This window comes from Paramaledivibacter caminithermalis DSM 15212 (genome assembly GCF_900142245.1).
Classification (GTDB): Bacteria; Bacillota; Clostridia; order Peptostreptococcales; family Caminicellaceae; genus Paramaledivibacter; species Paramaledivibacter caminithermalis.
In genome coordinates this window covers 1-51,388 of the sequence record NZ_FRAG01000025.1, presented here as the reverse complement: position 1 = coordinate 51,388, position 51,388 = coordinate 1, and the positions used below count along the sequence as shown (strand labels likewise).

The following is a 51,388-nucleotide window of genomic DNA, read 5'->3' as shown; positions in this document are numbered from 1 at the left end:
AATTTCTGATGAATACAATGAAGCTATAGGTATACTTACCATTACTCCAAGTGAGGCTGCGATAATTGCAGCAGATGTTGCTACTAAAGCAGCAGGAGTTGAGATAGGTTTTTTAGATAGATTTAGTGGCTCCCTTGTTATAGTAGGAGATGTGTCTAGTGTAGAATCAGCATTAAGAGAAGTTTTAAACTTACTCACAAATGTATTGGCTTTTGCTCCTGCTAACTTGACAAAGTCCTAGGGGTGATAAAATGAAAAAATTAATATTGGTAGGTAAAACAGGATGTGGTAAAACTACCCTTACTCAAGCTATAAATAAACATGAGATAAAATATAAAAAAACTCAAATGATAGAATATATTAATAATATTTTAGACACACCAGGAGAATATATAGAAAATAGAAGATTTTATAATGCATTAATAACGTCTTCCTTTGATTGTGATATTATAGGACTGGTTCAAGATTGTACTGATCCTAACTGTATTTTTCCACCTAAATTTGGATTGATATTTAATAAAGAGGTTATAGGATTTGTTACTAAGATAGACTGTCAGGAAGGTAATATCCAATATGCTAAGGAGTGTTTACGAAATGCTGGAGCAAATAGGATATTTAAAGTTAGTTCTGTTGATGGGGATGGAATAGAGGATATAAAAGCCTTTTTATCTTAAAGCTAATTATTTTTAGTTTGAAATATTCCTTAACCTAAGGAGGGAAAAAAATGAAAAAAAGAATAGTAATAGCCGATGATGAGCCTATTACTAGAATGGATTTTTCTGAGATGTTAAGGGAGGCTGGCTACGATGTTGTAGGGGAAGCCTCTGATGGGTTTGATGCTGTAGAACTGTGCCGAAAATTTAAACCTGATTTAGTTCTTATGGATGTTAAAATGCCTTTATTAGATGGTCTTAAAGCATCAAAAATTATAGTTGGAGAAAATTTACCATGTAGCATAGTACTTGTAACAGCCTATAGTGGAAAAGAATTTATAGATCAAGCAAAGGATGCAGGCGTTATGGGGTATATTGTAAAGCCTATTGAAGAAAAATCACTTATCGCAACTATTGAGGTAGCCATTGCGAAGGGCGATGAATTTAGAAAAATACAAGAAAAAATTATTAAGACAGAGGAAAAATTAAAGAGTAGAAAAATAATCGAAAAAGCTAAGGGAATTTTAATGAAAGAGAAGGGGCTAACTGAAGAAGAGGCATATAAGCAAATCAGAAAATTAAGTATGGATAAACGGTGTGCTATGAAGGACATAGCAAATGCAATTATAATAAATAATTAGTTTTTAATATTTAAAAACTTTATATAGGGGTAGTTACTATGATTTATAAACTATGTAAAACTCATACTTATTTGACTGATGAAGATATTAAAAGACTAGAAGATATAGCTCGAGATTTACCTTTGATTGCAGACTTATTACAGGCTGATATATTTATTGATTGTATGACGAAGGATTCAAATGTAGCAATAGTAGTAGCAGAGGCAAAACCATCCAATTCTCCTTCTATGTATCAGTATTCAGTTGTTGGTCAGTTTGCCCTAAGAAAAAATGAACCAGCAGCTTTGAGGACTTTGGAAATCGGAATGCCTACTAGGGATTTAAGGGCTATCACTCAGGAAAATAAATCGGTAAAACAGAATGTTGTACCAATTAAAAATGATTCTGGTGATGTTATAGGGGTATTAATAGCAGAGATTGATATAACGAAAAGTTTGAATGAGAAAAAAAATATGGAACTTTTAAGTGAAACTACTCAAAAACTAACAGAAACACTTTTGACATTTACTGATAATCAAAATCCCATACATTATCATATAACTGATGGGATAGTTATATTTAATAGTCAAGGGATATCAACATATGTAAATCCAGTTGCAGAACAGTTATATAGAAAATTAGGATATATAGATGATTTAATAGGAATAAGTTTTAATAATTTAGTTTTAGATGGGAAAAGATTTGATGAATTAAAAACCCAGGGTTTTATGAGCAGTTCAGAGGCGAATATAGGTGAATTAACCTTAAGAGTAAAATATGCTGTAATGAAGCAGAGAAATATAGATGTAGTAGGGATAATGATGGTGATAAGAGATATTTCAGAGGTAAAAGCAAAGGAAAAGGAATTAATTTTAAAATCTGTAGCGATGAGAGAAATACATCATAGAGTAAAAAATAACCTTCAAACTATAGCAAGCTTATTGAGGTTACAAGCTAGGCGCATAGATGATAAAACTGCAAAGATTGCCTTTGATGAGAGTATAAGTAGGATTTTAAGCATTGCTGTAACCCATGAAGTATTGGCTCAAAAAGGTGTAGATGATGTAGATATCAAAACAATTCTTTCTAGGATTAAAAATAGCGTTATAGATTATAGTATACAAAATAATAAAGGTGTAAGAATAGAAATAAGTGGAGACAATCTCAATATTGATTCAGATAGAGCATCTTCTATAGCCCTTGTGGTTAATGAACTTATACAGAATTCTCTACAATATGCCTTTGTTGGAAGAAAAGAAGGGTTAATAGAGGTAAATATTCAAAAAGGAAGCATGTACTCTAATATTTCCATAATCGATAATGGTGTAGGATTTGATATGAAATCTGCTAGACCAGGAAGCTTAGGCTTTAATATCGTGAAGAGCATAGTGAAGGATAGATTACAGGGGCAAATAAATATTCAGTCAAATTCTAAGGGGACCAAGGTAATGTTTGATTTTAAAAATAAAAAATAGTTATAAACACAATGACGTGGTTTTAGATGGCAAAGGAGCCAAGGGTATATTTGATATTAATATGCCTTTGGCTCTTTTTCTTTCTAAATATAGGAGGTGAGTAGGATTAAGGAATATATTTTGAGTGTGGGTATAGACATTGGGACTTCAACAACTCAATTAGTATTTAGTAGAATAACAATCGATAATACAGCTTCAATGGCTTCGGTACCTAGAATAAAGATTATAGATAAAGAGGTTATTTATAGAAGCGATATATACTTTACTCCTCTTAGATCTCTAAAGGAAATAAATAGTCTAGAGGTCAGAAAAATAATAGAAAAAGAATATAAAAAGGCAAATATTAAGCCTGAGGATGTTGATACAGGAGCAGTTATCATAACTGGAGAAACTGCAAGAAAGGATAATGCTAGGGAAGTTTTAAACACTCTAAGTGGATTAGCAGGAGATTTTGTTGTGGCAACTGCAGGACCAGATTTAGAAGGGATTATTGCTGGAAAGGGATCAGGTGCGGCTCAGATATCAAAGGAGAAGGGTGCTATCGTTGTAAATCTAGATGTAGGCGGTGGTACAACCAATATAGCAGTTTTTAAGAATGGAGAAGCAATAGATACTGCTTGTCTTGATATTGGAGGTAGATTGATTAAATTAAATAAAGATACCTTAGAGGTAACATATGTGTCTTCTAAGTTAAAGCAATTGGCAGAAAGTATAGAGTTAAATGTTTTTGAAGGAAAAAGGTTGACCTTACAGGAGTTAAATAAGTTAACAATGAGGATGGCAGAGATTCTTGAAGAGGTTTTAGGATTCAGAGAGAAATCATCTGAGCTTAGCTTAATGCTTACAGATTATGACCTAAAAAGGGATTATGATATAGATTATGTATCCTTTTCTGGAGGGGTAGCTGATTGTATATATTGTGAATGTGAGATGGATTTATTTCAATATGGAGATATTGGGATTTTATTAGGAGAAGCAATAAAGAAATCAAATTTAGAAAGAAAAAAATATATGGTAAAGCCTGCTGAAACCATCAGAGCAACAGTAGTTGGTGCAGGCTCCCATACAACAGATATTAGTGGGAGTACTATAACCATTGATGAAGAGGTTTTACCATTAAAAAATATACCAATACTTAAGCTCACAAATGAAGATGAAAAACTGTCATTTAAGAAGCTGTCAAGTATAATTTCAGATAAATTAAAGTGGTTTAGACTGGAAAAGGATAAGCAGCAAGTAGCATTAGCTATTAAGGGGGTGAAAAATGCCAGTTTTAAAGAAATACAGGAATTATCAAGAGCCATAATAGATGGGATGAAGGAAATTCTTGAGACTAATCTACCGTTGATTATTATTGTTGAAAATGATATAGCAAAGGCCCTAGGGCAAGCCTTGAAGGCTCAGCTAGGATATAAAAAGGAAGTAATATGTATAGATTCAGTAATGGTAGAGAATGGAGACTATATAGATATTGGGAATTCAATTGCCAATGGAAAGGTAGTTCCTGTAATAGTAAAAACCTTATTATTTAGCTATTAATGTAGAAAGGGGAGAGAAAATGAGACTTAAAACAAAGCTATTTGGAACCGTTTATAAGTTCAGGGATGTGAAAGATGTTTTAGCAAAGGCAAATGAAGAAAAATCTGGTGACAAATTAGCGGGTATCGCAGCAGAATCTGTAACTGAAATGATTGCTGCCAAAGAGGTACTTAGCAATCTTACCTTAGGAGATTTAAGAAATAATCCTGTAATACCCTATGAGGAAGATGAGGTAACAAGAATAATTCAAGATAGTGTAAATGAAAAAATATATAACGAAATAAAGAATTGGACTGTCTCTGAACTTAGAGAATGGATACTAAGTGATGAAACTACAGGAGCAGATATTAGAAGAATAAGCAGAGGCTTAACAAGTGAGATAGTAGCAGCTGTTGCAAAGATAATGTCAAATTTAGATTTAATCTATGGAGCCAGTAAAATACGTGTAACGGCCCATTGTAACACTACTATTGGATTACCTGGGACTTTGGCAATTAGACTTCAGCCAAATCATACCACAGATGATCTAGACGGTATCATGGTTTCTTTGATGGAGGGCCTAAGCTATGGTGTTGGTGATGCTGTTATAGGGCTTAATCCCGTAAATGATACCGTTGACAGTGTATCTAATGTTCTTAAAATGTTTGAAGAATTTAAAAGAAAATGGGAAATACCTACACAAAACTGTGTTTTAGCCCATGTTACTACTCAAATGGAAGCTATAAAACAGGGTGCTCCATCGGATATTATATTCCAAAGTATTGCGGGAACTGAAAAGGCTAATAAAGCCTTTGGAATTACTGGAGATCTACTAGAAGAAGCTAGACAATTGGTTCTTAAAGAAGGTACATCTACAGGTCCAAATGTTATGTATTTTGAAACAGGTCAGGGTTCAGAATTATCATCGGATGCCCACCATGGAGTAGATCAAGTGACTCTTGAAGCTAGATGCTATGGCTTTGCTAAGAAATTTGCTCCATTCTTAGTTAATACAGTTGTTGGATTTATAGGACCAGAATATCTATATGATAGCAAACAGGTTATTAGAGCAGGTTTGGAGGATCATTTTATGGGTAAACTCACAGGTATTCCAATGGGAGTCGATGCTTGTTACACAAACCATATGAAGGCAGACCAAAATGATATCGAAAACCTAGCTGTATTACTAACTAATGCTGGCTGTAACTACTTCATGGGGATTCCTGCTGGGGATGATATAATGCTTAACTATCAATGCACTGGATATCATGAAGCTCCAACATTAAGAGTATTAACTAATAAAAGACCAATTAAGGAATTTGAAGATTGGCTTGAAAAGATGGGAATCTATGAAAATGGTAGATTAAGTAAAAAAGCTGGCGATGCATCTATATTCATGAAATAGAATACTAAGGGGGGAAAATATGATTTCAGAAAAAGATATTAAAAATATTATAGAACAAGTATTAAATGAAATGGCATCAAAGGATAGTATAGAGACAAATAATTTTAGTGTTTCTCAAGATAAAGAAGTTGAATGTATAAGTGAGGATATTCCAGATATTACTGATATAGATATCAAAAAGCAATTATTAGTTCCAAACTCAGAAAATAAAGAAAGATATTTGGCATTAAAGGAAACTACTCCTGCTAGAGTTGGGATATGGAGAGCTGGACCAAGATATAAGACTGAAACCTTACTAAGATTCAGAGCAGACCACGCAGTAGCTCAAGATGCAGTCTTCACCTATGTTTCAGAAGAATTTTTAAAGGAAATGAATCTTTTTTCAGTATCAACAATGTGTAAAGATAAGGATGAGTATTTGACAAGACCTGACCTTGGAAGAAAATTTGATGAAGAAACTAAGAAGCTAATACAAGAAAAATGCCAGAAAAAACCTAAGGTGCAAATATATATATCCGATGGATTGAGTTCTACTGCCATAGAAGCAAATGCAAAGGATACCTATTCATCAATTATTCAAGGTCTAAAGGGATATGGAATAGATGTTGGAACTCCCTTCTTTGTGAAGCATGGTAGAGTTCCAGCTATGGACGCTATTTCTGAAATGCTTGAATCCGAGGTAACGGTGGTTCTTATCGGAGAAAGACCAGGACTTGCAACGGGAGAAAGCATGAGCTGCTATATGGCATATAATGCTAAGGTTGGAATGCCTGAGTCAAATAGAACAGTGGTTTCTAATATACACCAAGGTGGAACACCAGCTGTTGAAGCAGGTGCCCATATTGCTGATGTTATTAAGAAGATACTTGAACAAAAGGCAAGTGGATTAGACCTTAAATTATAGGATGGAGGGATTTTAGATGAAAAATGACCCACTACGTACAACTGTTTTAAGTGTGAAACTCATACCAAATATAGATAGTGATATGGCAAAAAAATTAGAGCTTAAAGAAGGACATAGAAGTATAGGAATGATAACAACTGATTGTGATGATGTAGGTTATACAGCCCTTGATGAAGCTACAAAAAAGGCAGATGTTAAGGTTGCCTATGCAAAATCATTTTATGGTGGAGCTGCCAATGCAAACACTAAGCTTGCAGGTGAATTTATAGGTATATTATCAGGACCAAATCCAGCAGAGGTAAGAAGTGGAATAAATGCAGCTATAGATTTTATTGAAAATGATGCCTGCTTCTATAGTGCAAATGATGAAGACTCCATAGCATACTATGCCCATTGTGTGTCAAGAACAGGCTCTTTTCTATCTGAACTAGCTGGAATACCTGAGGGGGAAGCAATAGCGTATCTTATTGCACCGCCAATAGAAGCTATGTATGCTTTAGATGCTGCTTTAAAGGCTGCCGATGTAAGAATGGCTGAATTCTTTGGTCCACCTTCAGAAACAAACTTTGGTGGAGGATTATTAACAGGAAGTCAGTCAGCATGTAAGGCTGCCTGTGATGCCTTTGCAGAAGCTGTCAAATTCGTTGCAGACAATCCAACTGCATACTAATATGTAGTGGTGAAATGATGATTAGAAAAGCCTTAGGCTTATTAGAAACCTATGGATATATTGGAGCAATTGAAGCTGCAGATGCGTGTCTAAAGGCAGCCAATGTAGAACTGATTGGCTTGGAGTTTGTAAGAGGAGGGCTTGTAACTATTAAAATCTGTGGAGATGTTAGTGCCGTAAAGGCATCCATAGATGCAGGAGCAACAGCAGCTGCTAGAGTGGGCAAGGTTATATCTATAGATGTTATTGCACGAATGGGAGAAGGGCTAGAAAAAATTGTAACTAGGCCAAAAGAATGTGGAGATGTAAAGGAAAGGGATCAATATAGAACCATATCTAATGATGAGGACAGCAAGGAGCATGAAAGCTGTGCAATAAATAGAATTTCACAATGTGACGTTTTAGAGATAGAAGAACTTGAAACATTAGAAGAAAACTTGACTTTATACTTTGATAGTGATGTTGAAGAAATCAATAAAGAGCAAGATATAAGGGTAATAAAAGAAGCTAAGAAGGATATGGATATTGTTGATAAAAAATACATCATTGACTATAAAGGGAAAGCTATAAATATAAGGGATGAAAAAGCATTAATTAACATGAAAGTAGTAGATCTTAGAAGAATAGCTAGGAGAGTAAATGGAATTTCCATAGAAAAAAGTCAGATAAAATTTGCTAAAAAGAAAGAATTGATAGAAGCGTTAACCAACTGCTTTAAGAGGGAGGCGGAATAGTTGGATATACAGGATAAAGACTTACAATCTATACAAGAAGTAAGGATTTTAGTAAAAAAAGCAAAAAAAGCACAAAAAGAATTTGCCAATTTTAGTACTCAATTAATCGATGAAATTGTAAAACAATTATCCATAGCGGCTATGGCAGAAGCCGAGAATCTAGGGAAGCTAGCGGTTGAGGAAACGGGTTTTGGAATATGGCAGGATAAGATGACAAAAAACATTGTAGCCAGTCAAAAGCTTTATGAACATATTAAGGATATGAAAACCATTGGAATAATTAGTGAAGACAAGGATAGAAAAATAGTGGAAATAGGAACTCCAGTTGGAGTTATAGCAGCATTAATACCATCAACAAATCCAACATCCACAGTTATATACAAGACTCTTATTGCACTAAAATCTGGAAATGCTATTATATTTAGTCCCCACCCAAGTGCTTTAAAATGTATTTTAAAGACAGTTAAGGTATTAAAAGAAGCGGCAGTTAGAATGGGAGCACCAGAGGGGCTCATAAGCTGTATATCAATCCCAACCATGGAGGGAACAAATGAATTAATGAAGCATGAGGATGTATCTATGATATTAGCAACTGGTGGAACAGCAATGGTTAAAGCTGCGTATAGTTCTGGAACTCCTGCTCTAGGGGTTGGACCAGGAAATGTACCAGCCTATATTGAAAGAAGTGCAGATGTCAAGAAGGCTGTTAGTAAGATTTTAGCAAGTAAGACTTTTGATAATGGGACAGTTTGTGCATCTGAACAAGCTATCGTTACGGAGAAATGTATAAGTGATTATGTTAAAAATGAGCTAAGAAAACAAGGAGGATATTTTTTAACGGGTGAGGAGATAGATAAGGTAGTCAGAATAATGGAAACACCCAATGGCGGTATGAATCCTAGAATTGTTGGTAAATCAGCTAAGGATATTGCAGCCATGGCAGGTATAACTATACCAGAGGGCACTAAGGTATTAATCTGTGAAGAAAAGGGCGTAGGTAAGGAGTATCCATTTTCCAAGGAAAAGCTAACACAATTATTGGCATTTTATACAGTTGAAGATTGGACTGAGGGTTGTGAGCTGTGTTATAAGCTGTTAGAAAATGGAGGTATGGGTCACACATTGGCTATACATTCAAACAATGAAGAGGTTATAAGGCAGTTTGCCCTTAAGAAACCAGTATCAAGACTTTTGGTGAATACTCCTTCTACCCAAGGCGCTATAGGACTTAGTACAGGACTTACACCAGCCCTAACCCTTGGCTGTGGAGCTGTTGGAGGAAGTGCTACATCCGATAATGTTGGACCAGAACACCTGATCAACATTAGAAGAATGGCCTATGAGGTTGATGATTTAGGAATAACACCAAAGGAAAATAAAATAATAGATAAATTAGATATTGATGCAATATGCAAAATGGTTATAGAAGAATTAAAAAATGTTAAGAAATAAAAAAGTTTAAATATAGATAAACAACATTAATAGTTAAAATAAATTTTAAAGAAAATAATGAACGCTTCTACATTTTTTCTTTGAAATTTATTAAACCTTGAAGTTGCTTATCTCTACAAAAAATTTAAAAAATAGGGAGGAAATATAAATGGCAAATATGAATGCACTTGGAATGATTGAGACAAAAGGATTAGTAGGATCTATTGAGGCAGCAGATGCTATGGTAAAAGCTGCAAATGTAACACTTATAGGAAAGGTTCATGTAGGTGGAGGACTAGTTACAGTAATGGTTAGAGGAGATGTAGGAGCTGTTAAAGCTGCCACTGATGCTGGTGCAGCAGCTGCCGACAGAGTTGGTGAATTAGTTTCTGTTCATGTAATTCCAAGACCACATAGTGAAGTTGAATTAGTGCTTCCCAAAATAGAAGGATAAATATGGGTTAAAGTTTAGTTTGAAGTTCTAAGATTGGAGTCATTCTTTGAAATCTTTATCTCATAAGGGGTAAAGTAAATCTTTCGTAATAAAGTGAATGACTCCAAGGCTTGCAGCTTGGAACTTGCAACTTAAAAAAGGAAGTGAGCTAATGAAGGTTTTAACGGAAGAAGCCCTTCGCTTAAAATTTAAAAATAAGCTACCTAAAAGATATGTTGTAAACTCCAATGTGTTAGTTACTCCATCAGCTAGGCAGTTTCTAAGGGATAAAAATATTGAGATGGTAGTTGAAGATATGGTTAAAGAAAATACACAGGATGACAATAAAAATAGAAATAAATATGAAGAATTAGAAATTCCCGCTGAAAGAATTGTACCTAAATATATTTCATATTACTCTGGAGGCGCCTTAGAAAGTAAGCCAGAACATATGACCCAAATTTATGGGAATAAATTGGTTTTTAAAGATGATCCCAGAATTATTTTTAGAGGAAAGCTTGATAGTCTTCAATCAAAAATAATAGAGCTTCAAGTATTCATAGCTTCTAAAAATATAATAAAGTTAGTTGAGGATCTCGATGAGGTTCTAAACTATACTAGAGAAATTTTAAAGGCTGAGGTTTTAGAGGAAGAGTTTAACATAAAAAGTCTAATTGGATTAAGGGAAGAGCAGCTAAGGGAAATGTCTCATCATCCTAAAAAGTACTTTAGAGTAGACCATATATTACCTAATTATAAGATGGGAGAAGTACTAGTAGGGCTTAATTCATTAAGAAGTACTGTAAGGGAAGTGGAGCTTACAGCAATTAAAGCCTTTAGAAAGGATTTTGAGCTTACTAGAATTGATATAATAAGGGCTTTAAATAGATTAAGCAGTTGTATATATATAATGATGTGTAAGCATAAAGCAGGATTGTATAAGTAAAGGATGTGATAATTTGCAGGAGGCTTTAATAAAGGAAATCGTAAAAAAGGTAGTAGATACACTTGAAGGCGGTAAGACCATACCAATAGAAGTATCGGCTAGGCATGTACACCTAAGTGAAAATCATATCAAAGAGCTTTTTGGTAAGGATTACAAAATGTCAAAAAAGAAGGATTTATCACAGCCAGGACAATTTCAATATAATGAGAGAGTAACATTAATAGGTCCTAAGGGGGTATTAAAGGGGGTTGCAATATTAGGTCCTGCTAGAGACAAAACTCAAGTAGAGATTTCTAAAACAGATGCAATAGCTCTAGGAATAAATCCACCAGTAAGAGAATCAGGAGATTTAGATGGAAGTGAAAAAATATATATAGCAACTGAAAAGACTGTAATAGAAGCTAATGAATCAGTAATCATTGCAAAAAGACACATTCACATGACTCAAGAAGATGCTAAAAGACTGGGTGTTAAGGATAAACAATTGGTAAGGGTGAGAATCAATAGTGATAGACCAGTAGTTTTAGAAGATGTAGTAGTGAGAGTTAATAGCAGATATAGGTTAAGTATGCACATAGATTTTGATGAAGCTAATGGAGCAGGATATGAAGATGGTACTTTAGGGGAAATGATTATTTAAGAATAAAAAAAGGAGATTTTGCAATATGGATTTTACAAGGGCAAATGATCTTATAGAAAAAGTAGAAAAAAGTTTAAAGGAAATTGCAGAATTTAATAGGACTGAAGAATTACTTGTTGGAGTAGACTTAGGGACAGCATATATAGTTCTAGTGGTTTTAGACAAGAATATGAACCCAATTGCTAGTGAGATGCAGTTTGCACAGGTTATAAGGGATGGATTAGTAGTTGATTATATAGGTGCTTCAAGAATAGTTAGAGAGCTTAAAGAAAAACTTGAGAAAAGACTAGGAAAAGAGTTATTGAAGGCAGCCATAGCTGTACCGCCGGGAACTAGTGAAAGGGACAGCAAAACCCATAAGTATGTAGTAGAAGGAGCAGGCATGGAGGTCACAGCAATTCTTGATGAGCCTACTGCGGCTAATGCAGTCCTTGGCATAGAAAATGGAGTAATTGTTGATATTGGTGGAGGAACTACTGGTTTGTCAATACTAAAAAAAGGTGAGGTAATATATACCGCTGATGAAGCTACTGGAGGAACCCATTTGTCCTTGGTTATTTCGGGAAATTATAAAATTACATTTGAAGAAGCTGAGAAAATCAAAAAAGATAAAAAGAGACAAAGGGAAATATTTACAGTAGTAAGACCTGTAGTTCAAAAAATGGCTACAATAGTAAAGAACCACATTGAAGGATATGATGTGGAGGACATTTATTTAGTAGGAGGTACATGTTGTTTAGAGAAAATAGAAGAGGTTTTTGAAAAAGAAATCGGCATAAGGACAACGAAGCCAAAGAATCCTTTTTTAGTTACCCCCCTTGGAATAGCCATGAATTGCAGGATAGAGGGAAGTGATATAAATGAATACTGATAACTTGATAAAAATTATCACCGAAGAGGTTTTAAAAAGAATAACAATGTTAAACTCCCAAAGCATCCAAGAGAAATCTAAGAGTATTTTAATTATAGATTTAATATCAGAGAAAGATAAAAATAGCTATAGTCAAATCATATCAAATTGGAAGAATGTAAGTTTTTTAGATGACTACTGCCATAAAGATGGAGTAGATTCATTCGATTATATTATATTACCAAGGCTATCAAATAAAGATTTAGTAAATATCGCAATAGGAAACCCCAATAGTGAAATATCTGAAATTATAATAGATGGAATTTTCAAAGGAAAGAAAATAATAGTTTTAGAGTCTGGAATATCCTATAGGAAATATAAAAGCACTGCAAATAAAAATTTTTTTAATATGTTTAAAGGATATGAAGAAAAAATGATTAGCTTTGGGATTGAAGTTGTTAAGGAAGAAAACCTTCTAGACTGTTTGAATAATAAAGCGTATAAGGATAGTAAGGAGATGTTAAATAGTAAATCTAAGGAAGAAGTAAATAAAGACTTAAATAAAGAGGAAGCTGTAAAAAAGGTTGTAATAAACAAAAGAGTTATATCTGAAAAAGATATCGAAAATCTATGGAATAAAGGATACAGCACTATAAATATTAATAAAAAATCAATTATTACACCCCTTGCAAAGGATTTTATAAGAACCAATGAAATTAATATTCAGTTATAGGAGTATTCACAGGGAGGGAAGAGGAAGATAGATATGATTATTGGTAAGGTAGTTGGAAATGTTTGGGCCACACGAAAGGAAGAAAGCCTAAATGGATTGAAGCTGCTTGTAATTAAGCCCGTAGATTATGGTAATGAAAAGGAATTGCAAACCTTTGTAGCAACGGATAAGGTAGGCGCAGGAATTGGTGAAACCGTATTAGTTGTAACTGGAAGCTCTGCTAGAAAGGCAGTTGATAAAGCCGATGTTCCAATAGATGCTACAATCGTAGGAATCATTGACGAAGTGGAAGTAAATAAGGATGTATTTTAAAGGCTAGGAGTGAGGAAATGGATTTATTAGAAAAAATATTTGATGCGGGAATTGTTGGAGCAGGCGGAGCGGGATTTCCTACCCATATAAAGCTAAATTGTAGTGTAGAATACTTAATTGTTAACGGAGCAGAGTGTGAGCCATTATTAGAAACAGATAAATATTTAATGAGAACTGAGGGTCATAAAATTATTAAGGCTATGGAAGAGGTTGCAAAAAAGATACAGGCTAAGAAATTAATAATAGGACTAAAGGCAAAATATAAAGAAGAAATTAAAGCACTTAAAAGAACTATTGAAGAATTAAACTCAAAGGTGGAACTATTTTTATTAGATAATTTTTATCCCGCTGGAGATGAGCAGATATTAGTTTATGAGATAACCAAAAGGTCTATACCGCCTAGTGGAATTCCTTTAGATGTTGGAGTTGTTGTTTCCAATGTAGGGACTTTAGTAAATATTTATGAAGCTATAAATGAAAAGCCTGTAATAGATAAGTATGTTACTGTAATCGGAGAGATAAAAAAACCTTGTATCTTAAAAGTACCAATAGGAACAAGTGTAGATCAGTGTATAAAGGCTGTTGGAGATACACTTATAGATGATTATGCTGTAATCCTAGGTGGTCCTATGATGGGGAATATTATTTATAAAGAAGAAACCCAAAAAGAATTTATAACCAAGACAATTGGTGCTCTCATTATAATCCCTAGGGAGCATTATATAGTAGAAAGAAAGGAATTGCCAATAAAACATATAATTAATCGTGCAAAAACCTCGTGTATTCAATGCTCTATGTGTACTGACATGTGTCCAAGAAATCTAATAGGTCATAAACTTAGACCCCATAGAATAATGAGAAGTATTGGAATGAGTGAAGGCAATGAAAATATACTCATGGAGGCATTGATATGCTGTGAATGTGGTGTATGTGAATTATATGCATGCCCCATGGGGTTATCTCCTAGAAGAATGAATATCTATTTAAAGGATGAGCTTAGGAAAAAGGGAGTTAGATATAAAAAAGAGCAAGGAATAACTAGTGCTAAAGAAATAAGAGAATATAGAAAAATTCCAGTTAACAGATTAATTTCAAGACTTGGTTTAAGTAAATATAAAGGTATTAGTATTGATGGTCCGTTTGAGGTTAAATCCCATCGTGTTCATATTCCCCTAAAACAATGTATAGGTAAGCCGTCAAACCCAGTAGTATCAGTGGGTGACATGGTTTCAAGAGGACAAATAATTGGAAAGGTTCACAGGGGCCAAATAGGAGCTAACGTACATTCAAGTATAGATGGTAAGGTATGTGAGGTATCAGATTATGTGGTCATTCAAAGTGATGATAATGAGGTGATTTCATGATAAGAACAATAGGATTATTAGAATTAAACAGCATAGCAAGAGGAATTGAAACCGCTGATTCTATGCTAAAGGCGGCGGAGGTAAATCTACTAAGGGCCAATTCAATATGTCCAGGAAAATATATTGTTCTTATCTCAGGAGATATAGGAGCAGTAAAGGCTTCAATTGAAGTAGGACTAGAGATTGGTAAGGAGCATGTGGTAGATAGTCTTGTTCTTCCAAGTATTCACCCTCAATTGATAAAGGCAATTAATGGAGCTACAGAATTAGATGAGTTAAGAGCATTGGGAGTATTAGAATTTTTTAGTATAGCAACATCAATTGTGGCTGCCGATACTGCTGCCAAAGCTGCATCAATAGATTTAATAGAGCTACGACTTGGCTTTGCTATAGGAGGTAAGGCATTTATAACCTTGACAGGTGATGTAAGTGCAGTAACAGAAGCAATTGAAGCAGGTGCTAGGGTTGGGGAAGAAACTGGTATGTTGGTAAATAAAGTAGTAATTCCTTCTCCAAGAAAAGAGTTGTTAGATGAGTTAATGTAGATAGGAGGGGAAATGTGAAAAAGCTTATAACTAAAAAAAATATTGATGAGTATTTAGTAGAAGGTGAAAATAAATTTTATGCCGATAGTTCAATGATCATAAGCCCAGGAGCTAAAGATATTCTTAGAAATAAAGGAATTGTTATCATATATGGTGATAGAAAAGAAAGCTGTGGTAAGGATATATATGAGTGCAAAGAAGTAAGTTGTTTAGATGCAGAAAAAAAGAATGATAGATACCTAAATATAGCTAGCACTATTGCTAGATTGCTTACACAAGAGTTTAGGATTACTGATGCTGAAATGGTTGAAGAAATAACATCGAAGGTACTAAATAAAATTGAGGAATAATTAGATTAGGAGGAATTAAATATGTCAGTTATGAAAGCATTAGGAATGATAGAAACAAAGGGTTTGGTAGGAGCAATTGAAGCCGCCGATGCTATGGTAAAGGCAGCAAATGTCACATTAGTTGGAAGAGAACAGATTGGTGGGGGCTTTGTAACAGTAATGGTAAGGGGAGATGTAGGAGCAGTAAAGGCAGCAACCGATGCTGGAGCTGCAGTCGCAGATAGAGTAGGAGAATTGGTATCAGTACATGTTATTCCAAGACCCCATATGGAGGTTGAAGGAGTTTTGCCAGAGTCTAAAAAAAATGAATAGAAGGATATAGGTGTTATTTAAAACAAAAAAAATAGGTTGAAGGGGGTAAAATTATGAGTATTAATGAAATTATTGTTTATATTATGGTAGTCTTTATGGTTATAGGTGCTGTAGATAAGATTTTAGGAAATAAATACGGATTTGGCGAGCAATTTGATGAAGGTATTATGGCAATGGGGTCCCTTGCAGTTGCAATGGTAGGGGTAGTATCACTGGCACCAGTCCTTGCAACCATATTAAAGCCTGTTGTAGTGCCTGTTTATACAGCATTAGGAGCAGATCCTGCTATGTTTGCAACTACTTTGTTAGCAAATGATATGGGTGGATATCCATTGGCTATGGAATTAGCCCAGAGCCGTGAAGCAGGACTATTTGCAGGTTTAATCTTAGGAGGAATGATGGGACCTACCATAGTTTTCACAATTCCTGTAGCCCTTGGAATAATTAATAAGGAAGATCATAGATTTTTAGCAACTGGTATATTAGCAGGTTTGATCACTATTCCTATTGGCTGCTTAGCAGGCGGAATAGTTGCTGGATTTGAGCTTTCTATGATACTTAGCAACCTAGTACCAATTATCATAGTATCACTATTATTAGCATTTGGTTTATGGAAGATACCTGAAAAAATGATAAAGGGCTTTACGGTATTTGGCAAAGGTGTTGTTGCAGTAATAACTATTGGTTTGGCAGCGATAATTATTGAAACCTTAACAGGTATAGTTGTAATACCAGGTATGGCTCCAGTTTCAGATGGTATTGAAATAGTTGGATCTATTGCTTTAATGTTGGCAGGAGCATTTCCAATGGTACATTTTATCACAAAGGTATTTAAGAAACCATTATTAAAATTAGGTAAGCTATTGGGAATGGGAGATGTTGCAGCAGCGGGAATGGTTGCATCCTTAGCAAATAATATACCTATGTTTGGGTTAATGAAGGATATGGATGATAGAGGAAAAATTATTAATGTTGCATTTGCAGTAAGCGCTTCATTCGTATTTGGAGATCACCTTGGATTTACTGCTGGAGTTGCCAAGGATATGATATTCCCAATGGTTGTAGGTAAACTAGTAGCAGGTGCTACAGCAGTAGTTTTAGCAATAATTATAGCTAATAAATCATTAAAAAATAAAGTATCACAGAGTAGCTAATAATTGTAAAGGATTACTCTAAGGATAGATGTATTAGCTGCAATGAAGGAGGTAGCTTAATAATGAGTGAAATTAATAAGCAAATGCTAGAAAAGATAATTAAAAAGGTTATTTTAGAACATATGGGACAGACCCAAGAGGAGTTTATAAAGTATTCAGATAAAAGTGGAGTTATTTCTATCAAGGGTGATACAGTAAAGCCAGAGAAATTTGACACAGGTAAAGAAGGTGATGAAGTATATCTAAAGGATGTACTATCGATAGAAGAAAGTCCTAGGCTTGGATGCGGTATAATGGAAATGAAGGAATCATCCTTTGACTGGACACTTAAGTATGATGAAATAGATTATGTTATAGATGGAACCTTAGAAATAGTAATTGATGATATAAAGGTTGTTGGAAAAAAAGGAGATATTATACTTATTCCTAAGAATACAACTATTAAATTTAGCACTCCAAATTCTTGTAGATTTATGTATGTAGTATATCCAGCCAATTGGCAGGAACAGTAATTTCCTATATAAATATAAAAATAAAAATACTGTGTCTATGGTAAATATAGGTGCAGTATTTTCTATGTTAGGAGGGCATAAAAATGAATAGATTTCAAATAAAGACCCAAGTTTATTCTGGATGTAATTCGACAACCTATTTAGAAAGCATAGATGCTGAAAGGGCATGTATAGTTACAGATAAGCTTATGGTTGAACTGGGAATAGTAGATAAGATTATTGAAGTCCTTAGAAAAAACAAAATAGAGCATAAAATATTTGATGAAGTCCAGTCTGATCCATCCCTTGAGACAGTTACTAGAGGGTTACATCATATAATAAAGACAAAACCTGACTTATTGATAGCTGTGGGAGGTGGGTCAGCTATAGATGCAGCCAAAGCCATAATGTTTTTTTGTATAAAAACAAAGGAGGAATTAGTTGATAAAAAAGCTATTAAAAAACCTTGGTTTGTGGCAATACCAACTACTAGTGGTACAGGCTCTGAGGTAACAACTTATTCTGTTATTACTGATAAAAATAGGAACATAAAAATTCCTATATCAGATGAACTAATGGTTCCTGATGTAGCGATACTTGATCCACAGTTTACTAAGACTGTTCCTCCCTCTGTGACTGCCGATACAGGAATGGATGTATTAACCCATTCTATTGAGGCATTGGTATCAAAGGGGGCATCGGAATATACAGATATGTTTGCACAGAAATCTATAGAGCTAGTATTTAAGTATTTACTAAGGGCATTTAAAGATGGCAAGGATATGACAGCTAGGGGGAAAATGCATGATGCCTCATGTATGGCAGGTATTGCCTTTACCAATGCAGGCTTAGGAATAACCCATAGCTTAGCCCACGCAGTTGGAGCTAAATATAATTTATCCCATGGAAGGGCAAATGCAATATTATTACCATACGTTATAGAATATAATTCTGGAATAAAGGATAATCATATATATAGGTCAAATATCGGTGATAGATATAGATTTATATCAAGGTTACTTGGATTACCTTCTTCTACCATAGAGGAAGGTGTTATAGCTCTCATTGAAGCAATAAAGACAATAAATAAAATTCTTAATATACCTATAACTTTTAAGGCACTAGGAATAGATAGAAATAAATTTGAAAAAAACCTAAATAATATTGCTGAAAATGCCATTAATGATATGTGTACAATGTCTAATCCAAAGGAAGTTAATAAAGAAGACATGATAAATATATTGGAAAGAGCGTATTTTGGCATATAAAGTTGAATAAATCTATCTACTACCGTAGGTATTCCAAGTAGTCTACTGCTACCATATGGTTTAGGGATTTCTGACCTTCTTACTGATTTGGGTTTATAAATTAGTAAAGCCTGACCTTACTATACAATCAATCCAATAAATATACAAACAATAAAACAGAAAATACTTTTGCCTTATTCACTGCATTATTCCTTTCCATGGATAGAACTTGGGGCATAGCAACTAAAAACGCTTTGTTTTAAAGCAACAAAGCGTTTTTTATACATCTAGAAAAAGAGGTATTGATTTATCCTTTTAATTTGCAGGTATTAATAATTTTTGTCCAGGATAAATTAGATTAGGATTCTTTAACTTGTTGAATTCTGTAATTTTTTGATATGTAGTTCCAAATTTTTTTGCAATCTTCCATAACATATCATTAATTTGAACAGTATATGTTTTTATGGTGTCTTGTTGCTGCTTTGGCTCTGCTAACTGTTGTTCTTCAGCTACTGGTTTAGATACCTCTATTATGTAGTCAACTGGTTCTGGGGTAATAGTTTTAGTTTCTTTTATAGCTTCTACAAGCATATCTCTAATTGGAATATAAGTGTTTACAACATTTTTTGCATTAGAGAAGTCATAGCCATCTCCACCTGTTAACATGAAATCATTAATAACAACTGTATAGTACTTATCCATTTCAAGGGGGGTACCGTCTTCTAGAGCTATAGAAGTTATTCTATTTTCAAATTCTTTATTCTTATCATATTCAACCTTGAGACCTGAGAATTGTCCATCGGTAATGTTAGGATTTAATATACCATGATCAATTGCTTTCTTCAAATCTTTACCTGATAGCTCCATTGTCACAAGAGTATTATCAAATGGCATTATTTCATACAAATCACCCATTGTTATATCGCCTGAATATAGACTTCTTCTAAGTCCTCCACCATTTTGAATAGCCACTTGACATCCAGTTCGTTTCCTCTTCATATCGCAAACCCATTTACCTAGTAATGAAACATTTGATTCGTTTCTGTTATGGGTAAATTCTTCCTTTGCAGTTCCGATAACTTCTTTTAAGATAGGATTTAAATCTTCGGTATATTTTTCATAAACTTTAGAAGCTTCTTCATCTGCTATAAGATTATTTTTATTTTTATATACATTATCTACTGAAGCAGTAATGTCTTTTACTGTTTTATCATCATTTAATTCAATAGATATTTTACCAAGGGCACGACCGTGTTTGTAAGCTTGTACAATTGGAACTTCATTCACTTTACCAGCCACTGTTTGATGGCTGTGTGCAGATACTATTGCATCTAAACCTTCAACCTTATTAGCTAATTCAGCTGCAAGCCCAGTAATTTCCTTTGTTTCTCTATCTTGTTTAGAATCAATATGAGTAAGTGCTATTATTACATCAGGTGTACCTTCTTTAGCCTTTCCATTCTTTAGATAATCAACCCATGTTTGCGCAGCCTTAACAGGGTCTTTAAATTCAAGACCAGTTACATTTTCTGCCTTTGTTAAAGTAACGGTGTCAGGATGAGCTAGACCTACAAAAGCAATTTTAATATCGGCTTTTTCAACGATTAGGTAAGGCTTTGCCCAATCAACGGGTTTACCTGTATTAGCATCATAGATATTTGCTGCAAGGAAATTAAAGCCTCCGTCTTTAGCCCATTTTTCCATGTGCTGTATACCCCAATCAAATTCATGATTACCAACTGCTGATGCTACTACACCCATAGCCTTCATCATTTCAGATACAGGAGCTCCATATGTAAGGTTTGATAGTGCAGAACCTTGATAGTTATCTCCACCAGATACAACTATGGTATTAGGATTTTTTTTCAGTGCATCTTTTACATAACCTACTATTTTTGCCATTCCTATATTTTTTCCTGTTTCTCTAACGTCTTCTGCTAGATTACCATGAAAGTCATTAAAGGTAATAATATCAACAGTATTAACTATTTGATTTTGAGCTTCCGATTCAGTAACAGCTTCTGTTGTGGAAGTGTTACCATTAGGTTCAGCAGCAGTCTCGTCAGCAAAAATAAATGATGTGCTCATCGTAAATAACATCATTGTCACTACTAATAAGCTTAGAAGTGATTTGCTTTTACACATTTGTAGCAATTTTTTCATTTCAGTCCCTCCATTACTATATTTTGTTATATACATTATATAGATTCTATACTTTGCAATAATATCCTTTTTATCTTAGGTATTTTTACTGAGGGATATAAATTTATTTATGTATCTATATCAATTAAATGTAAGGAATTTTTAACTACTAAAAAACTCGAACTTTTTTCGCAAGAAATTACATAGCTAAAACAGAGCACTATAAGGAAAATCAAAACTATTGCCAGTAAAATATTGGTGCAAATTGTTTTAAGAAAATTTACCAGAAAGACCCTAGTACTTGCAGCTTGCAAGTAAAACCCGTCGTCAGACGCCTTTGATCTTATTTCAGTATATCTTAAAAGTTTATTTGACAAAGGCTATTATTTCCATTAAAATTTTAAAATAGAGGAGGTATATTTTGGCACAGTTTTTAAAAGAAGAAATCAGAAAAAGGATTATTGAATCTGCAATAAAAGAATTTAGAGAAAAAGGATATGATAAGGCATCTATAAAAAATATTTCGAAGGGAGCTGATGTCGCTGTAGGTAATTTGTATAGGTATTTTGAAAATAAGGAAGCCTTACTAAAAGAAGTTGTTAATCCAGTTTTTAAAGAACTGGCTCAAATGATAAATACGGAAAATATGCTAGAAAATATAGATTATAAGAGTTATATTTTTGATAATCTAAATCGTTTTTTAGATTTGTACATTGATAATAAAACAATTTTTTTTATAGTAATTGATGGTTGTAAAGGGACTAAAACAGGATATATAATAGAAGATTTCATTGATATGCTTGCAGATAATATAAATAATTTAGTTAATAAATTTAATACTGATAGTTGTATCAATATGTATGAATTTTCCCATGCTTTAGCAGTAGCTGTTGTTCAGGGGGGGATAAGCATTTTGAGGAACAGTAAGGATGAAGATGTCAAAAACAATTTTTTCCAATATATCAGTTTTTTAATGAACGATTTTGCTGAACGTATTAATAAAATCTAATTATTTTTTACTTAATAATGAATGGTCGTTCGCTTATTTTATTATTTAAAAGTGAATAAGAATTCATTTATGTTGATTTTGAAGGGAGGTATGTCTTGATATCAATAGGTATGACTAGAAAAGGGTAAGTTACAATTTAACGGGTAGATGGAGGAGTACATGAAAAAGTGTCGATGAACTTTATAAATTTATTCAGTGTAGAGGAGGTTCCATATGAATAAGAAGATTTTATTTAGTGTGCAAATAATTTTGATACTAGTTCTTACATTGACAGGATGCTCTAAAACAGAAGAAGTAGCTGTAGAGGAAAAAGTGAGAGCTGTTAAAGCTGAAGAGATAAAAGAATCTGAAATGCCCGTTTTACTTTCATATTTAGGCACGGTAGACTCCCAGGATATAGTGAAATATGGATTTAAGACACCAGGGAAGTTAGGAAGAATTTTTGTAAATGAAGGAGATGAGGTTAAAAAGGGAGATAAGCTTGCTCAGCTTGATATACAAGACCTTCAGTTTCAGTTTAATGCTGCAAAGTCTACCTTAGAAGCAGCTGATTTAAATGTACAAAAGGCTAAGGATGCCTATGAGTATGCCCAAAGTCTACTGGCAAGGGTTGAAAAATTATATAAAAAAGGAAGTGTAACTGAGGATTCCTACGATAAAGCAAAGCTTCAAGTTTCTACAACTGAGCATACATATAATCAGGCACAGGCACAATATCAGAAGGCTAAGACAGACTATAGCTATAAAAAAAGCCTGTTGGAGGATGCAACACTTTATGCTGACCAGGATGGAAGTGTAGTAAAAGTTCCCTTTGAAGAAAGTGAACTTATTCCTCAGGGCTATCCCGTTGTAGTTGTCAGAAGTGTTCAGAGGGTTGTAAATGTAGGTATTGCACAAAAAGATTTAAACAAAATTAACATCGGTATGAAAGCCTATGTAGAAGTAGATGGACAGAAGGCAGAAGGAATAGTAACCAATATAGCTGAAGCACCAGATGCTGAAACAAGGACGTATAATGCAGAAGTAACAGTACAAGGAAATGTTTATAAATTAGGATCTATTGCCAAGGTTGACTTTGATCTAGGAAAAGAGAAGGCTATTTGGATACCTGTTACATGCCTTTTATCTAATGGTGAAAACTATGTCTATGTTGTAAGAAACGGCAGAGCATTTAAAACGATAGTGGAGCTAGAAAGAACATATGGAGATCATATAAGGGTTAAAGGTCTTAAAGCAGGTGATATGGTGGTAACCAGCGGAATGAAAAATCTAAGTGATGGCATCAAGGTAAAAGTTATAGGGCGGGAGGGAGTATAATGAGTAATCTCATAAGTAGTATGATAGACCGCAGAAGAATAATAGTGTTTTTAACAGTAATAATTGCTATTGCGGGTGTTATATGCTACTATCATCTTCCAAGACAGGAGAGTCCTGACGTTTCTGCTCCTATAGCAATGGTAATAACACCCTATCCAGGGGCATCAGCAGAAGATGTTGATCAGCTTGTTACAAAGAAGATAGAAGATGAATTATCTGAATTGGATGGCTATGATTACAGCATGACGGTATCAAAGGATAGTGTTTCAATTGTGGGTGTCATATTTCACAGTAATGTTGATACAGATCAGTCAATGCAGAATGTAAGAAATGCTGTGGCCGATATAAGAAGTGAGCTTCCTGCTGGATGCTTTCAAAGTATTATAAATACAGACCTTGTTGAAACAGCAGGTATTATTATAAGTCTATCGGGAGAAAATTACAGCTATGAACAGCTTGCATCCTTTGGTGAGCAGTTTAAAGAAAAGCTGATAGATATAGAGGGAGTATCCAGATTTTGTATTAATGGCGATTTGGAGAAGGAAGTTGAAGTAAAAATAGATGTAGCAAGACTTAATCAGTTGGGAGTATCATTAGAAGATGTATATACCTTACTTAGGGCTCAAAATATAGAAATTCCATCGGGCGATATTGAATGTGGGCAGCAAAAAATTAAGGTTAAAACCTTCGGTAACTATTCTTCACTTCAGGATATCAGGAATACCATTGTGGCAGTTTCAAGAGAAACAGGAGTAGTTACAAGGCTTGGAGATATTGCAGATATAAAGATGATTGTTGAAGATGATGTTGAGAAATTTAAACAGGATGGAAAAAATGCTGTTCTTCTTACAGGTTATTTTGAGGATAGTAAAAATGTTGTCATTATAGGAAAAGATGTGAGATTAGCCATTGATGAATTAAAGGCTCAGCTTCCTGAGGATCTTGTGATACAAGAAGTTGTCTATCAACCCCAGGATGTAAGTGATTCTACAAATGAATTTATGAACAATCTTTTGGTAGGGGTATTATTTGTAATTGTTGTTGTTTGTTTGGGAATGGGACTTAGGAATGCTATCGTAGTTTCCACTGCTGTTCCTCTTTCAATATTGATTACCTTTACAGTAATGTATTTTAGTGGAATTAAAATTCATCAGATTTCATTAACTGCTCTTATTATAGCCTTGGGGATTTTAGTGGATAATGCCATAGTTGTTAGCGATATGATTCAAGTGAGAATGAATGATGGGGAGGACAGAATATCGGCAGTGCGTAATGGTACTAAGATGTCTGCTGTACCAATTTTTACTGCTACCCTTACTACAATCGCAGCCTTTTCTCCACTTTTGGGTATTCATGGTGTTGTAGGAGAATTTGTCAAAACAGTGCCTCTAGTTCTAATAATTTCGGTTATTGCTTCTTATGTGGTAGCTATGTTTGTTATGCCTTCTATGGCTGCAATATTCTTTAAAGTTGAAAAGCAAGATAAGAGGAAAGAGGGTATTGTAAGAGCATTTTTCAGAAACACATTGAAAATGGCATTAAAGGCAAAAGTTTTAACTATAGCTACGGTATTTATTGTACTTGTTTTGGTTGTGAAATTTATTTTACCGCTGCTTAGCTCACAGTTTTTCCCTTATGTTGATAAAAATTTGGTATATATAGATATGTTTTGTGAAAAGTCAGGAGATATTAATGCAACAGAAAAGCTAACGGATGAAGTTACACAGCTACTGTCAAAGCAGCCTGAAATAACAAGTACTACTGTTGCTATTGGAGACGGTATGCCTAAATTTTATATAACGATGCTTCCTGCTATGCCATCAAAGGATTATGCTCAGATGGTATGTAAGTTTGATTTAGGAAAAAAAGGAGAGATGAGGTTTAAAAATAGGAAGCAGTTTGCCGATTATCTACAGGAACTACTGGATAAAAATATTCCAAATGGAGATTGCCAAGTTAAGCTCCTTGAATATGCTAAGCCTCTTCCTAAAGTATGTGTGAAGATAGGAGGACAAGATTTAGATAGGTTAGAAGAAATAGCTAATAAGTTGGAGCATGAAGTGAAGAAAATTGAGGGGACCAGTAATATAAGGACAGATATGGCAGATGACACTTTCCAATTTGAGGTGCATGTTGATGAAGATAAGGCGAGTAGCCTAGGAGTTACCAAATATGATATTCAAAGACAAATTAACATAGGATTGTATGGAGCAACAGCTACTGTATTTAGAAAAGATGGTAAAGAATATAATATTAAGATAAAAAGTGATATGAAGAGTATAAAAGACCTTGAAAATCTAGAAATTAAATCTTCAATAACTGGAAAGAAGGTACCTCTTAAGCAGATTGCAAATGTAGGGTTTGGACCTAAAAAGGATTGTGTAAAAAGGTATAAATGTAAGAAAACAGTTGCAGTAGAGGGCGGTGTGCTTGAAGGTTATGACGCATCATTAGTTGAAGATAAGATAGAAAATGAAATATTACCTAAAATAGATACTTTTGGTGCAAAGATAACCTTTGATGGTGAAAGAGAAATGATTAAAGAGTATTTTACAATTGTGGCGATACTTGCGATTATAGCCATATTCATAATATATATAATCCTTGTAATTCAGTTTAATTCCTTTATTCAACCATTGGTTATTCTTATGACAATACCCCTATCAATAATAGGGTCTACTATTGGTCTGTTTGTATTAGATAAACCCTTGTCATTTATGGCATTTTTAGGTGTTGTGGCATTGATAGGGTTGGTTGTTAAAAATGGGATACTCCTTATCGAATATATTAATGATTCAAGAAAACGAGGATATACTATAGATGAAGCATGTATTGATGCAGTGGAAAAAAGATTTAATGCCATTATATTAAGTGCGGCTACCACAGTAATGGGACTTGTACCCCTTGCATTTTCAGGTAGTGAATTATTTTCACCTATGGCAGTTTCCCTTATGGCAGGACTGATAGTATCCACATTCCTTACAATGGTAATAATTCCTGTGATATACAGCTTGATAGAAACATTTATTGAGAAACGTAAAATTATAAAACAAAGATCTAAAACGATAAATGAGTAAAATACTTAGTGTAAAACTATTGTAGAAAAAAATAAAAAGAGAATAGCTTCTTCTGTTATGATGGAAGTGTAAAAGCAACACATCAAAGCATATGAAAGGAGCTATTCTCATGAATAATATTATGCAGGAAATTATGACAAAAATCATTAAAGATGAAGAAATTGCATAATACATTTAAAGAATTTTGGAGTATAAAATGTAGTAGAGAGAGTCAAGAAAGCTATCTACATTATTGTATTTCAAAAATATTAGTGGTAATTACGCAAGTTTTTTAGAATTTTTTTAATTTTCTTCCTACAATATCTTGATACACAATCTTCCGAGATATTGACAATGATTCCTGCTTATGTTATGATTATTATTAACAATTGAAAAAAGTAAATTAATAGGTTATCATATATGAGATTAAAAGGGAAAACGGTGAGAATCCGTTACAGCCCCCGCTACTGTAAACGATGACGAACCCTGTTTATCCACTGTCCAGTGCTTAATGCTATTATTGATGGTATTGAGTGGCGGATGGGAAGGAAGGGAGAGGAAGAATCGTGAGTCAGGAGACCTGCCTATTAATACATCTAATCTTTCGGAGGGAAAGGCATTAGGAAATTTTATAATAGATATTAATGCTTATATATTAATACATAATAAGTCGCATGATTACTTACAAATTTTAGCAAAAAAGACTCCGATTTGAATTGGAGTCTTTTTTATATAGTAATAAACCCTTTCACATTTCTCCTTTTTCTATAAAGGAAAGATCTTAGTATATTAATTACTAAGGTCTTTTTTTATTGTTAAAAAACTGAAATGTTTTTTGCGAAAAATTGAATAGTTAAAATATAGTAAAATAGAGTGCTAGAAAAAATTCAAACTATTACAAGTAAAGTTTTAGAAGTAAGAATTAAGGTTTTTTTAGACCTAAAAGAATGACCTTAAAACCTGGAACATGGAACTCAAAACGCACTCTACGGGCGCCTTTGTCCAGCTTTTATATACCAAGTTTAAGTATAAAAATATAACAATAGTTATTGACATATACCCAAAACATGATACAATATAATCATAAAGGGTATATACCCAAAACAAAAAAGAGGAGATGATTTAAGTGCCAAGAAATGATGGAACAGGACCACTTGGAAAGGGACCTATGACAGGCAGAGGCTTAGGTCAATGTAATGATGGTAGAAGCTTTGGGTTAGGCAGAGGAGGAAGAAGAGCAGGCTTAGGATGTAGAAGAGGATTTGGAAGATTTTTTTATAACTATTATGCAAACCCTAAGGATCAAAAAGCTATTTTAGAAAAGGAAAAAGAAATTTTAGAGTTAGAGCTAAAGAATGTAAATGATACTTTGAAAAACTATTCAGAGGACGATGCAAAATAAAGGGGTGAATTTACTTCCCCCCTTTATTTTGCTAAGATATAATTATTAAGGGTCTGAAATATTTCTAAAGCATTAATCATCAAAGGAATTTGAGAATGATAACTGGGCAAAATTATATATTGAAATACTATTTAAAATTTAACCTGATAATTGGAATTGATAAGGGAGGGAAGTAAAATGCCTAGACCTAAAAAATGGAGAAGAGTTTGTAAACTGCCAGATATTAAAGCTTATGGACCAGTAAATATAGATGATGTTAATGATAAGGATGCTGTTATTATGACAGTTGAAGAACTGGAAACGATAAGGCTTATAGACTTAGAAGAAATGAATCAAATAGATTGTGCTGAATTAATGGGGGTGGCACGTTCAACTGTTCAAAGAATATATAATGATGCTAGAAGAAAGATTGCTAAAAGTATAATAGCAGGTAAAGTTTTAAAGGTTAAAGGTGGAAACTATAAAGTTTGTAGCACCGACGTGGGTATGGAGATGTGTAATAATTGTTTTAGGAAGAGACATAGACATGGGAGAAAATGATGTTATAGGGAGCTTGGAAAAGGAATAAAATCAGAAAATATTTCCAATTAAATTATTGACATATACCCAAAATATTGATATCCTTATACTATAGGTTATTGGCATATGACAATAAATATCTGATATTATTGAAAGATTAAAAGGAGGGATATTTGTATGCCAAAATTTGATGGAACAGGACCCGATGGCAAAGGTTCGATGACGGGTCGTGGAAGAGGGTATTGTGTACTTCCTTTAGAGGAGGTAAAATCTCCAATGATTTGGAAACAACTTAATTCAACTATAAATGGTGACAAAACTGTTACGGATATAAATAATAATAAAGAAATATCTGATAGAAAAGGGGATTAAAATTGGAGATACAACTCGATTGTTTACCTTGTTTCTTAAGACAAGTATTGGATGCAGCAAGAATGAATACAAAAGATAAGGAGCTTCAAAAAGAAATATTAATGAAAGCAACAGAGATTATAGGAAATGTAGACCAATATACAACTGCGCCAGAAGTAGGAAGATTTATGCACCAATTAGTAAAGAAATATACGAAAATCCAAGACCCTTATCAGGAACTTAAAAAAAGGTGTATAGAAACTGCCGAAAAAATTTATCCAGATATGAAGTATTTTTTGTATAAGCAAAAAGATAGGTTATATTGGACCTTAAAAATATCTGCTGTAGGTAATATTATGGATGCAGCAATTTATGGTGATAAGAGTGTAAAGGAAAATTTTATAGAGGAATTTGATAAGGAATTTAAAATTTGTGAAATAGATAAGCTTAGAAAAAGCCTTAAAAATGGGAAGCTACTGTTAATAATAGGAGACAATGCTGGTGAAACAGTTTTTGACAGAGTTTTAGTTGAAGAATTATTACATCTTGAAATAATATATGCAGTGAGAAGTAATCCGATTATTAATGATGCTACAATCAAAGAGGCCTATGCTTCTAAATTACATCATGGAGCAAAAATCATATCTACTGGATGTGATGCCCCGGGAATAATTTTAGATGAGTGTAGTGAAGAATTTAAAAAAATATATAATAAGGCTGATATTATTATAAGTAAAGGACAAGGAAATTATGAGACACTATCAGATGAAGGAAGAAAAATATTCTTTTTGTTAAAAGCAAAATGTCCTGTAATTGCCAGAGATATAGGAGTAAAAGTAAATGATTATGTTTTAATACAAAAATGATTATAATACAAAATAAAGGGCTATTGAACAGTGAAAATGTGACATAGCCTAATTTTTATGCAAAAAAAAAATGGAAAAAAACAAGCTAAGAAGAATCATATTTTTGTCTTTTGAGGTTGTCTAATTGAAATAAAAAGACAAGATACTTGATTTATGAATAGAATATCTTAGTCATCTTTAGAAGCTTGACAGTCAACGCAATATCCATATAATTCAAGCTTATGACTTGTTAAATTAAAATTTTTATCTTTTGCTAATTTATTAAGGGTATTGATGGGACAGAATTCTATAATTTCAGTTTTTCCACATTCTTTACATATGATGTGATGATGATGTTCATTAGAGCATACTAATTTGTATAAAGCTATGCTATCCTCAGTTATAAGTTTATATACAAGATTTAATCTTTCTAATATTTCTAGATTTCTATATATCGTAGACATATTAGTTTTATTATAGATTTCTTTTGACTTAATAAATAGATTTTCAACGGAAATTAAATTATTTGGGTTGGAAGATAGTACTTGTAAAATTGCTTTTCTTTGTTCAGTAACCTTATAACCATTAGATTTTAGTTTATCTATTATATCTCTTAACTCCATAAGTTTCACTCCAAAATAAAATAATCCTTTTATAACATCATATAATAAATAATATAAAGAAACAATAACTTTAAAGATTCGAGGAATACATTAATAATTTTAAAATATAATATGTAGATAGTTTTTTGGCTCTCTCTACTACATTTTGTACTCCAAAATTCTTTAAATGTATTATACAATTTCCTCATTTATATTTTATATATTGTAAGGAGAAATGTAGAATTATTTATTATTATTTGTAAAATTTTATTGTTTTAACATATGATTTTATTTAGCATATAGGATTTACTTAAATTCCTATAATATTATGTTGACAATAAAATGCCATATGATAAAATTGTAGGTGAAAATGCAAATTGTTCGCAATAAGGAGGGTTGAAAAATGGATTTTAAAAGGGGTTTTATGTACATAGTAATAATGATAATGATAGTAAACATCATTGGTTGTGAAGCTAAAGAATCAGAAAATACTGAAATAGATACTATTAAAAATCAAATTATAGTAGCAGTGTCTATAGTTCCACAGGAAACCTTTGTTAAGGAAGTGGCTGGGGATTTGGTAGATGTTGTAACAATGATTCCTCCAGGCTATAGTCCAGCAAATTATCAACCAACACCTATGCAAATGACTAAACTTAGTAAGGCTAAAGTTTATTTTTCAATAGGGGTTCCTACTGAGAATATTAATATATTACCAAAGATAGATGATTTTAATAAAGATATAAAGGTAGTACCATTGGCTGACATAGTTGGAAAAGTTTATCCTCACCGTTATTTTGAAGATGTAGAGGGGAATGAACACTACCATGAATATGAAAAGAAGCATGATCATAGTGGAAGAGATCCTCATATATGGCTTTCTCCAAAGCGTGTTAAGGTTATGATAGATGCAATAAAAAATGAATTGATTAATATTGATCCTGAAAATGCAAAGGTATATACAGAAAATGCGGCTGCTTATCTAGACAAGCTTGATCAAGTAGATAATGACATTAAAGAGGTACTTAGTGAATTAGATGGTCAGTCATTTATCATATATCATCCATCTTTTGGATATTTTGCTGATGATTATGGATTAAAAATGGTTACTATAGAAGAAGAGGGAAAAGAGGCTACTACTAGAAGACTGCAGGATGTTATAGATTTTGCAAAGCAAGAAAAAATTAAGTTCATTTTCTATCAAGAAGAATTTGATAGTCAGCAAGCAGAAACAATAGCCAAGGAGATAGAAGGAGCCACTATAAAAGTAGCTCCTTTAGCTCCAAATTATATAGAAAATTTAAGATATATAGCAAGTAAATTCAAAGAAGTTATATAGATATTCCAGTAAAATAGTTAATTTATACATATCAAAAATCCCCAAAAGCTTTGGATATTTTGGTATACATAAATTAAGTTTTACTATGGGAAATCTATAAAGTATTAGGAGGAAATTTCGATGTATGATGTTGAGATAAAAGACCTGAGTGTCTATTATGGCTCAGTTTGTGCACTCCAAAATATTGATTTGAAAATAAAAAGCAAAGAATTTTTAGGAATAATAGGGCCAAATGGCGGAGGAAAGTCTACTTTGCTTAAAGTATTGTTAAGACTTATAAAGCCAACAACAGGTTCAATTTCCATAAGGGGGAGCGGACCCATTGGGTACGTTCCTCAATTTGCATTTTTTGATAGAAGCTTCCCTATCAATGTTTTGGATGTAATACTTATGGGTAAATTACCAAAAAAAATTAAATGGTTTAGAAGGTATTCTGCCAAAGATATAAACCATGCAGAAAAAATTATGGAGGAATTAGGCATATTAGAATTTAAAAACAGGCAAATTAAGCAATTGTCAGGAGGACAATTGCAGAAGGTGCTTATAGCCAGAGCTTTAATTACAGATCCTAAAATTCTTTTATTAGATGAACCTACATCAAGTTTGGATTCTAAAACCAAAAAAGAAATTTATGAAATGATAAATAGACTCAGACGAGAAAAAACTATACTAATCGTTACCCATGAGACGGAAGATATATTTCCATACATAGACAGCATAGCATATGTAAATAAAACTTTAAAATATTATAAAAATGATTTGGAATTAAGTCATGGAATCGTTAAAAAGATGTATGGATTTCCTAATAAGCTTATTACAAAAGAAGAAATAATCCACAGGAAATTAGTAAGCTATAGGGAGGATAGAGATGATTAAAACATTGTTTGGTTATACATTTATGCAAAATGCATTTATGGCTGCTATTTTAGCAAGTATTGTATGTGGTGTAATTGGAACAATTATAACACAAAAACGACTAGTTAGTATGAGCGGAGGAATAGCACATGCTTCCTTTGGAGGAATTGGACTAGGATATTTATTGGATATAGAGCCTATAATAGGAGGTCTTATATTTTCCGTTTTAGCTTCTTTAGGGATATCTATTATTAAAAGAAAGACAAATACTTATTCAGATACACTAATAGGTATGTTTTGGTCCTTTGGTATGGCATTAGGGATATTATTTATTTCCCTAACTCCTGGATACCCACCAGATATGACATCATATTTATTTGGAGATATACTTACAGTTTCCTCACTATATATAAAGATGATGGCAATACTAAGCTTTATAATTATATTTTTTATTGCTTGCATATTCAATTATTGGAGGGCTTATCTTTTTGATGAGGAATTTACAAAAACATTAGGTGTGAATACTTTGGCACTTGAATATACTTTATTTATATTAATATCCTTAAGTATAGTTATTCTAACAAAGGTTGTAGGTATAATATTAGTAATAGCATTATTAACAATCCCGACAGCCATAGCAAAATTATTTACATATAATCTTAAAAATATGATGACATTATCCAGTATAATAGGGGCTATATTTAGTATTAGTGGACTACTTATATCCTATCAATATAATATTCCTTCTGGTGCAACAATAATACTGTTATCAGTAATAGGATTTTTTTTGATATCATTGATTTACAAAAAAATAAGTCGAAATCAGTTTAAACAATAACTTACAACCCATTAAAACGTGCCCTACGGTCACCTCAGATTGTAGACAAAGTCTACAAGATGACAGGCTTTGAAAAAAGTCCAAGTTCAAGGCACGCCAAAATTGAGTAGCGGAGCTTGCTAAGATGGCAAGTGAGCAACGGAAATTTTGGCAGCAACGCAGAAATTGGGCTTTTGTCAACAGCCTGACGTGCCCTACGGGCACCTTTATTTTTGTCTAGGAACTCAAATTTTTTTGCAAGAAATTGCATAGCTAAAACAAAGTAAAATAGAGGGCTAGAAGGAAAATTAAAACCATTACCAGTAAAATATTGGTTCAAATTGTTTTCTTTTAAAACTTAATAGAAAGACCTCAGTATTTGCAACTTGGAACTTGCAACTCAAAACGCACCCTAGGGGCACCTTTGTTCTGTATATTATAATTAACATTCAGTATATATTGTTGACAATAGGAAAAAATATGATAAAATATAAATAATAATGATAATCGTTATCAATTATAAAAGGAGTGAAATATTATGAGTGTTGTTATAATAGGAGGACATGAAAGAATGGAGAGAATTTACAAAGATACGGGGAAAAAACACGGATGTAAGGTAAAGGTTTTTACTAAAATGCAAGGAAATTTAATGAAAAGAATAGGTAATCCCGATTATATAGTAACCTTTACTGATGTTGTATCACATAAATTATTAGATATGACAATGAAAATTTCCAGAAAAAAAAATATACCAAATTTGAGATGCCATAATAGTAGTCTCCAAGCCTTGGAGAATGCTTTAATGGAAGTGAAAAGTAACGCAAAAGTAAATTCGCTTAAAAAAAATCAAATTTAATTAAAGTCAAAGCATATATAGATATTCTAGTAAAACATTTAATTTATACACATCAAAAATCCCTAGAAGCTTTGGATATTTTGATATACATAAATTAAAGTCTTTACTTAAATTCTATAATAATTTTGAAGTAAAATATGTAGATTGCTCTCATGACTATCTCTACTGCATTTTGTATTGAAAAATTCAAAAAATATTTATGGAATTTACTTAACTGAGAAACTTGCATAATCAACACTAGTAATTTTGAAATACAAATATGTAGATAGCTTTCTTGACTCTTTCTACTACATTTTGTACTTCGAAATTCTTTAAATGTACTATGCAATTTCCTCAACTAATATTTAAACAAAACGAGGAAGTGAAAAAAATGAATAATTCTCTATTGATGGTTTTGGGAATAGGAATTGGATTTTTTGTTGATCGGCTATGGATATCTAAAAAAGTACTTAGGCCTCTTAGTAAGCTTGAAAATGCTATAAATAGAATAAATAAGTTTGACTTTTCTTCCGCAACGAAAGAAGAACTTCAACCTTTGATTATGAACAATGATAGGATAAGTAAATTAGCTGGAGCAATTTTTAAAGCACAAGAAACTTTTAGTCAATTACATAATAGATTAAAAGAGATTTCAGCAGGTATTGAAGATAATGCTATTGTTATAAATAAATTTATTGATAATATTAATCAATATTCTATGAATACCCTAGCAACTACAGAAGAATTATCTTCATCAATTGAAGGAACGGCAGCTTCTTCACAGCAAATATCAGCTACAACAGAGAAAATAAACCGAGATATCGAGAATATAGCAAAAAAAGCTCTTGAAGGCTCAGAATTATCTAACAAAATAAATGATAGAGCTAATAAATTTAAACAAAATGCTATAAATTCTCAGAAAGATTCTACAAAAATTTACAACAAGGTAGGAGATGAGCTTTTAAAATCCATAGAAGAGTCTAAAAAAGTTTCTAAGATAGATGAGCTTGCTTCAAATATCTTAGATATTGCAGAAAGAACCAATTTGCTTTCGCTAAATGCTGCAATTGAAGCAGCAAGAGCAGGTGAAGCAGGAAGAGGTTTTTCTGTAGTGGCTGAGGAAATAAAGAAATTATCAGAGCAAACATCCAAAACCGTTGTTAATATACAAAATATTATCAATATAGTTAATTATTCTGTAAATAATTTATCCAATAATGCTAGTCAAATGTTAAATTTTTTTGAAAAAAAAGTAGCCAATGATTACAAGACTATGATTGATATAAGTGAAAAATATAATAATGATGCAGGGCTAATACATGAGTTAATGACTACTTTTAGTGAAGCTTCAAATAAATTTAGTCAATCAATGAATACAATTTCTACATCTATAGGTCAAGTGACAAATGCTATTGTAGATGAATCTAAGGGTATTGAGGATATTGCAATAAAGAATGATAATCTTGTATCAGAGGTATTGGAGATTCAAAATATAAGTCTTAAGAATATTGACATGATTCAAGTTCTTAAAGAACTGATAAGTAGTATAGAGATTAAATAGCAAGAAGTATAGATAGTATATAAACCATTTTGGATTTACTTTGAGGGTAATTTATGATAATGATTATCGATTTCGATATCAGATTAGAACCAATAATCATCATAAATACGTATTAAAGAGAGTCGATAATATGTCAGCTATAGGAAATAGATATAATTTATCAAAGAGTAGTATGTTAATATATGAGGTTTTCAGCTTAAATCCCTTTAAAACCTTTGATGTTAATGAGCTTATGGAAGTAATTAATAAGGATAAAAAGGTTATAAGTAGGAGAACAGCATTTAGAGCAGTTAAAAAACTGGCAGAGCTTGGAGAAATATATTGCTATAATATTAATAAGGGAACAAGGAGATTTCAGCTATTGAATAATAATTACTACACAATGATATGTAAAAAGTGTGGATTGATAAGATATGTAGAAATAAAAGATATTAATATTATAGAAAAGATATTGGATATACATAATGATTTCATTGTAAAAAAAATAGTGATACAGATCGAAGGAATTTGTGAAAAATGTCGATAAAAAAACAACAGAGCATATTGATAAATATTACCAATTAATATATAATATAAATAGTAATGATAATCAATGTCGATAAATCGAGTATCAAGACAGATTACATGAGGATTTAGGAGGGTTTCATATGCCATTAGCTATGACTGGTATAGGTCAAGAGGTTATAATAAAAGCTATTAACTGGGGACCAAAAATGAAAAAGAGATTGCAGGATATGGGATTGACGCCTGGAGTTAAGATTAGTGTTATATCAAATGATACTAATGGAGCCTTTATATTAAATGTAAGAGGTTCAAGATTAGTATTGGGTGGAGTGGTAACTCAACAAATATTAGTAGATGCTGTATAAACTGTTATATAAAATATTTTCACGTTAAAGCATGAAGTATTTTATGTACATATTTTAAATTAAGTTAATATAGGAGGTAAATCCATGGAAAAAACTCTTAAAACCCTAAAGCCTGGACAAAGTGGTAAAATATCTATGATAAAATGTAAAGGAGCTACAAGGAGACGTCTTATGGATATGGGTGTTGTTAAAGGAACAGAGGTTTATGTAGAGAAGGTAGCACCTTTGGGTGATCCTATCGAAATCAAGATAAAGGGATATAATCTTTCCCTTAGAAAAGAAGATGCTCAAAATATCATAATGGAATAATTTTTTTTGATAGATCAATGAAAATGAATATCATAATCAATTCGAGGAGGTTAATAAATGTCTAAGAGTATTACTATAGCTTTAGCGGGTAATCCCAATAGTGGTAAAACGACGTTGTTTAATGCATTAACAGGGGCTAAACATTCTGTTGGTAACTGGCCTGGAGTTACCGTAGAAAAGAAGGAAGGTAAATTTATTCACAATAGTAATGAAATCATAGCTGTTGACCTACCAGGTACATATAGTTTGTCACCATATTCCTTAGAGGAAATGATAGCTAGGAATTATATAGTAAATGAATCTCCAGAGGTTGTTATTAATATTGTTGATGCTTCAAATATTGAAAGAAATCTTTACTTATCTATGCAATTAATTGAGCTTGGAAAGCCCGTTGTTATAGCATTAAATATGATGGATATAGCCGAAAGAAGAGGACATAAAATTGATCATAATAAGCTATCACAGGCTTTGGGTGTACCAGTTGTACCTATAGTAGCGACTCAAAAGAAGGGTTTAAAAGAATTACTTGACGCTGCTGTTGATATAGTTAGGGGCAAGATAAAATATAATCCTAATAGGGTAGATTATGGAAAAGAAATTGAAGATAAAATTCAAAAAACAAAGGCTATGATAAAAGATAAATCCAATATAGCAAAGTATGATCTTAGATGGCTTGCTATAAAGGTTATAGAAGAAGATGAGGCTGTGTTAGACCTTCTAAATATGAAGGATAAATTTAGTGCAGAAAATGAAGTAGCTGTTACAAATGAAGATGCCTTTGAAAATGATTTTGAAGCAATTATAGCTGATAGAAGATATTCTTATATAACTAGTATTCTTTCTAAGGTAGTCAAAAAGCCCGATAGTAAAGTGCTAACTACATCGGATAAAATTGATAGAGTGATTACAAATAGATGGCTAGGGCTTCCAATATTTGCAGCACTAATGTATCTTGTTTTCTGGTTTACTTTTAATATTGGAAATATATTTCTTGACATGATAGATGGATGGTTTGGAGCTTTAGGTGAATCAGCTGGGACGGCATTGGAAGGGATAGGCGTTGCAGGATGGCTAAATTCTTTAATTGTAGATGGTATTATAGGTGGAGTAGGTGGAGTATTGGTTTTCCTACCTAATATTGTATTCCTATTTATAGCTATGTCATTGCTTGAAGATAGTGGATATATGGCTAGGGTTGCTTTTATAATGGATAGAGCAATGAGAAAAATAGGACTTAGTGGTAAAGCCTTTATTCCTATGTTAATGGGATTTGGTTGTACAGTTCCAGCCATTATGGGTACAAGAACCCTTGAAGATGAGAAGGACAGATTAGCAACTATGCTTGTTGCACCTTTTATGTCTTGTGGTGCAAGATTACCAATTTATGTATTGTTTGCTGGAGTGTTTTTCCCAGGAAAAGAAGGAATTGTTGTTTGGTCATTATATATTATAGGTATAATAGTTGCAGTTATTGCAGCACTTATATTTAAGAAAACAATTTTTAAAGGTGAAGCAACCCCCTTTGTTATGGAGCTTCCTCCCTATAGAATACCGACTCTCAAGGTAACAGGCTCACTTGTTTGGGAAAAAGCTAAGGGATATCTTTTAAGGGCAGGTACTATTATATTTGCAGCTTCAATTGTTATTTGGTTTATATTGAACTTCAATTTCTCAGGTATGTCTGAGATGCCGGATAGCATAGGTGCAGGATTAGGTAAAGTTATATCACCTATATTCAAGCCTTTAGGCTTTGGTTCTTGGGAAGCAGCATTATCACTTATTACTGGATTACTTGCCAAAGAAGTAGTTGTAAGTAGTATGGCTGTTATATATGGATTAGGAGAAGCCGCCTCCGAAGCAGCTATGGAGGGGGATGTTACAGGCTTTGTTGAAGCACTTAATGCAGTTGGATTTACAAGTCTTAGTGCATACGCCTTTATGGTTTTCTCATTACTTTATACACCTTGTATTGCAGTTATAGGTACGTTCAAAAAAGAATCGAACTCTTGGAAGTGGACTGGCTTTTCAGTGGCATATCAATTTGTAGTAGCATGGGTAATTTCTATGCTGGTGTTCCAAGTAGGTACTTTAATTGGATTTTAAGGAGATGATTTGATGGGAACTATAGTTACTATTGTTCTTGCCACATTGATATTTGGTTATGGAGCCTATGCCCTTGTAGTGGGTATAAAAAAGGAAGCCAAGGGTGAAGGATGTGTAGGCTGTAGTGGCTGCAAGTATTCTAAAAATTGTGATTTTCATAATATTTAAGGAAGGAACAACTATGAACGTAGAAAATTTTTCCTTGAGATAGATACATTTTATATATAATTTTTCAAAAAGTATGTAACTGAAATATAATATTTAGAAAATTTTATTAAATAAATAATTATTTTAACTATGATATTACGTGGCTATTTCAAAATGAATTTTAGATACAATATATTGAGGGTTTAATCTAAAAAATCAATATATTGTACTATTTTTCTATCTTGAAATAGCCTCATATTTTATAGAAAAATGCTAAAGAGCAACTAGTAAATGGTAATAGTTATAAAACTGTTAAAGATATATTATCTTAAAAAAGAGTATGTATCAAGGAAGCTATAAATAGATTTCATAAGCAAGAAAAATATGACAAAAAGAGTTGTTACTCATGTTAATATATAGCTTAATTAATATTTATTTTTAAAGGCAAAGGCAGAAAATTTATGCTAGAAGTAATATTAGATTGATGCTATGGTAAAAAAATATTACAAAAATTTAAAAACAGTCAATAAATTTCGACATATTTTTAAATTATTATCTTATATAATATTTTATGTAATTAATAGGAGATTTATAAAACATATGTAATTATCTGTTATTTTTTAAAAATATTTATATATGGAAGGAGAAATTAATTATGAGAAAAAAATTGTGTTTAATTTTATCTGTGGTGTTAATTTTTAGCTTAGTAAATATAAGTTTTGCTACTAGTAATCTTAAATTTGATAAGATTAGACTTCAAAACTTAGGATATGATGAAAAAGAAATAAAAAATATGTCTAAAGAAGAATATAATGAAACTTTAGATATGGGTAAAATTATAAGTCATAATGAAAGATATTTTAAAATGGTTAAAAGAGTTAATAATATAAAAGATAGTGAGTTTTTACTTTCTACAATAGACAATAATGATACGAAAATAATTGAATTAACTAAAGAACAATTTGAACAAGAAGTGGGTAATTTTAAAAATAATAATAAAGTGACTATTTTTGGTACAATAGATTCAGATACAGCAACAAGTAGTTTTGTAAAATTAAAAACATATGTCTATGATAAAATTACTTCTGGTTCTCATAAAGGGCAACATAAAATCAAACACTATTTCCGCTTGTATACAAATGAAGCAAATAATGAGAATATTTTTGGCGTTAGCTTATCTACCACTTTGTTAGCTACGGGTGGTGAAAAGTTTTATCTTTACTGGGATAAAGTAGACCTTGATACAGGTAAAACAATAGAAAGAGATTATAAGAAATATACTCGTGCTCAACACAGAGGAGCAGAAGGATATGCTTTTGAATTTGATTTAGATGATGGGTACTATATAGGTAGAGAATTATATGGGCGAAGAGATTTTAGTGGTTCAATGTATATGTATGTAGAAAGTAATAATAGTAGTAATACATTATTTGGTGCTTATGGAGATTTTGCTATGAAAAAAACTTTTAGAACTGTAAACCCATATGTTTCTTTTAAAGGGGATGCTGGTTTAGGTATATCACCAAGTTCAAAATATCTAGAAGCAGATAATACAGAAGTGATATGGAGATATTAATAGTGTAAGTAGGTAAAAAATAATAAATATAGGTGGGTATAGTATGTTTATAAATAGAAAAGTAATATTTCTACTTATATTCCTATTAATTACTATTACAACTATGGTAATTTATTATAATAATATATATTCAATAAAAGAAGAAAGGTTAGAAAATTTTATATCAGATAAAATTTTACAAAGCTATACAAGTAGAAGTTTACAACAATTAGATTCTTTTATAATAAAGAACTATAAAATAGTTACATATAAATTATCTAGTAATTATTATGGTTTCTTTATTTTTGAAAAAGGTTTAAATAACAAATATAAATTTGTGGTTAGTAGTATAAAAAAGTGTTATTTTAGAACCTTTAATTTAGAAGGAAATCAAATAAACGATTATTTCATTATTGGTGAAAATATATATACAGATAAAATACTTTGTGAGATTGATATTGGTAATAAAATTATTAAAAGAGGGGTTGATACAGGGTACTTTGTTATTTGGGTTGAAATTGATTCGAAATTAACAACTTCAATAGATAAGATTAAATTTTATAATAATAATATTGATGTAACAAATGTTATTATTAGAGGTGGAACAGATAGGGATAGCAAATAATTCTTATATATGCTACAGGGATAAGTTTTCTGTTTCACTTAAAAATTATTTGATAAGATAAAGAGAGTATAAAATAATCTAAAAGCATTATATTATTAGTATGCTTTTAGATTATTTTTCTTAATAATATTTCCTAGAAAGGATATAAAGGAATCTAGTTTATACGGTACAAATGTCATAATAAAGGTATATTTATTCAACTTAATGAAATATTAAAATATTTTATATAATAAAAAAAATTATATATTTTTCAAAAAAATATTGACATCTATCACTTATCTGATATAATCAATCTCAATACAAAAAACAAGTATAATATTTTGGAGGCAAAAAAATGGAAAAACTTATTAGAAAGGTGAACGCAGAACAATTTAATAGCTTTTATTACTTTAGCTGGGGCTATTTCTTTTACTTTTATTTTAGCGCTGGTTATTTGCTTTGCAATAAAATATGGAAAATCCTTTCTAATGAGATTAAGGGAAGAAGACTTTTACTCAGCAGCATGAAGATATAAAGTAAGCTGTTATAGTCTTTGAATAGAAAAAAATGGTAAACCAAAGGAGACTCATTAGATGAGTCTCTTTTTTTCTACAAAAATATAAAGAGTTGGATATCTATACATGGAAAGTCCATGTAATATTTATAATAATTAATAAACTAAAAAAAGAAGGGAGCTTTTAAAGTGATAATTGTTATGAAGAATAATACAGTAGAAGAAGAAATTAATAAAATCAAGAGGAAAATGGAAAGTTTAGGCTGTGAAATCCATGAATCAAGGGGTAAAAACTATCATTTACTTGGACTTGTGGGAGATACAAGTAAAATAGACCCATCACAAATCGAAGCAAATAGAAATGTAGATAAGTTAATGTTTGTACAGGAGCCATATAAAAAAGCAAATAGGCTTTTTCATCCTGAGGACAGTGTAGTTAATGTAAATGGAAGAGAAATAGGAGGAAAAAAGTTTATCGTAATAGCTGGACCTTGCTCTGTAGAGAGTGAACAGCAGATTTTAAGTATTGCTGAGGATATCAGAGAAAGTGGAGCTTCATTTTTAAGAGGAGGAGCATATAAACCAAGAACTTCACCTTATAGCTTTCAAGGTTTACAAGATGAAGGATTAGAACTGCTCAAGCTGGCTAGAGAGAAAACAGGACTTCCCATAGTAACAGAGCTTATGTCACCAGATAAGATAGAAAAATTTATTGAAGATGTGGATATAATTCAGATTGGTGCAAGAAATATGCAGAATTTTGATTTGCTAAAGGAAGTTGGTAGAACCCAAAAACCTGTATTATTAAAAAGAGGAATGTCCGCTACTATTGAAGAATTATTAATGGCTGCCGAGTATATAATGTCGGAGGGAAATGAAAGAGTTATCCTTTGTGAAAGGGGAATAAGAACCTTTGAGAAATATACAAGAAATACGTTAGACCTCAGTGCTATACCTGTAATAAAGAAGCATAGTCATTTACCTGTAATAGTAGATCCAAGCCATGCAGGGGGATTATGGTGGTTAGTTGAACCCTTAGCAAAGGCAGCTTTAACAGTGGGAGCAGATGGATTAATGATAGAAGTCCACAATGATCCAGCAAATGCTAGGTGTGATGGACAGCAATCCATTAAACCAGAAAGATTTAATTGTTTGATGGAAAAATTAAGAAGGTTAGCAAAGGTTGAGAATAAAGAATTATAATGGAGTGTGGTGATTTTGATTGAATTAGACTTTAATATCACTATAGTAGGATTAGGACTTATAGGAGGCTCCTTTGCAATGGCACTAAAGGAATTAAAGCCAAAAAATCTTTGGGCTGTTGATATAGATAAAGAAGCTATAAAAAAAGCTGAAAATATGAGAATAATTGATAAAGGATATATAAACCCTAAAATCCCCCTTGAGAAATCTGATATAGTAATAACATGTATATATCCAAATTTAACAGTAAAATTTATAAAGGAAAATATGGATAATTTTAAAGCAGGCTGCATCATAACCGATACTGCAGGGATTAAAGAGAAATTGATTAAAGATATATATACATGTATTAGAGAAGATATAGATTTTATTGGAGGGCATCCTATGGCAGGAAGAGAGAGTAAGGGATTAGCATATGCTACTAAGAATATTTTCAAGGATGCAAATTATTTAATAACTCCTGTAGATGGAAATAAAGAGGAAAATATAGAAACCATCGAGAAGCTTGTAAGAGCAATTGGATTTAAAAATATAGTAAAATTAGATCCTAAGCAGCATGATAAAGTTATTGCCTTTACCAGTCATCTTCCTCATATAATGGCTTCAGCTCTTATTAATAGTGATAATAGAAGGGATACTAAATTCTTTGTAGCAGGAAGCTATAAGGATGCTACAAGGGTGGCAAAGATTAATTCAGAGCTTTGGACGGAGCTTATTATGGATAACCGTGATAATACTTTAGAACAGATAGAGATATTTGAAAAAAGTATAGAAACCTTTAAGAAGGCTATTATGAATAATGATAAAGAATGCCTAAAATTTTTATTTAATAAAGGTAGTAAAAAAAGGGAGGAATTAATCTAGCATGTATGATTTAGAAATAAGTTTTCTACAAAAAAAATATCCCATAATCATAGAAAAAGGAATTATAGAGAAAATAGGTAAAGAGATAAAGAAAATATATAAAAATAAAAAAATAGCCATAATAACCGATTCAAATATAGAAGGGCTATATGGCAAAAAAATAATAGATGTGTTAAATAAATGTGATTTTGAAACTAAAACTATTGTAATTCTACCAGGAGAAAAAAGCAAGTCCTTAGAGTCAGCTGAGTATATATATGGAGAGCTATTAGATTTTGAAATGACTAGAGGAGACATGATAATAGCATTTGGTGGAGGAGTAGTTGGAGACTTAGCAGGATTTGTGGCATCTACCTTGTTAAGGGGAATCCCATTCATACAAGTACCAACATCTCTTTTAGCTCAAATTGACAGCAGTGTGGGAGGAAAGGTGGCTGTGAATCTACCACAAGGTAAAAATCTTGTAGGCACCTTTTATCATCCCGAGGCAGTATTTATAGATCCAGATTTGCTTGAGACGCTAGATGAAAGGTTCCTATATGATGGTATGGCAGAGGTCATAAAATATGGATGTATAAAAGATAAAAAGCTATTTGATAGATTAATGACATTTGAAAGTAAAAAAGAACTTTTAAATAATATAGATGAAATAATACTAAGATGTTGTGAAATAAAAAGCAATGTAGTTGAAAGAGATGAAAAGGACAGAGGAGAAAGAATGTTACTTAATTTTGGGCATACAATAGGCCATGCTATAGAAAAATACTATGGATATAAGAAGTATACCCACGGAGAGGCCGTAGCAATAGGAATGTATAATATTACAAAAAAAAGCGAGGCAATGGGTATAACAGAAAAAGGCACAGCTGAGCTTATTAAAAAAATCCTTATTAAATACAATTTGCCCTATAAAATGCCTATGACTGAGAGAAAAAATTTTATGGAAGCCATTGGGCTTGATAAAAAAAATAAAGGCGATAACCTTAATATAGTATTAATTAAAGAAATAGGCTATGGCTATATAAAAAATATAGATAGAAAAGATATAGAGATATACGTGGGTTAATGGAAAAAAGGATAAATAACATATATTTGAAAGGGGAGTCTATAGTGAGTTCTATAAAGATATATCCATCAAAGCTTAAGGGAGACATAAAAGTTCCCCCATCTAAAAGTTTAAGCCATAGAGCAATAATATGTGCAGGACTTTCCGATGGAGTAAGCGATATAGATAATTTGATATTTTCCAATGATATTAAAGCTACTTTAAAGGGAATGAAGGCCCTAGGAACAAGTATAGAATGTATAGAAAGTGAATCCTATGAAGATACATACTGTGTTAGCTTAAGGGGAAATTCTAATTTGAAGGCTACGAATACAAGTATCGACTGTGAGGAATCGGGTTCTACACTTAGATTCTTAATTCCCTTTGCAGGACTTACAGGCGGCAGAATAACATTTACTGGTAGGGGAAAGCTTGTAGAAAGACCCTTAGATGCGTATTATAAAATATTTGATAAGCAGAATATCGAGTATAACAATAATAATGGTAAGCTTCCATTAAAAGTGAAGGGAAGGTTAAAGCCAGGAACATTTAAAATCCAAGGTGATGTAAGCTCACAATTTATTTCAGGACTTATGTTTGTGTTACCCCTTTTGGATGGAGATTCCAAGATAGAGATAACTACAAAGCTTGAATCAAAGGGATATGTAGATTTAACCATAGATGTATTGAATAAGTTTGGAATAGAGATAGAAAATAGGTCTTATAAAGAATTTTATATAAAGGGAAATCAGAAATATAGAAATAGATACTATAGAGTAGAAGGGGATTTTTCTCAAGCTGCATTTTGGATTGTTGCAGGAATATTAGGAGGCGATATTAGATGTAAGGACCTATACACCAATTCTCTTCAAGGCGATAAAGCTATATTAGAAATAGTACAAAGAATGGGTGCTAAGTTGGAGATTAGGGAGGATGATATTGAAATAAATAAATCAGAAACCCTTGGTACAGTGATAGATGCTTCACAGTGTCCTGACCTAGTACCTATACTTGCAGTATTGGCAGCATTAAGTGATGGAACCACAAGGATTATTAATGCAGAAAGACTTAGAATAAAGGAATCCGATAGGTTGAAGGCGATATCTACTGAGCTAAATAAAATTGGAGGGAAGGTAAAAGAATTAGAAGACGGATTGATAATCGAAGGAAAAAAGGATCTTAAAGGTGGAACGGTAGACAGCTGGAATGATCATCGTATTGCCATGGCATTGGCTGTAGCTTCAATTAAGTGTACAGAACCCTTGATAATAACTGGCAGTCATGCAGTAAAAAAATCATATCCAGATTTCTGGAAAGATTTCATAAAAATGGGAGGCAAAATAGATGAGCAGTATGTGGGGTAAAAATATAAAGCTTTCAATTTTTGGAGAGTCCCATGGAAAAGCAATAGGTGTAGTCATAGATGGATTGCCTCCAGGGATAGAATTGGATATTGAATATATAAATAAAGAGATGAATAGAAGGGCTCCTGGTAAAAATAAAATATCTACATCTAGAAAAGAGGGGGACAAATATGAGATACTAAGCGGGTATTTTAATGGAAAAACCACGGGTACTCCATTAGCATCGGTTATATATAACACTAATCAGAGATCAAGGGATTATGAAGCTGTCAAATCCATAATGAGACCTGGCCATGCTGACTATACGGGTCATATCAGATACTCGGGCTTTAATGATTACAGAGGTGGAGGGCATTTTTCGGGAAGACTTACAGCACCTTTGGTATTTGCAGGTGCAATAGCTAAGCAAATTTTATTAAACAAAAATATTCTAATCGGAAGTCATATAAAAAGCATAGGAAATATAGAAGATAATTCTTTTAATAGTATAAATATTGATGCTTCTTTATTAAGAAATCTTAGTAGGAAAGAATTTTCGGTTATTGATGATGAAAAGGGAAGGGAAATGAAGGAGTATATACTAAAGATAAAGGAAGAAAAGGATTCCGTTGGAGGAATAATAGAAGCTGCTATAATTAATCTACCATTGGGATTAGGATCACCTTTTTTTGACTCAGTAGAAAGCAAGCTTTCCCATATAATTTTTTCAATACCAGCAGTAAAGGGAGTGGAATTTGGAGAAGGCTTTAATATAACAAAAATGAAGGGATCACAGGCAAACGATGAACTATATATTAAAGAAGGGAAAGTAACTGCTTATTCTAATAATAACGGAGGGATATTGGGAGGAATCACCAATGGAATGCCTATAATATTAAAGGTTGCCATAAAACCGACTCCTTCAATAGGTAAACTTCAAAGAACAGTAGATATAGAAAAAGGTATAGAAACTGAGTTTGAAATTAAAGGGAGACATGACCCATGTATAGTACCAAGGGCAGTACCAGTTATTGAAGCTGCTATAGCTATGGCTTTGGTTGATTTAATTATGGAAAAGGGTGAACTGATATGAGTGATCTGGAAATTTTAAGAAATAGAATTGATGAAATAGATAAGGAGCTTGTAGCTATATTTGAAAAACGAATGGAAACAGTTTTACAAATTGCCCAATATAAAAAAAAGAATAATCTAGAAATTTTTAATAAAGCCAGAGAGCTGGAGGTTATAAGAAAGAATGTTTCAAGATTAGAAAATAAAGGATTTAAGGAGGTTGCTGAGAACTTTTTAAATAAAGTAATGGAAATAAGTCGAAATATACAAAAGGAATATATAAGGGGTGAGGATTCTTTTACACAGGAAAATGGTCAAGGAATAGAGGATGATTTAATGGTGATAAGGGTTGGATATCAAGGGGAACCTGGTTCCTTTAGTGAAGAAGCATTAATCCAGCATTTTGGAGATAAGGTCAACAAATATAATGCAAGAGAGTTTCAAGATATATTTGAAGCCCTTAAAAACTATGAGATAGATTATGGAGTACTTCCAATAGAGAATTCATCAACTGGTGGTATAGCAGAGGTATATGATCTTTTAAGAAAATATGGTTTTTATATAGTTGGAGAAAGATGTATAAAGGTTGAACATAATTTAGCATCAGTTAAGGATGCTAAGTTGGAAGATATTAAAGAAGTATATTCTCATCCTCAAGCTTTTCAGCAATGTAGTGAATTTTTTAAGGATTATCCTAACTTAAGATTGATACCCTTTAAAAACACAGCAATAAGTGCTAAATATATAAATGAAGAAAAATCAAAAATAAAGGCTGCAGTTTGTAGTCGAAAAGCAGCAGAAATATATGATTTAGAGATAATTAAGGAAAATATAAATTATAATAAGTGCAATTATACACGATTTATTATAATAGGAAGAGATTTAGAAATAAAGAAAGAATGTAATAAGATTAGCATAGTAACTACAATATCCCATATACCAGGGGCGTTATACAAAATTTTAGGTTTTTTTGCTAAGAATAATTTAAATATGATGAAAATTGAATCTAGACCAATAATAGATAAGTCATGGGAATACTTTTTCTATATAGATTTTAGTGGCAATTTAAATGATGAAGCTGTAAAAAAATCCATTGAAGCTATAAAAGAAACCAGTAGTTATTTTCAATTGCTAGGCAATTATGTTGGTCATAATTAATAGTTGTGAGTGTTAAGAGTTTGAGGTCATAGTGTAATACTTGAGATTAGTAAATAGAATAGGTGGGATAAAATAATGGGTTTGTTTGGTCTTATAGGAGAGAAATTAAAGCATAGCTTTTCACCTGCTATACATTCTATAATATTTAGGGAATTGAATATAGAAGGATATTATAATCTGTTTGAAGTTAAAAAAGGGGATTTAAAGGATGCCATTTATGGATTAAAAGCATTAGGTATAAGGGGAGTAAATGTTACTATTCCATATAAGATTGATATTATAAAATATTTAGATAATATATCTGATGAAGCTGAAAGGATTGGGGCAGTAAACACCATTTGCTTTAGAGATAATAAGGCAATTGGTTATAACACAGATTATTTTGGCTTTGGTATTATGCTTGATGAATTTAATATTGATATAAGAGGTAAGAATAGTGTTATATTAGGAACTGGAGGAGCTTCTAAATCAGTTATGCAGTATTTACTAGACAAAGGAATAGGAGATATTACCTTTGCTAGTAGAGATATAAGTAAAGCAAAAGAAAAGTTTAAGAATCATAGAGCGATTTCCTATAACGATATTAAAAGTTTAAATAAAAAAGATATTATTATAAATTGTACACCCTGTGGTATGTATCCAAATGTAGAAAACTGTCCAGTAAGCAAAAAAGATATATCTAAATTTCATACAGCCATTGACTTAATCTATAACCCAAGGGAAACATTATTCCTTAAATATGCAAAGGAAGAAGGAATTAAAACAGTTAATGGGCTATATATGCTGGTAGGGCAGGCAGTAAAGGCTCAGGAACTTTGGAATGATATAAAAATTAGCAGTGGAGCAATTGATAGGATATATGATAGGATAAGAGAAGGAGATAGGAAAAAGGTTAAAATATAAGGTGGGTATAGATTATGGGGAAAAAAGGTGTAAACATAGTTCTTATTGGTATGCCGGGTTGTGGGAAAACCACCATAGGAAAACTTGTAGCCAAGAGATTAGATATGAAATTTTGTGATATAGATCATTATATAGAAGAAAAGGAAGGAAGAAGTATTCCAGATATATTTAAAAACTATGGAGAAATATATTTTAGAAAATTAGAAAGTAAAGCAGTAGAGAAAATAAGTAAATATGCGGACTTTGTAATATCTACTGGTGGGGGAGTAATAAAATTCCATAATAATATGGAATTTTTAAAAAAAAGTGGTATAATTATCTTTATTAACAGGTCGGTAGATGATATAATATCGGATATTGAAACTGACGGACGCCCCTTATTAAAGGATGGGAAGGAAAGGCTTTACAAGCTTTATAAAGAAAGGATTGATTTATATAAGAAATATAGTGATTATGAAGTTGTAAACGATGGTAGTATAGAAGATATAGTCAACAATATAATACAGATTGCTAAATCAAAAAGTAACCCAAAAGAATGACTCTAATACTTGTAACTTGGAACATGGAACCTGTAACCAACAAAGTGCTACAGCTCTTTGTTCAAAGGAGTTGAGAATATTGAAAATTTTAACAATAAATGGTCCCAATATTAACTTTTTAGGAATAAGAGAAAAGAATATCTATGGACAAATAACCTATGAAGAAATGTGTAAATACCTTAAGGGAGAGGCAGAAAAATTAGAATTAGATATGGATATAGTTCAAAGTAATATTGAGGGTGAGCTGGTAGAATACATACAAGGTGCTTACAACAAATATGATGGAATAATAATCAATCCAGCTGCCTATACTCATTACAGCATTGCTATACTTGATGCCCTAAAGGCAGTGGCTCTACCTACCATTGAAGTACATATAAGTAATGTTCACGCAAGGGAGGACTTTAGAAAAAGGTCGGTTATTGCACCAGCTTGTATAGGACAAATATGTGGCTTTGGCATATATGGATATGTAATGGCTATGATAGGTTTAATTAATTATTATAAGGGTTTATAGTGTATAAATCTATAGAAATTTAAGTAAAGACTTTAATTTATACATGTCTAAAATGCTCAGAAACATTGCATATTTGTACATGTATAAATTAAGTTTTACTATGTAAATTCTATATGTTTGAAAATTTTATATAATTAAGCGTGGAAATTATTTTTAAAGGAGATTTTAGATATGAAAGGGAAAAAGGCTTTACCTTTAATAGCCATGATAATTACCTGTATAGTATGGGGATTATCTTTTTTAAGTATAAAAGTTACAGTAGCTGTTATATCACCAATGACACTGGCTCTTTTGAGATTTTTCATAGGTTCAATTGTATTGTCGATTATATACTTGTTTTTAGAAAAGAAAAAAGGATTTAATAAAAAGGATATACCAATTTTTGCTTTATCAGGCTTTATTGGAGTAACTATTTATTTTTACTTTGAAAACAATGCAATAAGTATGATAGCAGCATCTTCTGCATCCATAATTATTGCAGTCATTCCTATTTTCACATTAATTGCTGAAATAATAGTTTTTAAAGTTAAATTAACAGCAAAAAAAATAATAAGTGTTATTGTATCGTTTATAGGAGTTTATTTTATAGTAGGTATTAATATAGGAGGGACTTCTTCAAATTCGTTGAAGGGTTATTTACTAATGTTTGGAGCAGTTCTAGCATGGGTAGTTTACACTATTATAACAAGGCCTTTATATAAAAAATATTCACAAATAGCTATAGTATATTTTCAGACCCTATTTGGTACACTTTTCTTAATTCCTTTTGCAATATTTGAAACTACTAATTGGGATTTAGTAAGTAATGTAATTATATTTAATGTTATGTATTTAGGAGTATTTTGTTCTGCAATAGCGTATTATCTATATATTTATGCAATGAATCACTTAGGGGTTTCTACAACATCACTATTTTTGAACTTGCTTCCAGCTATAACTGTAGTGGCAAGCTATTTTATACTAAAGGAGGATATAACTGTTTACCAGATTATAGGAGGAGTGTTAGTGATTTTTGCTGTTTATCTAGTTAATACTGGGAATAAAGAAAATAAACAAGATTCAATGGAAGAAGAAAATCTTGAAATAGTAACATAAAGCTATTATGAGAACAATGAAATTTAATACCTAAATTACTGGGATATATAAAAGCCTAGATTAGTTGAAATCTAGGCTTTTAATATAGATTTCCCATAGTAAAACTTAATTT

The 51,388-nt window shown here is 32.1% G+C and carries 54 protein-coding genes, 1 pseudogene and 1 riboswitch; of the genes and pseudogenes, 53 read left to right on the top strand and 2 right to left on the bottom strand.

Going from position 1 to position 51,388, the window contains the following annotated elements; all coding sequences use genetic code 11:
- From BUB36_RS10930 to BUB36_RS10820, 23 genes and pseudogenes are all read left to right on the top strand, one after another.
- Nucleotides 1-241 (top strand): BMC domain-containing protein (locus BUB36_RS10930; RefSeq protein WP_073149896.1); only part of this gene is annotated, 241 nt, incomplete at its 5' end.
- A 10-nt stretch (nt 242-251) separates the two neighbouring features.
- Nucleotides 252-674: a EutP/PduV family microcompartment system protein gene (locus BUB36_RS10925; RefSeq protein WP_073149894.1), complete on the top strand. Its 423-nt coding sequence runs from the start codon at nt 252-254 to the stop codon at nt 672-674.
- A 50-nt stretch (nt 675-724) separates the two neighbouring features.
- Complete coding sequence (locus BUB36_RS10920; RefSeq protein ID WP_073149892.1) at nt 725-1,294, top strand: ANTAR domain-containing response regulator; 570 nt, start codon at nt 725-727, stop codon at nt 1,292-1,294.
- A gap of 38 nt (nt 1,295-1,332) precedes the next feature.
- Nucleotides 1,333-2,748 (top strand): sensor histidine kinase, encoded by a 1,416-nt coding sequence (locus BUB36_RS10915; RefSeq protein WP_073149890.1) that lies wholly within the window; start codon nt 1,333-1,335, stop codon nt 2,746-2,748.
- 96 nt (nt 2,749-2,844) lie between these two features.
- Nucleotides 2,845-4,287, top strand: coding sequence for an ethanolamine ammonia-lyase reactivating factor EutA (gene eutA, locus BUB36_RS10910; protein ID WP_330390488.1), 1,443 nt, complete (start codon nt 2,845-2,847; stop codon nt 4,285-4,287).
- A 19-nt stretch (nt 4,288-4,306) separates the two neighbouring features.
- Nucleotides 4,307-5,671 (top strand): ethanolamine ammonia-lyase subunit EutB, encoded by a 1,365-nt coding sequence (locus BUB36_RS10905; RefSeq protein WP_073149888.1) that lies wholly within the window; start codon nt 4,307-4,309, stop codon nt 5,669-5,671.
- Nucleotides 5,672-5,690: 19 nt separating this feature from the next.
- Nucleotides 5,691-6,575, top strand: a complete 885-nt coding sequence (gene eutC / locus BUB36_RS10900) for an ethanolamine ammonia-lyase subunit EutC (protein ID WP_073149886.1) — start codon at nt 5,691-5,693, stop codon at nt 6,573-6,575.
- Between the two features lie 16 nt (nt 6,576-6,591).
- Nucleotides 6,592-7,245: an ethanolamine utilization microcompartment protein EutL gene (gene eutL / locus BUB36_RS10895; RefSeq protein WP_073149884.1), complete on the top strand. Its 654-nt coding sequence runs from the start codon at nt 6,592-6,594 to the stop codon at nt 7,243-7,245.
- 17 nt (nt 7,246-7,262) lie between these two features.
- A pseudogene (locus BUB36_RS20650) lies at nt 7,263-7,532 on the top strand (BMC domain-containing protein); the annotation flags it as partial.
- Nucleotides 7,533-7,979: 447 nt separating this feature from the next.
- Nucleotides 7,980-9,431, top strand: coding sequence for an acetaldehyde dehydrogenase (acetylating) (locus tag BUB36_RS10885; RefSeq protein WP_084111961.1), 1,452 nt, complete (start codon nt 7,980-7,982; stop codon nt 9,429-9,431).
- Between the two features lie 148 nt (nt 9,432-9,579).
- The gene (eutM, locus tag BUB36_RS10880) at nt 9,580-9,864 is read left to right on the top strand and encodes an ethanolamine utilization microcompartment protein EutM (protein WP_073149880.1); all 285 of its coding nucleotides are present in this window, start codon (nt 9,580-9,582) and stop codon (nt 9,862-9,864) included.
- A 151-nt stretch (nt 9,865-10,015) separates the two neighbouring features.
- Complete coding sequence (locus BUB36_RS10875) at nt 10,016-10,789, top strand: cobalamin adenosyltransferase (protein ID WP_073149900.1); 774 nt, start codon at nt 10,016-10,018, stop codon at nt 10,787-10,789.
- A 13-nt stretch (nt 10,790-10,802) separates the two neighbouring features.
- Nucleotides 10,803-11,429, top strand: coding sequence for a phosphate propanoyltransferase (pduL, locus tag BUB36_RS10870; protein WP_073149871.1), 627 nt, complete (start codon nt 10,803-10,805; stop codon nt 11,427-11,429).
- A 25-nt stretch (nt 11,430-11,454) separates the two neighbouring features.
- On the top strand, nt 11,455-12,300 hold the full coding sequence (gene eutJ, locus BUB36_RS10865; protein WP_073149869.1) for an ethanolamine utilization protein EutJ: 846 nt from the start codon (nt 11,455-11,457) through the stop codon (nt 12,298-12,300).
- A complete protein-coding gene (locus BUB36_RS10860) occupies nt 12,290-13,012 on the top strand; it encodes a hypothetical protein (protein ID WP_073149867.1) in 723 nt (240 codons plus the stop codon). The genes eutJ and BUB36_RS10860 overlap by 11 nt, the downstream gene beginning before the upstream one ends.
- 33 nt (nt 13,013-13,045) lie before the next feature.
- Nucleotides 13,046-13,324: a EutN/CcmL family microcompartment protein gene (locus tag BUB36_RS10855; protein ID WP_073149865.1), complete on the top strand. Its 279-nt coding sequence runs from the start codon at nt 13,046-13,048 to the stop codon at nt 13,322-13,324.
- Nucleotides 13,325-13,341: 17 nt separating this feature from the next.
- Complete coding sequence (locus BUB36_RS10850) at nt 13,342-14,688, top strand: 4Fe-4S dicluster domain-containing protein (protein WP_073149862.1); 1,347 nt, start codon at nt 13,342-13,344, stop codon at nt 14,686-14,688.
- Nucleotides 14,685-15,233, top strand: coding sequence for a BMC domain-containing protein (locus tag BUB36_RS10845; protein ID WP_073149860.1), 549 nt, complete (start codon nt 14,685-14,687; stop codon nt 15,231-15,233). Before BUB36_RS10850 ends, BUB36_RS10845 begins: the two co-directional genes overlap by 4 nt.
- 14 nt (nt 15,234-15,247) lie before the next feature.
- Nucleotides 15,248-15,583: a hypothetical protein gene (locus BUB36_RS10840; protein ID WP_073149858.1), complete on the top strand. Its 336-nt coding sequence runs from the start codon at nt 15,248-15,250 to the stop codon at nt 15,581-15,583.
- A 21-nt stretch (nt 15,584-15,604) separates the two neighbouring features.
- A complete protein-coding gene (gene eutM / locus BUB36_RS10835; RefSeq protein WP_073149856.1) occupies nt 15,605-15,895 on the top strand; it encodes an ethanolamine utilization microcompartment protein EutM in 291 nt (96 codons plus the stop codon).
- 53 nt (nt 15,896-15,948) lie between these two features.
- On the top strand, nt 15,949-17,049 hold the full coding sequence (eutH, locus tag BUB36_RS10830) for an ethanolamine utilization protein EutH (RefSeq protein ID WP_073149854.1): 1,101 nt from the start codon (nt 15,949-15,951) through the stop codon (nt 17,047-17,049).
- Between the two features lie 62 nt (nt 17,050-17,111).
- Nucleotides 17,112-17,561, top strand: a complete 450-nt coding sequence (locus BUB36_RS10825; protein WP_073149852.1) for a cupin domain-containing protein — start codon at nt 17,112-17,114, stop codon at nt 17,559-17,561.
- Between the two features lie 83 nt (nt 17,562-17,644).
- The gene (locus tag BUB36_RS10820) at nt 17,645-18,808 is read left to right on the top strand and encodes a 1-propanol dehydrogenase PduQ (RefSeq protein WP_073149850.1); all 1,164 of its coding nucleotides are present in this window, start codon (nt 17,645-17,647) and stop codon (nt 18,806-18,808) included.
- Between the two features lie 294 nt (nt 18,809-19,102).
- Here BUB36_RS10820 and BUB36_RS10815 read toward each other — a convergent pair whose 3' ends face one another.
- A complete protein-coding gene (locus BUB36_RS10815) occupies nt 19,103-20,950 on the bottom strand; it encodes a 5'-nucleotidase C-terminal domain-containing protein (RefSeq protein WP_073149848.1) in 1,848 nt (615 codons plus the stop codon).
- A 400-nt stretch (nt 20,951-21,350) separates the two neighbouring features.
- Here BUB36_RS10815 and BUB36_RS10810 point away from each other — a divergent pair, with 400 nt between their 5' ends.
- The 7 genes from BUB36_RS10810 to BUB36_RS10780 all read left to right on the top strand — a co-directional run bounded on the left by BUB36_RS10810 (nt 21,351) and on the right by BUB36_RS10780 (nt 29,449).
- Nucleotides 21,351-21,938, top strand: a complete 588-nt coding sequence (locus tag BUB36_RS10810; RefSeq protein WP_073149846.1) for a TetR/AcrR family transcriptional regulator — start codon at nt 21,351-21,353, stop codon at nt 21,936-21,938.
- 213 nt (nt 21,939-22,151) lie between these two features.
- On the top strand, nt 22,152-23,255 hold the full coding sequence (locus BUB36_RS10805) for an efflux RND transporter periplasmic adaptor subunit (protein ID WP_073149844.1): 1,104 nt from the start codon (nt 22,152-22,154) through the stop codon (nt 23,253-23,255).
- Nucleotides 23,255-26,332 (top strand): efflux RND transporter permease subunit, encoded by a 3,078-nt coding sequence (locus tag BUB36_RS10800; protein WP_073149842.1) that lies wholly within the window; start codon nt 23,255-23,257, stop codon nt 26,330-26,332. Before BUB36_RS10805 ends, BUB36_RS10800 begins: the two co-directional genes overlap by 1 nt.
- Nucleotides 26,333-26,702: 370 nt before the next feature.
- Nucleotides 26,703-26,913: riboswitch (cobalamin riboswitch) on the top strand.
- 524 nt (nt 26,914-27,437) lie between these two features.
- The gene (locus BUB36_RS10795) at nt 27,438-27,713 is read left to right on the top strand and encodes a DUF5320 domain-containing protein (protein ID WP_073149840.1); all 276 of its coding nucleotides are present in this window, start codon (nt 27,438-27,440) and stop codon (nt 27,711-27,713) included.
- A 177-nt stretch (nt 27,714-27,890) separates the two neighbouring features.
- Nucleotides 27,891-28,253, top strand: a complete 363-nt coding sequence (locus BUB36_RS10790; RefSeq protein ID WP_073149837.1) for a DUF134 domain-containing protein — start codon at nt 27,891-27,893, stop codon at nt 28,251-28,253.
- A gap of 156 nt (nt 28,254-28,409) precedes the next feature.
- A complete protein-coding gene (locus BUB36_RS10785) occupies nt 28,410-28,604 on the top strand; it encodes a DUF5320 domain-containing protein (RefSeq protein ID WP_073149835.1) in 195 nt (64 codons plus the stop codon).
- A gap of 2 nt (nt 28,605-28,606) precedes the next feature.
- Nucleotides 28,607-29,449, top strand: a complete 843-nt coding sequence (locus tag BUB36_RS10780; RefSeq protein WP_073149833.1) for a damage-control phosphatase ARMT1 family protein — start codon at nt 28,607-28,609, stop codon at nt 29,447-29,449.
- A gap of 167 nt (nt 29,450-29,616) precedes the next feature.
- Here the strand turns inward: BUB36_RS10780 and BUB36_RS10775 are convergent, their stop codons facing one another.
- Nucleotides 29,617-30,051, bottom strand: a complete 435-nt coding sequence (locus tag BUB36_RS10775) for a Fur family transcriptional regulator (protein WP_073149831.1) — start codon at nt 30,049-30,051, stop codon at nt 29,617-29,619.
- Nucleotides 30,052-30,433: 382 nt separating this feature from the next.
- Between BUB36_RS10775 and BUB36_RS10770 the strand changes: the two genes are divergently transcribed.
- The 23 genes from BUB36_RS10770 (at nt 30,434) to BUB36_RS10660 (ending at nt 51,276) form a co-directional block, all read left to right on the top strand.
- Nucleotides 30,434-31,369, top strand: coding sequence for a metal ABC transporter solute-binding protein, Zn/Mn family (locus tag BUB36_RS10770; RefSeq protein ID WP_073149829.1), 936 nt, complete (start codon nt 30,434-30,436; stop codon nt 31,367-31,369).
- A gap of 120 nt (nt 31,370-31,489) precedes the next feature.
- The gene (locus BUB36_RS10765) at nt 31,490-32,245 is read left to right on the top strand and encodes a metal ABC transporter ATP-binding protein (protein WP_073149827.1); all 756 of its coding nucleotides are present in this window, start codon (nt 31,490-31,492) and stop codon (nt 32,243-32,245) included.
- Entirely contained in the window at nt 32,238-33,062 is an 825-nt protein-coding gene (locus BUB36_RS10760) for a metal ABC transporter permease (RefSeq protein WP_073149825.1), read from the top strand. Before BUB36_RS10765 ends, BUB36_RS10760 begins: the two co-directional genes overlap by 8 nt.
- Nucleotides 33,063-33,579: 517 nt before the next feature.
- The gene (locus BUB36_RS10755; protein ID WP_073149823.1) at nt 33,580-33,897 is read left to right on the top strand and encodes a DUF2325 domain-containing protein; all 318 of its coding nucleotides are present in this window, start codon (nt 33,580-33,582) and stop codon (nt 33,895-33,897) included.
- 370 nt (nt 33,898-34,267) lie between these two features.
- The gene (locus BUB36_RS10750; RefSeq protein ID WP_073149821.1) at nt 34,268-35,437 is read left to right on the top strand and encodes a methyl-accepting chemotaxis protein; all 1,170 of its coding nucleotides are present in this window, start codon (nt 34,268-34,270) and stop codon (nt 35,435-35,437) included.
- A 40-nt stretch (nt 35,438-35,477) separates the two neighbouring features.
- Entirely contained in the window at nt 35,478-35,963 is a 486-nt protein-coding gene (locus tag BUB36_RS10745) for a transcriptional repressor (RefSeq protein ID WP_131821249.1), read from the top strand.
- Nucleotides 35,964-36,084: 121 nt separating this feature from the next.
- Nucleotides 36,085-36,306 (top strand): FeoA family protein, encoded by a 222-nt coding sequence (locus tag BUB36_RS10740; protein WP_073149817.1) that lies wholly within the window; start codon nt 36,085-36,087, stop codon nt 36,304-36,306.
- A gap of 84 nt (nt 36,307-36,390) precedes the next feature.
- The gene (locus BUB36_RS10735; protein WP_073149815.1) at nt 36,391-36,615 is read left to right on the top strand and encodes a FeoA family protein; all 225 of its coding nucleotides are present in this window, start codon (nt 36,391-36,393) and stop codon (nt 36,613-36,615) included.
- Between the two features lie 57 nt (nt 36,616-36,672).
- On the top strand, nt 36,673-38,718 hold the full coding sequence (gene feoB / locus BUB36_RS10730; protein WP_073149813.1) for a ferrous iron transport protein B: 2,046 nt from the start codon (nt 36,673-36,675) through the stop codon (nt 38,716-38,718).
- Nucleotides 38,719-38,730: 12 nt separating this feature from the next.
- The gene (locus BUB36_RS10725; protein WP_084111955.1) at nt 38,731-38,886 is read left to right on the top strand and encodes a FeoB-associated Cys-rich membrane protein; all 156 of its coding nucleotides are present in this window, start codon (nt 38,731-38,733) and stop codon (nt 38,884-38,886) included.
- Between the two features lie 634 nt (nt 38,887-39,520).
- A complete protein-coding gene (locus tag BUB36_RS10720) occupies nt 39,521-40,441 on the top strand; it encodes a hypothetical protein (protein ID WP_073149811.1) in 921 nt (306 codons plus the stop codon).
- Between the two features lie 43 nt (nt 40,442-40,484).
- Complete coding sequence (locus tag BUB36_RS10715; RefSeq protein ID WP_073149809.1) at nt 40,485-41,045, top strand: hypothetical protein; 561 nt, start codon at nt 40,485-40,487, stop codon at nt 41,043-41,045.
- Nucleotides 41,046-41,379: 334 nt separating this feature from the next.
- Nucleotides 41,380-41,559, top strand: a complete 180-nt coding sequence (locus BUB36_RS10710) for a hypothetical protein (protein WP_073149807.1) — start codon at nt 41,380-41,382, stop codon at nt 41,557-41,559.
- A gap of 168 nt (nt 41,560-41,727) precedes the next feature.
- Nucleotides 41,728-42,741 carry a 3-deoxy-7-phosphoheptulonate synthase gene (gene aroF / locus BUB36_RS10705; RefSeq protein ID WP_073149805.1) on the top strand — a complete coding sequence of 338 codons (1,014 nt, stop codon included), beginning with the start codon at nt 41,728-41,730 and terminating at the stop codon, nt 42,739-42,741.
- Nucleotides 42,742-42,756: 15 nt separating this feature from the next.
- Nucleotides 42,757-43,605: a prephenate dehydrogenase gene (locus BUB36_RS10700; protein WP_073149803.1), complete on the top strand. Its 849-nt coding sequence runs from the start codon at nt 42,757-42,759 to the stop codon at nt 43,603-43,605.
- A 1-nt stretch (nt 43,606) separates the two neighbouring features.
- Nucleotides 43,607-44,671, top strand: a complete 1,065-nt coding sequence (aroB, locus tag BUB36_RS10695; RefSeq protein ID WP_073149801.1) for a 3-dehydroquinate synthase — start codon at nt 43,607-43,609, stop codon at nt 44,669-44,671.
- 44 nt (nt 44,672-44,715) lie between these two features.
- On the top strand, nt 44,716-46,014 hold the full coding sequence (gene aroA, locus BUB36_RS10690; RefSeq protein WP_073149898.1) for a 3-phosphoshikimate 1-carboxyvinyltransferase: 1,299 nt from the start codon (nt 44,716-44,718) through the stop codon (nt 46,012-46,014).
- Nucleotides 45,995-47,086: a chorismate synthase gene (gene aroC / locus BUB36_RS10685; RefSeq protein ID WP_073149799.1), complete on the top strand. Its 1,092-nt coding sequence runs from the start codon at nt 45,995-45,997 to the stop codon at nt 47,084-47,086. The genes aroA and aroC overlap by 20 nt, the downstream gene beginning before the upstream one ends.
- Nucleotides 47,083-48,222, top strand: a complete 1,140-nt coding sequence (pheA, locus tag BUB36_RS10680) for a prephenate dehydratase (protein WP_073149797.1) — start codon at nt 47,083-47,085, stop codon at nt 48,220-48,222. The genes aroC and pheA overlap by 4 nt, the downstream gene beginning before the upstream one ends.
- A 75-nt stretch (nt 48,223-48,297) precedes the next feature.
- Complete coding sequence (aroE, locus tag BUB36_RS10675) at nt 48,298-49,125, top strand: shikimate dehydrogenase (protein WP_330390487.1); 828 nt, start codon at nt 48,298-48,300, stop codon at nt 49,123-49,125.
- A 14-nt stretch (nt 49,126-49,139) separates the two neighbouring features.
- Nucleotides 49,140-49,664, top strand: coding sequence for a shikimate kinase (locus tag BUB36_RS10670; RefSeq protein WP_073149793.1), 525 nt, complete (start codon nt 49,140-49,142; stop codon nt 49,662-49,664).
- A gap of 79 nt (nt 49,665-49,743) precedes the next feature.
- Entirely contained in the window at nt 49,744-50,181 is a 438-nt protein-coding gene (gene aroQ / locus BUB36_RS10665; RefSeq protein ID WP_073149791.1) for a type II 3-dehydroquinate dehydratase, read from the top strand.
- Between the two features lie 171 nt (nt 50,182-50,352).
- On the top strand, nt 50,353-51,276 hold the full coding sequence (locus BUB36_RS10660; RefSeq protein WP_073149789.1) for a DMT family transporter: 924 nt from the start codon (nt 50,353-50,355) through the stop codon (nt 51,274-51,276).
- Nucleotides 51,277-51,388 lie beyond the last annotated feature (112 nt).

Coding starts and splice junctions, on each gene's coding strand:
- BUB36_RS10735 (WP_073149815.1), top strand. CDS start 36,391: ATGGAAAAAACTCTTAAAACCCTAAAGCCTGGACAAAGTGGTAAAATA.
- BUB36_RS10920 (WP_073149892.1), top strand. CDS start 725: ATGAAAAAAAGAATAGTAATAGCCGATGATGAGCCTATTACTAGAATG.
- aroE (WP_330390487.1), top strand. CDS start 48,298: ATGGGTTTGTTTGGTCTTATAGGAGAGAAATTAAAGCATAGCTTTTCA.
- eutL (WP_073149884.1), top strand. CDS start 6,592: ATGAAAAATGACCCACTACGTACAACTGTTTTAAGTGTGAAACTCATA.
- BUB36_RS10915 (WP_073149890.1), top strand. CDS start 1,333: ATGATTTATAAACTATGTAAAACTCATACTTATTTGACTGATGAAGAT.
- aroC (WP_073149799.1), top strand. CDS start 45,995: ATGAGCAGTATGTGGGGTAAAAATATAAAGCTTTCAATTTTTGGAGAG.
- eutM (WP_073149880.1), top strand. CDS start 9,580: ATGGCAAATATGAATGCACTTGGAATGATTGAGACAAAAGGATTAGTA.
- BUB36_RS10720 (WP_073149811.1), top strand. CDS start 39,521: ATGAGAAAAAAATTGTGTTTAATTTTATCTGTGGTGTTAATTTTTAGC.
- eutH (WP_073149854.1), top strand. CDS start 15,949: ATGAGTATTAATGAAATTATTGTTTATATTATGGTAGTCTTTATGGTT.
- BUB36_RS10725 (WP_084111955.1), top strand. CDS start 38,731: ATGGGAACTATAGTTACTATTGTTCTTGCCACATTGATATTTGGTTAT.
- eutM (WP_073149856.1), top strand. CDS start 15,605: ATGTCAGTTATGAAAGCATTAGGAATGATAGAAACAAAGGGTTTGGTA.
- BUB36_RS10860 (WP_073149867.1), top strand. CDS start 12,290: ATGAATACTGATAACTTGATAAAAATTATCACCGAAGAGGTTTTAAAA.
- BUB36_RS10845 (WP_073149860.1), top strand. CDS start 14,685: ATGATAAGAACAATAGGATTATTAGAATTAAACAGCATAGCAAGAGGA.
- BUB36_RS10670 (WP_073149793.1), top strand. CDS start 49,140: ATGGGGAAAAAAGGTGTAAACATAGTTCTTATTGGTATGCCGGGTTGT.
- BUB36_RS10775 (WP_073149831.1), bottom strand. CDS start 30,051: ATGGAGTTAAGAGATATAATAGATAAACTAAAATCTAATGGTTATAAG.
- BUB36_RS10715 (WP_073149809.1), top strand. CDS start 40,485: ATGTTTATAAATAGAAAAGTAATATTTCTACTTATATTCCTATTAATT.
- BUB36_RS10785 (WP_073149835.1), top strand. CDS start 28,410: ATGCCAAAATTTGATGGAACAGGACCCGATGGCAAAGGTTCGATGACG.
- BUB36_RS10820 (WP_073149850.1), top strand. CDS start 17,645: ATGAATAGATTTCAAATAAAGACCCAAGTTTATTCTGGATGTAATTCG.
- BUB36_RS10755 (WP_073149823.1), top strand. CDS start 33,580: ATGAGTGTTGTTATAATAGGAGGACATGAAAGAATGGAGAGAATTTAC.
- BUB36_RS10750 (WP_073149821.1), top strand. CDS start 34,268: ATGAATAATTCTCTATTGATGGTTTTGGGAATAGGAATTGGATTTTTT.
- BUB36_RS10660 (WP_073149789.1), top strand. CDS start 50,353: ATGAAAGGGAAAAAGGCTTTACCTTTAATAGCCATGATAATTACCTGT.
- BUB36_RS10740 (WP_073149817.1), top strand. CDS start 36,085: ATGCCATTAGCTATGACTGGTATAGGTCAAGAGGTTATAATAAAAGCT.
- BUB36_RS10760 (WP_073149825.1), top strand. CDS start 32,238: ATGATTAAAACATTGTTTGGTTATACATTTATGCAAAATGCATTTATG.
- BUB36_RS10875 (WP_073149900.1), top strand. CDS start 10,016: ATGAAGGTTTTAACGGAAGAAGCCCTTCGCTTAAAATTTAAAAATAAG.
- eutC (WP_073149886.1), top strand. CDS start 5,691: ATGATTTCAGAAAAAGATATTAAAAATATTATAGAACAAGTATTAAAT.
- BUB36_RS10800 (WP_073149842.1), top strand. CDS start 23,255: ATGAGTAATCTCATAAGTAGTATGATAGACCGCAGAAGAATAATAGTG.
- BUB36_RS10710 (WP_073149807.1), top strand. CDS start 41,380: ATGGAAAAACTTATTAGAAAGGTGAACGCAGAACAATTTAATAGCTTT.
- BUB36_RS10770 (WP_073149829.1), top strand. CDS start 30,434: ATGGATTTTAAAAGGGGTTTTATGTACATAGTAATAATGATAATGATA.
- feoB (WP_073149813.1), top strand. CDS start 36,673: ATGTCTAAGAGTATTACTATAGCTTTAGCGGGTAATCCCAATAGTGGT.
- BUB36_RS10805 (WP_073149844.1), top strand. CDS start 22,152: ATGAATAAGAAGATTTTATTTAGTGTGCAAATAATTTTGATACTAGTT.
- BUB36_RS10850 (WP_073149862.1), top strand. CDS start 13,342: ATGGATTTATTAGAAAAAATATTTGATGCGGGAATTGTTGGAGCAGGC.
- BUB36_RS10815 (WP_073149848.1), bottom strand. CDS start 20,950: ATGAAAAAATTGCTACAAATGTGTAAAAGCAAATCACTTCTAAGCTTA.
- BUB36_RS10765 (WP_073149827.1), top strand. CDS start 31,490: ATGTATGATGTTGAGATAAAAGACCTGAGTGTCTATTATGGCTCAGTT.
- BUB36_RS10905 (WP_073149888.1), top strand. CDS start 4,307: ATGAGACTTAAAACAAAGCTATTTGGAACCGTTTATAAGTTCAGGGAT.
- BUB36_RS10825 (WP_073149852.1), top strand. CDS start 17,112: ATGAGTGAAATTAATAAGCAAATGCTAGAAAAGATAATTAAAAAGGTT.
- aroB (WP_073149801.1), top strand. CDS start 43,607: ATGTATGATTTAGAAATAAGTTTTCTACAAAAAAAATATCCCATAATC.
- BUB36_RS10925 (WP_073149894.1), top strand. CDS start 252: ATGAAAAAATTAATATTGGTAGGTAAAACAGGATGTGGTAAAACTACC.
- BUB36_RS10855 (WP_073149865.1), top strand. CDS start 13,046: ATGATTATTGGTAAGGTAGTTGGAAATGTTTGGGCCACACGAAAGGAA.
- BUB36_RS10790 (WP_073149837.1), top strand. CDS start 27,891: ATGCCTAGACCTAAAAAATGGAGAAGAGTTTGTAAACTGCCAGATATT.
- eutJ (WP_073149869.1), top strand. CDS start 11,455: ATGGATTTTACAAGGGCAAATGATCTTATAGAAAAAGTAGAAAAAAGT.
- pheA (WP_073149797.1), top strand. CDS start 47,083: ATGAGTGATCTGGAAATTTTAAGAAATAGAATTGATGAAATAGATAAG.